Here is a 57,671-nt window from a genome sequence, read left to right as displayed (position 1 = left end):
CGCTCAAGGCAACGATGCCTGCCATCGGCCGGGAATGCGGCGGCTGCCACGAGACCTACCGCATCAAGAACGGCTGAGGCGGAAGCTTTGTAGCCCGGATGGAGCGCAAGCGAAATCCGGGGGGCATCCGAGTTGATAGTTCGTCCCGGATTGCGCTCCGCTCATCCGGGCTACCGGGATCAGCCGGCTATCGGAATCGAGAAGGGGCGGTTGCGAAAGCAGCCGCTCTTTTTCCGTCTGCAAGGTCTGACGGACCGCCGTCCGAGCAGTTATCTTCGCAGCAACGGCCGTGGCGTTGATGCGAGTCGGCACGCCTCCTTCCCGACTGCCTCGTGACGTCAGGAGTTCCAACCCGCGGCGATCACCTCCATCAGGACAAGCGAGACAGGCCATGGCGAAACCGTTCCCCTCGAAGACCCACATCGGCAACCATATGCTGCATCCTGAGACCTTGATGCTGACCTATGGCTATGATCCGCAATTGTCGGAAGGCGCCATCAAGCCGCCGGTATTCCTGACCTCCACCTTCGTGTTCAAGACGGCCGAGGATGGTCAGGATTTCTTCGACTACGTCGCGGGCCGCCGCGAGCCGCCCGAAGGCATGGGCGCGGGCCTCGTCTATTCGCGCTTCAATCATCCAAACAGCGAAATCGTCGAGGACAGGCTCGCGATCTACGAGCGGACCGAGAGTTGTGCGCTGTTCTCCTCCGGCATGGCGGCCATCGCAACCACGATCCTGGCGTTCGTTCGCCCCGGCGACGTCATCCTGCACTCGCAGCCGCTCTATGGCGGAACGGAAACCCTGTTGACGAACACGCTTGCGCGCCTGTCGATCGGCGCCGTCGGTTTTGCCGACGGTATCGATGAGGCGGCAGTCAAGCAGGCGTCGGAGGACGCCATGGGCAAGGGGCGGGTTTCTATGATCCTGATCGAGACGCCCGCCAATCCCACCAACGGCCTCGTGGACATCGCAATGATCCGCCGCGTCGCCGACGCGATCGGAAAGGCGCAGGGACACACACCGATCATCGCCTGCGACAATACGCTGCTCGGACCGGTGTTTCAGCGGCCGATCGAGCACGGCGCAGATCTCTCACTGTACTCGTTGACCAAATATGTCGGCGGTCATTCCGACCTGATCGCGGGTGCAGCGCTCGGCTCGAAGGCGATCATGAAGGGCGTCAAGGCGCTGCGGGGCGCGATCGGCACGCAGCTCGATCCGCATTCCTGCTGGATGATCAACCGCTCGCTCGAGACGCTGAGCCTGCGGATGGAGAAGGCCAACGTCAATGCACGCCTCGTGGCGGACTTCCTGCGCGAGCACCCGAAGGTGGCAAAGGTCCATTACCTCGGTCATCACGAGGAGGGTTCGCCGGCCGGACGTGTATTCACGAGACAATGCCTGGGGGCGGGATCCACCTTCTCCTTCGACATCGCCGGCGGCAAGGAAGCGGCAGTCAAATTCCTCAATGCGTTGCAGATCCTCAAACTGGCGGTGAGCCTTGGCGGAACCGAATCGCTGGCGAGCCTGCCTGCGACTATGACCCATTCCGGCGTTCCCGCCGACATCCGCCGCAAAATCGGCGTTCTGGATTCCACGATCCGGCTGTCGATCGGCATCGAGAACGCATCGGACCTGATCGCAGATCTCACACAGGCGCTGAACGCCGCTTGAGCGCAATCGAACGCGCTCAGAGGGCGGTGTCGTTCGTGACATTCTCCGCGCCGAACCCGTTCGGACCGCCTTCCAAGAGACCGTATTTCAGTCTATTCCCGTTCCCGGCCAGGGCGAGCTGAGTTCTTCGCGCTGGAGCCACGACGAGATCGGAATAAGTGCGCCCGCAACGAGTGAACGAGCCGCATGTTGCAACGAACAATTCTGGTGGTGCTCCTCGCTGCGATTGCCGCTGCCGGCGTCTATTGGTGGCTCAGCGCGCCGGTGGTCGCGGCCGCGAGCGCCACGCCCTCGCGCACGCCTGATCTCGCCAATGGCGAGGTGATGTTCAACGCCGGTGGCTGCGCGTCCTGCCACGCCGTTCCCAATCAGCCCGACCGTCTGAGGCTCGGCGGGGGCGTTGCGATCAAGTCGCCGTTCGGAACGTTCCACGCGCCGAACATCTCGCCGGATCCGAACGACGGCATCGGCAAATGGACGGAGGCGGATTTCGTCAACGCGGTGATGTATGGCGTCTCGCCGTCCGGGCAGCACTACTTTCCATCGTTTCCCTACACCTCCTATCAGCACGCCAGGCGCGAGGACGTGCTGGATCTCTTTGCCTATCTGAAAACGCTGCCGGCGGTTGCGGGCAAGGTGCGCGACCACGACCTCGGCTTTCCCTTTCACATCCGCCGCAATGTCGGGATCTGGAAACGCCTGTTCATGGACGACAGGCCATTCGTTGCCGACGGTAGCAAGTCGCCGCAATGGAATCGCGGCGCCTATCTCGTCAACAGCTTTGGCCATTGCGCCGAGTGCCACAGCCCGCGCAATGCGCTGGGCGGCATCATCGCAAGCCAGCGCTTTGCCGGCGGTCCTAATCCTGAAGGCGAGGGATGGGTGCCGAACATCACCCAGAAGCGCCTTGGCGAGTGGAGCGTGAAGGACCTCGCCTATTTCCTGAAGACCGGCGAACTGCCGGATGGCGACAGCGTCGGCGGTTCGATGACGCGTGTGATCAAGAATACCTCGCAATTGCCGGACGCGGACCTTACGGCGATAGCGGAGTATCTCAAGTCGCTGCCGCCGGCGGAGGGGCCGCCCCGGCCGGCACGCAAGGAGGGTAGCTAGGGCGGCAGCGCTAGCCGGTGCCGAACGCCTTGAAGGTGATAATGGTGAGGGTGTCCTGGATGCCCGGCAGCACCTGCACCTTCTCGTTGACGAAATGACCGATGTCGGTGTCCTTGTCGACGTAGAACTTCACCAGGAGGTCGTACTGGCCGGCCGTGGAGTAGATCTCGGAGGCGATCTCGGCCTCGGCAAGCGCATTGGCCACCGTATAAGACTGGCCGAGCTTGCACTTGATCTGAACGAAGAAGGGAACCATCGCGAGCACTCCGAAAGCCTACCTGGCGGCCAATAGGCCAAACCCGGCCGGATTTAGCAAGCGGCGGGCCGACGGCACAAGCCGCCAGATGCGAGCTCGAGCTTGGCTAGGTGGCAACGGCTGCCACGGCCAATGCGTCCCTGATCCGCTGGGCAAGCTCGATCTTGCGGTAGGGCTTGATCAGCACGATCGCTTGCGCCTGCGCGCGGCCCTGCTCGACCAGGGTCTCCAGCGCGTAGCCGGAGGTGAAAAGGACCGGCAGACCGGGACGAATCCGCCGCGCCTGATCGGCGAGCTCCCAGCCGCTCATGCCACCGGGCATCACGATGTCAGTGAACAGCAGGTCGATGCTGGGATCGCTCCGCAGCTGCTGCAGGGCATCCTTGCCGTTGACCGCGGCAACGACGCGATATCCGAGAGCTTCCACCCTGCGAATGACGGAGGAGCGGACGAACGGATCGTCCTCGACGATCAGGATCGTCTCGTAGCCTCGCGGCGCCGTGTCCTCGCCTTCGGGAAGATCGACGTGTGATTGTCCGGTGCTGGCGCGAGGCAGGTAGATCCTGACCGTAGTCCCGAGGCCCGCCTCGCTGTAGATCGAGACATGGCCGCCTGATTGCTTTGCGAAGCCGTAGACCATGCTGAGGCCGAGGCCCGAGCCCTTGCCGACCTCCTTGGTGGTGAAGAAGGGCTCGAAGGCGCGTTCGATGACATCAGGCGTCATGCCTTCGCCGTCGTCGGCGACCGAGATCAAAGCGTAGCTGCCGGGTACGACTTCGGGATGGAGGGCACGGTAATCGTCGTCGATCGCAGCCAACTCCGTGCTCAGCGTCAGATGTCCCCCTGATGGCATGGCATCCTGCGCGTTGAGCGCGAGATTCAGCACGGCGGATTCGAGCTGGCTGCGGTCGGCAAAGGCGAGGACCGTGCCGTGTCCGGAGGTCGTCCTGATCTCGATGTTTTCGCGCAACGTTCGCTTGAGCAGCTTGAACATGGAATCGAGCAGGCTCCGGCAGTCAAGCGATTGAGGCTGGAGCAGCTGGCGGCGGCTGAATGCGAGCAGCCGCTGCGTCAGCTCGGCGCCGCGCTCCCCTGACTGGCAGATGTCGTCGGCAAAGCGCCGCAGCTCCGGCCGCTCCTTGAGCTGCTCGCCGAGGTGCTCGGCATTGCCGATGATCACGGTCAGGAGATTGTTGAAGTCGTGCGCGATACCGCCGGAGAGCTGGCCGACCGTCTCCATCTTCTGCGCCTGCTGAAGCTGCTGCTCGGTCAGCTTGCGCGCGGTCAGGTCGTGGACGATGCCGACGAAGATCAGTTCGCCGTCCTGCCTGGCCTGGCCCACCGAGAGGTCCATCGGAAAGGTCGAGCCATCCTTACGCCGGGCGATGGCCTCGCCGCCGGTCGCGAAATGTCTCGCGCGGCTGTCGGGCGTTGCTTCCGCCTCTGGCATCAGCATGGAGACGTTCCGGTTCATCACCTCGTCGGCGCGGTAGCCGAACAAGCGCTCGCAGGCCGGATTGAACAGCAGGATACGGTCATGCGCATCGAACAGGATGACACCGTCAACCGCGGTCTCCACGATCGCGGTGAGGCGCGCGACACTGGCGCGCAGCGCGCGTTGGGCGTCGCTGACTTGCTGAAGCAGGAGCGCGGCGTCGCGGCTCTTGATCTCCTCTTCCTCGAGCGCCGCCTTGACCTGCCGAAGCTCGAACGGTGATGGAATGGTCAGGACCCTCGGCAGCAGTGGCCAGAGCGCGGCGGCGGTGAAGACCGACGCGACCGCCGTGGCCGCCTTGACCATGCCCTCGACGCCATAGACCGGAACCCAGAGCGTGTAGATCGACAGCACATGGCTGAGGCCGCAAGCCATGATGAAGATCGCGAACGCCCAGTAGACCCAGCCGAACTTGAGGTCCCGGCGCTTGATGACCAGTATCGCGAGGGCAAACGGAATCGAGAAATAGGCAGCGGCAATGCAGGCGTCGGAAACGACGTGGAGCCAGATCAACTCCGGGTCCCACAGCAGGCAGATGCCGTGCGGCGACAGCATGGACGAGTCGAGGAGACGTTCGAAAAAGGCCCACATCGTTCCACCCCAAGTTCCTGTTTCAGGTGGCTCGCGGGCCGGAGCGGCGCGCAATCGGCGTCACTCGACGGTTCCACCACCTGACGTCTCATGCAATCGGCGAAGCACGCTAAGGTTTGAGACTATACCAAGGGCCCGGCGCGACGCATTTTCAAGCCCGCATCATTGCGGGCGCCGCGCTGTGCCCGACTGATCCGCTGGGTGGCATCGCCCTCGCGAATCACGACGGCGGGCGGCTTGGCGTGGCTTGCTGGCGTTCCACGGTCGCGCTAGGACAGGCCATGGCGATGTCCTCCAGCATGTGTATCCGGCCATGACGACCCCGGTCGCCCTCACTATCGCCGGCTCGGATTCGAGCGGCGGCGCCGGCATCCAGGCCGACCTCAAGACATTTGCCGCGCTCGGCGTTTACGGCGCCTCCGTGATTACCGCGCTGACGGCACAGAACACGCGCGGCGTGAGCGGGATTCACGCGGTTCCCGCCGACTTCGTCACCGCGCAGATCGACGCCGTGTTCGCCGACCTCGAGATTGGCGCGGTGAAGATCGGCATGGTGGCCCAGGTCGCCAGCATCGACGCCATCGCCGCCGCGCTGTCGCGCTTGGCGCCGCGGCACGTCGTGCTCGATCCCGTCATGGTGGCGACCTCCGGCGACCGCCTGCTCGCCGCCGAGGCCGTCGATGCCCTGCGCACGGGACTGATACCCTTGGCCTCGGTGATCACGCCGAACCTGCCGGAAGCCGCGGCGCTGCTCGACGAGGTTGTTGCAACGAGCGAAGCCGAGATCGAAAGCCAGGGCCGTCGCCTGCTGGCGCTCGGCTGCCGCGCCGTTCTGATCAAGGGCGGGCACGGCGAGGGCGCCGAGAGCATCGACTATCTGGTCGATGCGAACAACACCATCGCGCTGGCGGCCCCCCGGGTCGCCACCCGCAATACCCATGGCACCGGATGCTCACTGTCGTCGGCCATCGCGGCAGGTCTCGCCAAGGGCGAAGATCTCGAGCGTGCCGTGCGCAATGCCAAGTCCTGGATCAGCGCCGCGATCGAGGCCGCCGACCGCTTCAGCGTCGGTCATGGCCACGGGCCGGTCCACCATTTCCACAGGTTCTACTGACGCGGGCCGTCCGAATGGGGACGGGGGGTGCGCGGCCGCAGTTTCACCGGCACCCGGTGCCCTCCATGGGCGCCCGCTGCGACCCCATGTCGCCTGATTGTCGCATGCGACTGATATTCGCGGGGAGGGCGAGGCGGAACTTGATTCGAATCTGAGGGGCCTCGAGGGTTCACCGGTCATCCCCCTGTCACGGGACATTGTTACAGGCTGGCGCATGGGAAGTTACGATGTGAGTGACGAAAGCCAGGAGCGGCGCTTTCGCACGTTGTTCATCTCCGACGTCCATCTCGGAGCCCGCGGTTCTCAAGCCGATCTTCTGCTTGATTTCCTTCGCTACCACGATGCCGACACGATCTACCTCGTCGGCGACATCGTCGACGGCTGGGCGCTGAAATCGAGCTGGCACTGGCCGCAATCGCACAACGACCTGGTCCAGAAGCTGTTGCGCAAGGCGCGCAAGGGCGCCAAGGTCATCTACATTCCCGGCAATCACGACGAGTTCCTGCGCAACTATTACGGCACCCATTTCGGCGGCATCGACGTGGTCGAGAACACGGTGCACACCGGCGTGGACGGCAAGCGCTATCTCGTCATCCACGGCGACATCTTCGATCTGGTGGTGCAGAACGCGCGCTGGCTCGCTCATCTCGGCGACAGGGCCTACGACTTCGCGATCCAGATGAATCGCCTGGTCAACTTCTTCCGCCGCCTGTTCGGCGTGCCTTATTGGTCGCTGTCGCAATGGGCCAAGCAGAAGGTCAAGAACGCCGTCAACTATATCGGCGCGTTCGAGCAGGCGCTCGCGGCCGAAGCACGCCGCTACGACGCCGACGGCGTGATATGCGGCCACATCCACTACGCCGTGATCCGCGACGAGGCCGGCATTCGCTACATGAATTGCGGCGACTGGGTCGAGAGCTGCACGGCCCTGGTCGAGCATGACGACGGCCATTTCGAGATCATCACCTGGGCGGATCATTTGCAGAGGCCGGCAGTCGTCCCGCAGGTCGCGGCGAGAGCCGCATGACAAGGACCACATGATGCGCATCCTGGTCGCGACCGATGCCTGGCACCCTCAAGTCAACGGTGTCGTTCGGACGCTGACCAAGCTGGCCGACGCCGCCAGAGGCCTCGACGTCGACCTCACGTTCCTGACGCCGCAATCGTTCCGCACCTTCGCGATGCCGACCTATCGCGACGTGCGGCTCGCGATGCCACGCCCGGCCCGGATCGCAAAGCTGATCGAGGAGGCGCGCCCCGACAGCATCCACATTGCGACGGAAGGGCCGATCGGACTGATGGTCCGCCGCTATTGCCGCCAGCGCAAGCTGCCGTTCACGACCAGCTTCCATACCCGCTTCCCCGAATATGTCCGTGCCCGCGTGCCCGTGCCTGGCTCGCTGATCTGGCGTGCGCTGCGCCGCTTCCACGAGCCCAGCCGTGCCGTGATGGCGGCAACGCCGGCACTGGCGCGCGAACTCAGCGAGCGCGGGTTCGAGAATGTCGTGCTGTGGCCGCGCGGTGTCGACACCGGCTTGTTCCATCCCCGCGCCGTCGATCTCTGTCTGCCGGCACCGGTGTTTCTCTCGGTCGGCCGGGTGGCTGTGGAGAAGAACCTCGAGGCCTTCCTCGACCTCGACCTGCCCGGAACCAAGGTCGTCGTCGGCGACGGCCCGGCGCGCGGCTCGCTGGAAGAGGCCTATCCCGACGCGATCTTCCTCGGCGAGAAGCACGGCGAGGACCTCGCGGATATCTATGCGGCCGCCGACGTGTTCGTGTTCCCAAGCAAGACCGATACATTCGGCCTGGTGCTGCTGGAGGCGCTCGCCAGCGGCCTGCCGGTTGCGGCCTTCCCGGTGAAGGGGCCCCGCGACGTGATCGGCGATGCGCCGGTCGGCGCGCTCGATCACGATCTACGCAATGCATGCTTTGCCGCGCTCGAGATCTCCCGGCAGGACTGCGTCGAGTTCGCCGCCAAGTACACCTGGGAGGTCTCTGCGCGGGTCTTCATCGACAGCATTCAGGCCGTCGGGGCGGTGCTGCCGGGCCGGAGCGGCGCGGAACGGCCGCGTTTCGTCGCCTAGATCAGGAAGGAACCTCGCGCGGAGGTGTCTTGCCCGGCCTTCATGGGCCGCGATAACATTCCACCATGACCGAACAGCTCCTCCCCGTCGGCCCTGCCGATATCGACGCCGCAGCGCGCGTGATCGCGCCTTATGCCATCCGCACCCCGCTGTTGTCCTTTCCCGTGCTCAACGAGCGTGTCGGCGCAAAAGTGTTCCTGAAGCCGGAGATGCTTCAGCGCACCGGCTCGTTCAAGTTCCGCGGTGCCTTCAACAAGGTGTTCTCGATCCCGCACGACAAGCGCGCCGGCGGCGTCGTTGCGTTCTCCTCCGGCAATCACGCCCAGGGCGTGGCGGCCGCGGCAAAGATCCTCGAGATGCAGGCCACCATCGTGATGCCGGCGGATGCGCCGCTGTCGAAGCGCGAGCGCACCAAGTCCTACGGCGCCGAGGTCGTGCTGTACGATCGCGACCGCGACGATCGCGAGGCGATCTCACGCGGTATCGCCGAGAAGCGCGGTGCGACGCTGGTCAAGCCCTATGACGATCCCTTCGTGATCGCAGGGCAGGGTACAGCCGGCCGCGAGATCGCGGAAGACATGGCAGCCCTCGGCCTCAGCCCCGACATCGTGGTGGCGCCGGCCTCCGGCGGCGGCCTGATCGCGGGCGTCGCCACCGCCGTCAAGGCCCGCTATCCGCAAGCCGAGATCGTAGTGGCCGAACCTGAATCCTTCGATGACCACGGTATTTCGTTGACCGCGGGCCACCGCGAGCCGCATCCCCCGGCGGGCCGCACCATCTGCGATGCGTTGATGGCACTGATGCCCGGCGAGATGACGTTCGCGATCAACAGCAAGCTGCTCGCGCGTGGCGTCACTGCATCGGACAAGGAAGTCGGTGCTGCCGTTGCGTTCGCCTATCGCGAGCTCAAGCTGGTCGTCGAGCCCGGCGGTGCCGTCGGCCTTGCCGCGCTGCTCGCCGGACGTCTCGACGTCTCAGGCAAGAACGTCGTCATCGTGCTCTCCGGCGGCAATGTCGACGCGGATCTGTTCGCCGAGCTGGTGGCCTAGTCGTCGTCAGGGCTTTTGAAGGATCCGGGCCTGCGCCTGTCGGCGCTTCCCGGACTGACGGCGTGTAAGGACTGATATGAGAAAGGGGCAGAGCGTCACCGCTCTGCCCTTCGTTTGTTGGTTCGAACTATCCGCTTGCTTAGTGCGACCTCTCCCGCTTGCGGGAGAGGTCGGCACGCAGCGCCGGGAGAGGGCTTTTCCTCTTGGGGTCGTCCGGTTGCGGAAAGATCCTCTCCCCAACTCTCCCCCGCAAGCGGGGGAGGGAGCGCACCTTCTTCATCGCAGCAATCAGCGCATGAAGCCGCCGCGGCGGTTGCTGCCGCCACTCATGCTCGGCGCCTGGTTCATCGACTGGCGGAAGTTGTTGTTGCTGCTGACCATGCGGCTCGGCATCGTGTTGAGCTGCGGACGGTTGTTCAGCACCTGCACCTTGCTCACCGGATTGTTGTTGGGCTTCACGATGCCGGTGTTGCCATTGTTGATGCGGATCGGGTGGTTCTGCGTCCGAACGGGCCTCACATCGATCTTCGTGCCACCCTTGCCGCCATGCACCGGCATGGTCGCGATCTTGCCCGGCGAGCCGTTCGTCGTGCCGTTGGCATTGCCGGTTTTGTTGCCGCCGTGCGGATTGTTGGTCGCGGGCAGCGTCAAGATCTTACCAATGCCGACCTTGCCGTTGGTCGTGTTGGTCGGTGCAGGGAGCGTGACGATCTTGCCTGGGGTCTGCGTCGGCGCGCCGTTGTGCTGGTTGGGCTGGTTGTTGCCCGAGGGCAGCCCGACGATCGGGCCGCCATTGCCGGGCTTGGCGATGACGCTGCCGTCGACCGGCTTCTGCACCAGCGGCAGGTTGCCACCCATCTGCGCGCCGCCATTGCCCTGCTGCATCAGCGGCATGTATTTGGGCTGGCCCAGATTGCCGATCTTGAAGGTCGGGGCAATGCTCTGGGGAGCCAGGAACTTGGTCGCCTGCATCAGGGGGATCTGCTTCGGCTGCGCCTGCAGCTTCAGCGCGATCTGTGCATAGGGGCTGTTGCCATAGCTGTCATAGAAGCTCTTATAGGCGACCGGCGAATTGGCGAGCACCGCCTTGTGCCAGGCCTGCGAGATCAGGATATTGTTGAGCAGCCAGCGGACGTGGTCGCACAGCGGGTCGTGCGGGTACATCCTGATGAACTCCTGATAATATTCCGGCCGGCCTTCGGACACGACGTAGTCATAGGCCTGGCGGGTCGAGCGGCTCGGCAGGTTGGACGCCATCTGCACCACCGGCGCCTTCACCGGCGCACGATTGGCGGCAACGGCGGTGTCGCCGAAGAAGGTGAAGTCTGAGGTCAGCGAGGAGCTCTCCCACGGGATCTGCGCACCGCTGGTCGTCTGGTTCACCTGCAGCCGCACACGCTTGAACAGCTGCTCGATCGGCACGTTGGGCTCGCGTGCGACGTTCAGGAACGCCTGCGTGTACGGGCTGTGGCCGCCCGTGCCGTCGAGCGCTTCTGCGCCGGGGGCAGTCGAGTAGCCGACGATCGAGCCGTTCGGCGCATCGACGATGGCCAGGCCGCGGCCGGCATCGTTGACCTCAGGGAAGGGATTGTTGCGGCATGCATCGAGAATGACGATGCGCATCCGGCTCGGGATCGTCTCCAGCGTCGACATCACGTCGACGAGGCGCACCGAATTGTTGACGAGATCGGTGGGGTTGGACACTTTCGCGTCCACGGGGACGAGGTAATTCTCGCCGGCGAGCTGCACGCCGTGACCGGCGTAATAGACCATCGCCACCGTGTTCGGACCTCGCGATGCGACCTTGGCGGAGAAATCCTGGACGACGCGCAGCATGTCGTTTTGGGTCAGGTCGGTCGCTGCGACCACTTCGAAGCCGGCCGAGTTCAGGAACTGGGCCATCGATTGGGCGTCGTCGTCGGGGTTCGCAAGCTGCGGCGCGTTCTGGTAGTTCGCATTGCCGATGACCAAGGCGACCCGCTGCTCCGGGCCCTGCAGCGCGGTGGGAGCCGGCTGGACCGGGGCGACTTGCGCGGAAACAGGCCCACAGGCGAAGCCCAACAGGCTCCCCATCAGGCTAACCGTCGTCAGGAAAGGCTTTAGGCGGAACATGGCGTGCTCCTTTGGCACTCATCTCGATGCGAGATTGGTTGCGAGCAAGCCTGGCTGCGTTCGAGTCTATCGTCCGTGATCCCTATCACCATGCTGGCATGCGTGATCTGAATCACGCCGCGAACCTGCTATGGTGAACGACCGATTGGGAGGTGAGTTCGTCACATGCTGAAATCGATCGATCCGGTCCTCACGCCCGACCTCCTTTGGCTGCTCGCCGCCATGGGCCACGGCGACGATCTCGCGGTCGTCGACGCCAACCATCCTGCGGCCCGCATCGCGCAGAGCACATCGTCGCAGCGCCTGATCCAGTTGCCGGGCCTGCAGATGGAGACGGCTGTCCGGGCCATCATGACACTCTTTCCGCTCGACGATTTCGATCCCGATCCGGTCCGCGTGATGATGCCAGTCGATGACCCCGAGCGCGTGCCCGAGGTGCAGCGCGCGGTGCTGGCCGAGATCGAACGTGGGGCCGGACGCGCCGTCGCGCCCGGCAAGCTCTCACGCACGGATTTCTATCGCGCGGCGGCTGCGGCCTTCGGCGTGGTGCAGGTGGGAGACAGCAGGGGCTACGGCTGCTTCCTGATCAGGAAGGGAGTCATCAGCTAGCGCGGCGCATCAGCTCCGAAGGCCAGCCGATTCGGACCAATAGGCCGTCAGGGCCGTTGATGCCCACTTCGTACATGCCCCATTCGCGGTGGCGCAGCACGCCGCCCGGACGGATGATCAGATCTTCGACGCGTGCGGCGATCGCCTCGACGTCTGGCGTGCGAATGAAAATGCCGAAAGGATTATGCTGCGGCACTCGCCATGGGCCGTCGCCAGCTTGCGTGAGATGCACCTCGCATCCCCAGCCGCTCATGATGACATAGCCGGCGTCGCCGCCGGTGCGTGCGAAGCCAAGGCGCTCCCAGAACGGAATCGCCGCGGGAAGATCGTTGTTCGGAATGATCGCGAAGGCGCCGACGCGCGGGAGCTCAGACATGGGTTCATTCCACTTGCAGACGTCCTCACAGCTCGTGCTGTGCCTTGCCAGCCTATCGAGACAGGTCCTTGAGCAGAAGCGGCGAAAGGCCTCGCACTCGAATTTGGGTGGCCTTCTCTCAACCGCCTGTCTATTCTCGATCCATGTCTCGCCCTTTGTGTCTATTCGTTGCTGTCATCCTGTCGTTGCTGCCGGCCGTTGCGCCCGCGGAGCCCGCGCAAAAGCGCCCCAAGCCGGTCTGGAAGGGCTACGGCTTCCTGCCGGGCTATCGCCAGCCGCTGAGCAACAGCATTCCGCTCTACAAACAGAAGGACGCGATGCGGCGCATGTCGCGCGCCGACCGGCGTCACTGGTACATCGACCCGGTTCCGCAATATTACCGATGGAACGGCGAGTGGCATTATTTCGGCCGGCCAGGCTTCAACGGCGGACGCTACAATGGCGGCAGTTTCGGTCCGTGCTGGACGCGAACGCCGATTGGACCGATCTGGAATTGCGGATGATCGGGTAGCGCGCTGCGGCGGATCCGTCGAGAGCGGACGTCCGTTACGAGAAGAACGCGATCTTCTCGGCCTGGGTCATGCGGCGGATCGGGGCGAGCGGGTCGTTGGCTGGCGCGCGGGGTTTTTGCAGAATGCCGCTGGCGAGGATGGTGGCGCCGAGCGACGGTTCGGGCAAAGACGCTGGCAGCGGCGAGGGCATCGGCAGCGTCGCGGTCGGTGCTGCGGCGAATGACGCCGCCGCCGCCATGGCCGGGGCCGGCTGCTCCATCTCGGCCGCGGCCTCCGCAATGGCGTCGGTCAGGCGCGCGAGCGATTCCATCGCGATCGGCGCGTCCGCGGGCTCCTCCGCGGCTGCTGCGACGACTGGCTCTGGCGCGATCGGCTCCGGCAGTGCGGCGGCAACGGGTGTTGCAACCTCCGCCGCAATCGGTTCCGGCGTTGGCGCGACCATCTCGACCGGTTCGATGATCTCGTCGAAGTCAGGATCGGGCGCGGCCATCTCCAGCGCGATGGCGTCGAGGATGGCTTCGTCCTCGGCTTCCGCTGCCGCGTCGAATGCGACCGCGTCGATTGCCTCCGTCAAGACGGCCGGCGGTTCAATCGCCGGCTCTTCAAGCGAGGCGTCCTCAAGCGCGGCACCGTCGGGAGCGACGTTGTCCATAGCGGCTCTTGCAAGACCGAGCTGGCTTTCGGCGACGATCTCCGGCGCGACGGCCGCGTCCGTTGCCTGATCGGCAACGGCGGCAGTTTCCGCGACGCCAGCTGCTTCGACGTCGGGAGCTGCTGCGATCTCCTCCTGCATCTCCGTAAAAGCCACGGGAGCTTCGCTGGCCATCGCCACAGGGGCCGTCTCAACAGGCGCGCTTTCTGCGATGGATGACGGCGGCTCCTGCTCCGGAGCCCGCGCAGAAGATGCGGCCTGCGGCGTAGCGTCGCCGCCAAGCTGCTCGACCCGATCCCTCAGCAGATCGAAGGCCGCCTTGAGCTCGAGGCGGGGATCGATGGTCGACAGCTGGCCGCAGGCAGCCTCGATCGAGGCGAGCTGCGAATCAATGAGATCGCAGATCCGCCCGTCGGCGCCGATCTCGCGCCAGCGCCAGGAGATCTCCTTGATGATGCGCACGCCGCGCGGTATCGGCGCGAGGCTGGCCTCGATCGCCGCGGGATTGGACGCCGCGATCGCGATCGTCTCAGCCTCGCCGATCGCGCGGCGTATCTCGACCAGCGCCTCGGGCAGGCGGTCCTCGACGACGGGTTGGCGCTGTGCCGCCAGGGTTTCCTCGATCTTCGCGACCGCATCGAGCACCATGCGCGTGTCGGCATTGCGGTTGCGCTTGGCATATTCGCCAAGGAACCAGCGGCCGCGCGCGGTCTCCATGAAGGCTTCGCGGATCGCGTCGTAATCCTGCTCGTTCGGCTCGGCCGCGCGGGCAGACATGGGCGAGAGGGCGAATGCTTCGTTGGCCATGACAATCTCGTCGCGCAAATCACCGCGCGTTACTGTAACGATCACCACGATATCGACCGAATCGCAATTGGTTTGATGCAGTCCGAATCACAAATCCCCATCGCGGCAGTGCAGAAGCGGCGATTCGCCGTGAGCCTCGCGGTGTTCTATTCGGCCTTCTTTGCGGTTCTCGGCACGCATATGCCGTTCTTTCCGGTATGGCTGAAGGCGATCGGCATCGACGCGGCCTGGATCGGACTCATCAACGCGCTGCCGGCGATCACGCGCTTCACCACGCTGCCGCAGGTCACGGCCTTCGCCGAAAAGCGACATGCCATCCGCGCCGGCATCATGGTGTCGGTGCTGGCGACGGCGGTCGGGTTTTCGGTCGTAGGCCTGCAGCAGCAGCCGCTGGCGCTGTTCCTGATCTACGCGCTGACCTGCATGATGTGGACGCCGACGATGCCGCTGACCGATGCCTATGCGTTGCGCGGTGTTGCGCGCTACGGGCTCGACTACGGACCCCTGCGGCTATGGGGCTCGGCGGCGTTCGCGGCGGGATCGCTCGCCTGCGGCTATCTTGTCGACCTCATCGCACCGCGCGACCTGATCTGGGTCATCGTCGCCTGGGCCGTCGTCGCGGTTCTCGCCAGCCTGTTGCTTCAGCCGCTCGACGATCCCGGGCGGCGGGCGCCGGAGAGGCACGCCGGCAAGGCGCTGCTGCGCGATGCCGCCTTCTGGGCCGTGATCGCATCGGCGGCGTTGATCCAGAGCAGCCACATCGCCTTCTACACCTTCTCGGCGATCAACTGGCAGCTTCAGGGTCTCAGCGGACTGACCATCGCGACCCTGTGGACGCTGGGCGTGTTGGCCGAGATCGTCGTGTTCGCGCTGTCGCCGCGCTTCTCGCTGCAGCCGTCCACGCTGATGGCGGTCGGCGGTTTGAGCGCCGTTGTGCGCTGGATCGTCACCGCCAGCGAGCCGCCGCTCGCGCTGCTCGCGATCGCCCAACTCGGCCACGGCTTCAGCTTCGGCATGACCATCCTCGGCACCATGAGTCTCCTGGTGCAGCGTGTACCCTCGCATCAGATCGCACGCGGGCAGGGCTATTACGCCGCGTGCAACGGGCTGCTCGGAGCGGCGACCTCGATCGCGTCAGGCGCGATCTACGCGCACATCGGCGACAGCGTCTATTACGTCATGGCCGCGATGGCCGCAGCCGGGGCGCTTCTGATCTGGTCGGCGCGGCACCGGCTCAAGGCTCAGCCCCACAGCGAGGCATCCGGCGGGTAGACCAGGCTGCCGTCATAACGCAGCCCGTGATCGCGGTCGCGCGCCAGCAGCAGGGGACCGTCGAGATCGACGAAGCGCGCATGCGGCGTCACCAGCATCGCAGGCGCCATCGACAACGAGGTCGCAACCATGCAGCCGATCATGATCTCGAAGCCGAGCGCGCGCGCCGCATCGGCCATGGCCAGCGCCTCGGTGAGGCCGCCGGTCTTGTCGAGCTTGATGTTCACGGCGTCATAGCGCTCGCGCAACGGCGCCAGCGAAGAGCGGTCATGCACGCTCTCGTCGGCGCAGACCGCGAGCGGGCGCTTGATCCGCGCCAGTGCCTCGTCCTTGCCGGATGGCAGCGGCTGCTCCACCAGGGTCACTCCGGCTTCGGCGCAGGCGGCGAGGTTGCGCTCCAGATTGGTCTCGCTCCAGGCCTCGTTGGCATCGACGATCAGCTCCGATTCGGGGGCGGCCTTGCGCACCGCCGCGATTCGCTCAGGATCGCCGTCGCCGCCGAGCTTGATCTTGAGCAGCGGCCGATGCGCCGCTTGGGCGGTCGCGGCGGCCATGGCCTCGGGGGTGCCCAACGAGATCGTGTAGGCGGTGGTGCGCTCGCGGGGCTCCGGGCGGCCGAGCAGGTTCCAGGCTCGCAGGCCGGCCGACTTGGCTTCAAGGTCGATCAGGGCGCAATCCAATGCGTTGCGGGCCGCTCCGGCGGGCATGGCAGCCTGGAGGGCCTCCCGCGTCAGCCCGCCCGCGACCGCCTGCTGCATGGCCTGGATGGCGGCCAGCGTCGCCTCGGGCGTCTCGCCGTAGCGGGGATAGGGCACACACTCGCCGCGGCCCGTCAGGCGGTCCTGGCTCACCTCCGCCACCACCGTCACGGCTTCGGTTTTGGCGCCCCGGCTGATGGTGAAGCTGCCCGCGATCGGGAAGCGCTCGATTCGCACCGCCAGACCATGAAATTTCGTGGAAGTCATTTTGAACTCTGGCGAAATCTGAACCTGCTAGTTACCTGTAGCAACTAACATTAACCACTTGGGGATACCTTCTCTGGGTAAGGGCGCGTGCGCAACCATCTGATTTCCTCCGCCCCGGTACGGGAGCGGACATTTTGAGCAGCGATCCGAAGCTGGAACGGATTGCCAAGGGCAACGCACTGGCACTTTGCGCGACCGGAACCTGGACGGCGAGCTTCGCGCCCGTCCTGGAGCGCATGGTGGCGGACGCCGAGAAGCTCGCAGGCACCCCGCAAAGCATTTTCATCGACGTCTCGGAGGTCGCCAAGCTCGACACCTTCGGCGCCTGGCTGATCGAGCGGCTGCGCCGCAGCCTGACCCAAGGTGCCGTCGAGGCGCAGATTGCCGGCCTCTCGGCCAATTATTCCAGCCTCGTCGACGAAGTGCGGCGCGTCCGGGCGACCCCCGTGGTCGACAGCAGCCCGATCACCATCAGCGGCATGCTGGAGCAGATCGGCCGGACGGTGGCCGGCATCGCCGGGACCGTGGCGGGCCTGGTCGACATGCTCGGCGCGGTGCTCGCGGCGGGCTTTCGCGTCCTGGTCCACCCTCGCTCGTTCCGTCTGACCTCGACCGTGCACCACATGGAGCAGGTTTGCTGGCGCGCGGTGCCGATCATCGTGCTGATCACCTTCCTGATCGGCTGCATCATCGCGCAACAAGGCATTTTCCATTTCCGCCGCTTCGGCGCAGACATCTTCGTCGTCGACATGCTCGGTGTGCTGGTGTTGCGCGAGATCGGCGTGCTCCTCGTCGCCATCATGGTCGCCGGACGCTCGGGCAGCGCCTACACCGCCGAGCTCGGCTCGATGAAGATGCGGGAGGAGATCGATGCACTGCGCACCATGGGCTTCGATCCGATCGAGGTCCTGGTGCTGCCGCGCATGATGGCCCTCGTGCTGGCGCTGCCGATCCTCGCCTTCCTCGGCGCGATGGCCGCGCTCTATGGCGGCGGTCTGGTGGCCTGGCTCTATGGCGGCGTCCAGCCGGAAGCCTTCCTGCTGCGCCTGCGCGATGCCATCTCGATCGACCATTTCATCGTCGGCATCGTCAAGGCGCCGGTCATGGCTGCCGTGATCGGCATCGTCGCCTGCGTCGAAGGGCTCGCCGTGCAGGGCAGCGCGGAATCGCTCGGTCAGCACACGACGGCGTCGGTTGTGAAAGGCATCTTCTTCGTCATCGTCATGGACGGCATCTTCGCCATTTTCTTCGCCTCGATCGGGATGTGACCATGGTCGGGGAAATCCAGGATCCCATCATCCGCGTCCGCGGCATCACCGTGCAGTTCGGCGAAACGCGCGTGCTCGACGGGCTCAATCTCGACGTCAAGCGCGGCGAGATATTGGGCTTCGTCGGCCCCTCCGGTGCGGGCAAGTCGGTGCTGACGCGCACCATCATCGGCCTCGTGCCGAAGGTCGCAGGCTCCATCGAGGTGTTCGGCGTCGACCTCGATTCCTCCAGCACATCGCAGCGCCGCAACGTCGAGCGGCGCTGGGGCGTGCTGTTTCAGCAGGGCGCGCTGTTCTCCTCGCTGACGGTCAGGCAGAACATCCAGTTTCCGATGCGCGAATATTTGCGCGTCTCGCAGCGGCTGATGGACGAGATCACCATGGCCAAGCTCGCCATGGTCGGTCTCAAGCCTGAAGTCGCCGAGCGTTTCCCCTCGGAACTTTCCGGCGGCATGATCAAGCGCGTCGCGCTGGCGCGCGCGCTGTCGCTCGATCCGGATCTCGTCTTCCTGGACGAGCCGACCTCGGGCCTCGATCCGATCGGCGCCGGCGATTTCGACGAGCTGGTCCGGACCCTCCAGCGCACTTTGGGGCTGACGGTTTTCATGGTAACGCACGATCTCGACAGCCTTTACACAGCATGTGATCGCATCGCCGTTTTAGGGAACGGTAAGATCATTGCGGCAGGGTCGATCGCCGACATGCAGGCCTCGCAGCATCCCTGGCTGAGGCAGTATTTCCATGGCAAGCGCGCCCGCGCGGTCATGAGTTGAGTAGCCGGAGCACCTGATGGAAACGCGGGCGAATTACATCTTGATCGGGTCGTTCACGCTGGCGGTGATCGCCGCGGCGATCGGCTTCGTGCTGTGGTTCCAGTCGCTGCACACCACCAAGCAGCGCAGTCCGCTGCGCGTCGTGTTCGAGGGGCCCGCGGCCGGCCTGCGCAACGGCGGAAGCGTCAATTTCAATGGTATCAGGGTCGGCGAGGTGGTCTCGGTGAAGCTGGACAACCCGCGGCGGGTTGTCGCACTCGCCATGATCGAGAACAACGCCCCGATCCGCAAGGACACGCTGGTCGGCCTCGAATTCCAGGGCCTGACAGGCGTCGCCGCGATCTCGCTCAAGGGCGGCGACGAGGCCGCGCCCCCACCGCCGCTCGATCAGGACGGCATCCCGATGCTCACCGCCGATCCCAACAAGCTTCAGGACGTCACCGAGGCGATCCGCGGCACGCTGCAGAACATCAACAAGATCGTCGCCGACAACCAGGAGTCGGTGAAGAACTCGCTGAAGAATCTCGAGACCTTCACCAACTCGCTCGCCCGCAACTCCGAGAAGATCGACGGCGTGATGGCCAAGGTCGACGGCGTGATGCTCAAGGCCGACAACCTCATGCTCGGCCTCAACACGCTGGCCGGCGGCAAGGACGGCGGCGAGCTGTTCCAGGCCGTGAAATCGATCCGCGAACTCGCCGAAGATTTCGACAAGCGCTCGGGCGCGCTGATGGCCGACGGCCGCCGCACCCTCGGCGACATCAGCCGGGCCGTGAACAATTTCGACCGTAACCCGACCCGAGTCCTGTTCGGCGCCAGCAACTCGTCGCAGCCGGCTCCGCCGCCCGAGCCGCCGAAGCCGGTGCCGAGGCGGTAGTGGTTCGGCGAATGGTGAGTAGCGAATAGGTTGCTCTCACGACAATCCCCAAACGAAAACGGAGGCCGAGCGGCCTCCGTTCCACTGGTTGCTCGCGCTCGGTGCTACCCCAGCCGTCCGGCCGCATGCGCAAGCAGCGTGTACACCAGCCCCGTCTCCGAGATCAGGTGAGTGCGCAGCTCCTGCGGACCGCGGCCGTCGCGGGCGACTTCATCGAGCAGCCGCTCGAACTCGACCACGTAGCGGTCGACCGTGCCCTTGAAGTTGCGGTCGGCGCGGTACTTGCGGGCGACCTCGTCGAAGGCCTTCTGGCCGGCGGGCGTGTACAGGCGCTTGGTGAAGGCCTTGTTCTCGCCGCGCTGGTAGCGATCCCACATCTCGGCGGCGAGGTTGCGGTCCATCAGCCGGCCGATGTCGAGCGACAGCGATTCCAGCGGATTGCCGCCACCCTGCGGTGCCTGCGGCTGCGGTGCGGGTGCAGCGCGGCCGCGCGGGGCCTCACGTCCGGCCGGGGCGCCCTGGTGGGCGTCCGTACGGTTGAGCAGGTCCGATAGCCAGCCGTCGCGGCCCTGATCGTTGCTGGCGGGCGCCACCGGCGGCGCTTCGGTGCGGCGGGGCGCCGGCATGCCGAGGTCCGGCGGCGGCAGCGTCGAGGCGCTGCCGGTGTCGCGCGTGCGGGTCTCGGGCGGCCGGCCGCCGACAGCGGCCAGCACCGGCTCCTCCTGGCGATGGACGCCGGCACGGCCAGCGGTGGTGACGTCGAGGCCGCGGCCGTGCTGAGCCACGATGCGGTTGAGCTCGGCGAGCGCCTCGATCTGGTCGACGATCACCTTGCGCATCTGCGCCGTGCTCTCGGCGGCCTCCTGCGGCATCTCGAGCACGCCGCGGCGCAGCTCATTGCGGGTGGCTTCGAGCTCGTTGTGCATCTCGAGGGCCATCTGCTTCATGCTGGCGACCAGATTGGTGAACTTCTCGGTCGACTGCTTGAACATCGCATCCGCCTCGTCCGTGGTCTGGCGGTAGATGTCGTGCATGGTCTCGATGGTCTGCCGGTGCTCCTCCTCGGACGCCGCGCGCACCGCCTCGAACTGGCGGGTGATCGCGGCAGAGCCTGCGCCGGCCGTCTCCGCGACGACGCGGGCGATGTCGCGGGCGCGCTCTTCGGCCGCCGCCAGCGATTCATCGAGCAGGCCGGTGAAGCGCGACAGCCGCTGGTCGAGGTCGGCCGTTCGCAGGTCGATGGTGGTGACGAGCGATTCCAGCGCCTGCTTGCGTTCGGCGAGCGAGGCGGTGGTGTTCTTGTTGCTCTGCTCGACGACCTGGGCGGCCTCGACCAGCGCCTGGCCGTGCTTGTCGAACTGGGTCGACAGCTCGCCGAGATCCTGCAGCGCCTTCGTGGTCTTGCTGTTGAAGACGTTGAGCTGCTCTTCCAGGTTCTGCGTCGCAGCGCCATTGCGCGAGGTGACGTCGTTCATCGCCGAGACGAAGTCGGCGACGCGCGTCACCAGCGCCCGCTCGAGCGAGTTGAGGTTGTCGTGCGCACCGGTCAGCACCTCCTGGAGCAGGATGTTGCCTTCGCGCAGGCGCTCGAACAGGGCCACCGTGTCGGTGCGCAAGATCTTGCTGGTCTCCTGCATCTCCGTGACGGCCGCGATCGAAACCTGGCGCGACTGGTCGATCGCGGACCGCGAGGCCTGCTCGAGGTCCTTGAGCGACTTGCCGACCGCGGTCGTGGCGATCTCGCTCGCCGCATTGATGGTGCGGGCGACTTCCGAGCCGTTGCCCATCATGGTCTGCGAGAAGGCCTGGCCGCGCGTCTCGATCGACTTCAGCGCGTCGGAGGTGACGCGGTCGATGTCGAGCGTGAGCTGGCTGGCCTTCGAGCCGATCGCGTCCACCAGCGCGCCGCGCTTGGCGTCGATCATGTTCGACAGGCGATCGGCCTGCTGCGTCACATAGGTGACGATCTCGTCGGTCTTGCCGGTCATGGCCTGGCCGAAGCTGGAGCTGGCGGCGAGCACCGACCGCTCGACGTCGGCCGAGCTCGACTTGACGCGCGAGCTCGCCTCGTTGGAGGCGGAGATCAGCGCGTTCTGGGCGTTGAGCGCGCTGGTCTGGATGTCGTTGGTCGCGTTGGCGGTGGCCGCGCTCAGCGTGCGCTCGATCTCGGTCGAGATCGAACGGATCTGGCTCGCGGCGTCGGCCGAGGTCGAGGTCAGCGAGATCTGCGCCTCGCGCGCGCTGTTGAGGATGGTCGAGGCGGTGTCGGCGCCGACCGCGGTCAACGTGCGCTCGATGTCCGTCGTCAGCGACTTGATCTGGGTCGCCGCATCGGTCGAGGCGGAGACGAGCGAGGTTTGGGCCTCGCGAACGCCGCTGGTGAGCGCCTCGATGGTGGCGCCGCCGGCGGTTGCCAGCGCGCGCTGCATCTCGGCCGCGAGCGAACGGACCTGGTTGGTCTGTTCGGCCGAGACCGCGAGCAGGGTGCTCTGGGCGTCGCGGGCGCTGCTGGTGATCGTCTCGGCGGTCGACTGACCGACTTGCGAGAGCGAACGATGCACCTCGGCCGCCAGCGACTTGACCTGGCTCGCCGCGTCCGACGACGCCGTGACCAGCGTGCTCTGGGCTTCGCGGGCGCCGCTCATGATGGTCTCGGCCGTCGAGGTGCCCGCCATCGTGAGCGAGCGCTGCACGTCCGAGGACAGCGCCTTGATCTGGTTGGCAGTCTCGGTCGAAGCCGCGATCAAGGCGCTCTGCGCATCGCGGGCCCCTGCGGTGATCGATTCCGCCGTAGCGGTGCCGGCCATCGACAGCGAACGCTGCACGTCGGCGGTGAGCGTCTTCACCTGGTTGGCCGCATCCGACGACGCCGTGACGAGGGTGGTCTGCACCTCGCGGGCGCCGGCCAGGATCGAGGCCGCGGTGGCGGAGCCAGCCGCCGACAGCGTGCGTTCGACGTCGGCCGCGAGTCCCTTGATCTGGCTGGAGGCCTCGCCCGATGCCGCGACCAGCGTCGACTGCGCTTCGCGGGCGCTGGTCAGGATCGAGTTCGCCGCGCCTGTGCCCACCGCAGTCAGCGCCTGCTCGACCTCGGCCGAGGTCATCTTGAGCTGGGCGTTGACGTCGGAGGAGACTGTCAGCAGCGACTGCTGGGCGGTGCGCGCGCCGGTCTGGATCGTCTCGCTGGTGTTGACGACGAGGTTGGTGAGCGAGCGCTCGGCGTCCTCGACATGCGAGCGGATCGCGGTCGAGATCATCTCGGCGCGGGACATCATGTCCTCGCTGGCCTGGCGTCCGCTGCTCTCGATGCGGCCGGCGACGGCCTCGACGCGCGAGCCGAGCAGGTCCTCGAACTGCGCCACGCGCACGTCGATGTCGCTGGCGACCGAGCCGACCTTGGTCTCGATGGCCTGCTGGATCTCCTGGAAGCGCGCGGTGACCGTGTCGGTCAGATGCATGCTGCGGCCGTCGATGATCTCGGTGACGCCGGTGATGCGGCGGTCGACCGCCTCGATCGCCTGCGCGGTGCCGTCGGTGAGGGTCGAGGTGAGGAGGGTCAGACGCGTGTCGATCGACTGTACGGCCTGCGAGGCGCCGTTCGTGACCGCGGTGGTCAGGTAGGTGAGGCGGGAGTCGATCGATTCGAGCGCCTGGGTCGCGCCGCCGGTGAGCGTCGTCGTGAGATGCGTCAGGCGGGTATCGATCGACTGGATGGTCTGCGACGCACCGTCGGTGAGCGAGCTCGTGAGGAGGTTGAGGCGCGCATCGATGGTTTCGATGGCCTGCGATGCGCCGCCGGTGAGCGTCGTCGTCAGGTGGGTCAGGCGGGAGTCGATCGACTGGATCGCCTGTGCGGCACCGTCGGTCAACGATGTCGCCAGAGTGTTGATGCGCCCGTCGATGGTTTCGGTCATGGACTTCGCGCGGGTGTCGAACGAGTGCTCGATCGCGGCGACGCGGCCGACGAGTTGCTCGTCGAAGGTCCTGATGTGGCCTTCGATCGTGCCGTCGAGGCTGGCGATCTTGCCGTTCAGCGAGGCGTCGAGGTTGCTGACGCGTTCGCCGATCGTGGTCTCGAACTGCACGAGGCGCTGGTCGAGCACCGCGGTTATCTCGCCGCCGTTGGAGGTGAAGCGGCTGTCGAAATTGTCGACATAGGTCTTGAGCGTCTCGGCGATGTCCTGCGTGCGCTGGCCCATGCGCTCGACGATCTCGCCGCCGAAGGTCTTCACGGTGCGGTCGAACTCGGAGATGTGGCGCGTGATCAGCGCGCCCAGCGTGCCGGAGTCGCGGGCGAACTTCTCGACCAGCTCGGTGCCCTGGTTCCGCACCAGCTCGTCAAAGGCACTCATCTGCAGCGACAGCGAATCGTGGGCTGTCTCTGTCTGGCTGACGACCTTGGCGACCAGAGCGTTGACGGTGGCGTCGAGCGCTTCGCTGGCCTTGTCGCCGCTCGTCATGATCTGGCCGGCGAGGCGGTTGCCGGCATCGTCGATCTTGGCCGAGATGTCGTTGGAACGCAGCTCGAGCTCCAGCAGCAGCGAGTCCGACGAGTTCTTCAGGGAATCGTGCACCTGCTCGGTGCGCTCGGAGATGCCGTCGACGATAGCGGCGGAACGCTGCTCGAATTCGCCGGTGATGCGGTCGATGCGCTCGTTCAGCATCTCATGGACGCGGTCGGCGAGATCGACGAACTCGTCGTGGACGTGACCGGTTTTGAAGTTGAGGCTGGTGGTCAGCCGCTCGCTCGCATCGAGTACGGCGCGCGTGGTCTCGTTGCTGGCTTCCTCCAGGCGGTCGAGCAGGTCGCCGCCGCGTTCGCCGAGAGCCAGGATCATGTTGTCGCCGGCATTGCTCAGCGCCTGCGTGATGTGGGCACCGCGCTCTTCCAGTGCGCCGGTGATGGACTTGGCGACCTCGTCGACGCGCGAGGCGATCGCGTCCGAGATTAGCGCGATGTCGTGGCGCAGGTCGATCTGGACGCCGGAGATGGCGCTGCGGACCTGCTCGGCCTGGCCGACCAGGTTGTCGCGCTGATGGGCGATGTCCTGAAGCAGGGCGCGAATGCGCACCTCGTTGTCGGAATAGGCGCGTTCGAGCGCGGCGACCTCGTTGGCAACCAGCGTCTCGAGCTCGCCTGCGCGCGCAATCGCGCGCTCGATGCCGTCACCCATCGCGGCGACCTCGCGGCGGATGGCCTGGCCGACGGTGACCATGGAATCGGAGGCCGAGCCTTCCGGCTCGGAGAAGCGGATCGCGACCTGCGCCATCGCCTGCGCGATCATGCGCATTTCCTGTCCGCGCCAGACGAGGCTGGCGAGGAAGTAGAACAGCATGATCGGCGCGAGCACCATCGCAATCAGGCCGGCAATGACGAGGACCCCGCCGCTCTGGCCCATGGCGGTCTGGATCGACGGCAGGAAGCCGATGGTCAGCGCGGCGCAGGCGGCGAGCCAGACGCCGGCGAAGATGGTGGCGAAGGTGTAGACACTGCGGGCAGGACGGCCCTTCTGAAGCGCCTGGAGCAGCTGGCCGATGGTCTCGCGGTCGTCATTCGCGGGGCGGCGCGATGAGAGCGGCTCCTCGACTGCATCGAACACGGTCGACCGCTCGTTGGCGGCCGGTCGCGGCTCGAAGCTCGGTTCATCGAAAACCGGAGGCACGGGCGGTACAGCAGGCGCCGCTTCGTTGCGCATGGTGGCGTTGCGGCTGGTATCGGCAGCCGTGTCACTGATGTTCAGGGCTTCCTGGATCGCAGAAAGCGCAACTTCTGTGGGGTCTTTGACCTTTTTCGGAGTGTTCGCCATGTTCAGTCCGAGCCCTCGTTACTTGTACGCGTCCCCCCGCGAGCCCTGCGCGCCGCGCAAGCCCACAGACCGGATCATGCCGCTTACGCGGATCTCCGAGCCGTCCCCACCCGGACGGCTTGTCCGCCAATTTCCGCAACATCCTATTGGCAGAGCGTTGCGAATGAAATGCCTGCGATTAAGACAATCTTAATCATCGTTAACAGGAGCGCTGCGTAACGCCTTAGCAATAAATGAAATTCTCCACCGAACTCGATTGATTGCGGCAACTTTTCGTCAATAACCGGGCGGATGTGCGTCAAGCAGCCCAAACACTTCATTAACCATTTTCATGCTTGGGTCAGGGGAACCTGACCGCCGGACCGGCGGGTGCGCAACGCCGGGGCCCGCGATGACTCCTGAACTGCAACGGATGGATTGGATGCCGTCGCCCCCGCTTGCACCGATCGAAAGCCCGCTTGACCTCGATCACCTCTCCCGGATGACGCTCGGGGACACCGAGCTGGAACAGGAAGTGCTGGCGATGTTCGCCGAGCAGGCGGTTCGTCTGCTCGCGGCGATGACGTCGGTGCCGGCCGAGACCGGCGCGCTCGCGCACAAGCTGAAGGGTTCGGCGCGAGGGATCGGCGCCTTCGCGGTGGCCGATGCCGCAGCCAGCCTGGAGACCGCGGTCCGCACCGGGCACGGGCGGCCCCATGCCCTCGCCGCCCTGAAAGAGGCGGTGACGGAGGCTCGCGCCGCCATCGAGGCGATCCTGAAGCCGTAAGCCGATACGGTCAGCGCCGGGTTCTAGTCTTTTGTTTTGACGGGGGTTCTTCCCGCAAAGCGGGATTGATTTCGGATCAAAACGCTATGGCGCCGGGCTTATCGACCCGTTATAGGACAGCCGGACCCTCCTTCATTCCCAGTACCGCTGCAGCACGAGCACACATGGCCAAGATTCACTTTGTCGACCACAAGGGCGAAACCCGCACGGTGGAAATCGAGAACGGCGCAACCGTGATGGAAGCCGCGATCCGCAACAGCATTCCCGGCATCGAGGCCGAATGCGGCGGCGCCTGTGCCTGCGCGACCTGCCATGTGTATGTCGACGAAGCCTGGCGCGAGAAGGTCGGCAGCCCCACGCCGATGGAAGAGGACATGCTCGATTTCGGCTTCGACGTGCGTCCGAATTCTCGCCTGTCCTGCCAGATCAAGGTCTCCGACGAACTCGACGGGCTCGTGGTCGCGACGCCGGAACGGCAGGCCTGATCGTCCCTATTTGCGCTAGATGCTCGGCGGCGCGACCTCGATGCCGCGCTTGTGCCACGGTCTGAGCTTCTCGATCACCTCTGCCGTCAGCGGCGTCGGCCGCCGCGTCGCTTCGTCGATCATGACGCCGACCGATGTCGCCGATGCGATGCATTTTCCTTCCGAGAACACGACCTGCTCGAAGGTGACTGATGTCCTTCCGAGCTTCACCACGCCGAGGCCAAGCTCGATCGTGTTGGGCCAATGCAGCTCGGCGCGGAAATGGATGTCGAGGCGCACCATGATCCACGCGAGGCCCGGCGGGGTCAGGCCGTATTCAGGGAGCTTCATCAGCGTGACGCGCCCGGTCTCGAAATAGGTTGCGTAGACCGCGTTGTTGACGTGCTGGTTGGGATCGAGATCGCCGAAGCGGACGTTGTCGCTGAGGCGGTAGGGATAGTCCTCCAGGCGCGGCGTCGTATCGAGGCGGCTTGGTGCGTTCACCGATTGATCTCCGTCATATCGCATCCCGTTACAGCTCAGTTATCCTGCGCCGGCAAGTGGGGGTGGCTGCGGGGCGCTCCCGCTTTTATGCCTTCCCTGATCCACCCCCGTTGGCTAGACAGGCAGGGTCACCTCTGCCCGGCGGGCGCCGTCCAACCGATAACGACAGACAAAGAGACGACATGAGCGACGCGATCAAAACCGATGTGCTGATTATTGGTGCCGGCCCCTGCGGTCTGTTCGCCGCCTTCGAGCTCGGCCTTCTCGACATGAAGGCGCATTTCGTCGACATCCTCGACAAGGTCGGCGGCCAGTGTGCCGAGCTCTATCCGGAAAAGCCGATCTACGACATCCCCGGCATTCCGCAGGTTTCGGGCCAGGGCCTCACCGACGCGCTGATGGAGCAGATCAAGCCGTTTCACCCGACCTTCCATCTCGGCGAGATGGTCGAGACCGTGGAGAAGATCGGCGATCCTGCGTTCCGCTGCACCACCGATGCCGGCAAGGTGTTCGAATGCAAGGTCGTGGTGATCGCGGCCGGCGGCGGCTCCTTCCAGCCCAAGCGTCCGCCGGTGCCGGGCATCGAGGCCTATGAGGGCACGTCGGTGCACTACGCGGTGCGCAAGATGGAGACGTTCCGCGACAAGAACGTGCTGATCGTCGGCGGTGGCGATTCCGCGCTGGACTGGACCCTCAATCTGCATCCGATTGCCAAGCGCATCACGCTGCTGCATCGTCGCGACGAGTTTCGCGCCGCACCCCACAGCGTCGAGCAGATGCGAGCGCTGGTCGCCGGCGGAAAGATGGATCTGCGGCTCGGCCAGGTCACCGCGCTCTCGGGCGCTGACGGCAAGCTCACCGGCGCGACCGTCAAGGGGAACGACAACAGCATCACCGAGATTGCCTGCGATACCATGCTGCCGTTCTTCGGGCTGACCATGAAGCTCGGCCCGGTCGCGAACTGGGGCATTGCGCTGGAGAACAATCTGGTGCCGGTCGAAACATCCGCCTTCGAGACCAACGTGCCAGGCATCTTCGCGATCGGCGACATCAATACCTACCCCGGCAAGATCAAGTTGATCCTGTGCGGCTTCCACGAGGGCGCGCTGATGTCGCAAAAAGCCCATCGCTACGTCTATCCGGAGAAGCGGCTCGTGTTCCAATACACGACGTCGTCCTCCAGCCTCCAAAAGAAGCTTGGTGTCAACTGACGGAACGGACCGGGGCGGCGATGCCCCATGTTTCTGGTGCTGGAACCGTTCGCGAAATCGCCGTAGTCTGCGGCCATTCCAATTGTAGGCTCGGCCAGCTTTTTGGCTCGGCAAAGTCTTGGCTCAGCAAAGTCTTGGCTCTGCGAAGTCTTGGCCCGGCAAGGTGATTGGCTCAGCAAGGTGATGACAATGCGGACACTCGTTTTCAGCTTTCGGCTGCTCTCCTTCCTCGCGCTCGCATTTCCGCTCGCGGCGGTGACACCGTCCGCAGCGCAGACGGCCGAGCCCACCGCGGCGGGCCTGTGGCAGAAGGTCGAAGACGGCAAGACTGTCGGATGGTTCCTCTTCGTCGACCGTAACGGCGTCTTCGAAGGCGTGATCGCGAAGACCTTCCCGCGGCCAACCGACGATCCGAACGAGGTCTGCTCCAAGTGCACCGACGATCGCAAGAATGCGCCAGTGCTGGGCATCTCCTTCGTCCGCAACATGAAGCGTGAAGGATTGAAGTACGAAGGCGGCAACGTGCTCAATCCGCGCGACGGCCAGATCTGGAAGGCCAACATGAAGGTCAGCCCCGACGGCCAGACCCTGACCCTGCGCGGCTATCTCGGCATTTCGCTGCTCGGCAAGGACGAGACCTGGACGCGCCTGCCGGATGCCTACATCGCGCAGGTGGATCCTGCCATCGTCGCAAAATATCTTCCGGCGCAGGCGGCGGCTGCAAAGCAACCGTCCCCCGCGCCCAAGAAGGGCGGCGCGATGATGGCGCCGGCGCCCAAGCAGTAAACGACACCTTTCGCGGTCCCTCATCAGATCCAAACCCTGGGCGATGAGTTTGTATCGTCGAAAACGAACAGGCGCCGCAGGGCAGGGAAGCACGGTGTCGACGGCCGTCCGCGTGTGCAGCTTGACGCCGGCCAGCATGGTGTAGACGTGCGTCGGTCCGAGTGGCGCGGAGGGCCTAACCCGGACCGAGAGGACGAGGCTCAGCGAGCCTTGCTGTCAGAACCTGCGCTCGCAAGCCGCTTCGCGCGCGGCGACAGCACCGCGACCTGCGCTGGAGAGGCAGGCATGCCGGCGACGATCATCGTGGGACTTGCCGACTGCTCCTCCACGCCGGCGCCGCCGAGCACCTGCACCTGGGTCGCCGTGATCGGAAACGAGGTCACTTCGTAAGAGGGAAGCTCGGTCGCGAAGGCGCCGGCCGAGCTCGCAATCATGGCGCCGGCGACGGCAATCATCGAGAGAACACGCATTGGAAATCTCCGTGGACAATGTCAATCGGAGGTTTGGTCGCCTCGATGCCGGAACAGGTTCGCTCGTGCGCGAACATTCCTGTGTCCGTGAGCGAACCTATTTGATTGCGTGATGGGACCGGACGAAACGATGACGAAGTTCTCCGCGTCAATGTTTCCGGACGGTTTCGCGAAGACTCAGGTCACCGGCGCCGGATTGAACAGCGTGAGATCGTTGTGGATGCCCCAGCGATCCGACCACGGCTTGGTGCGGCCGGAGGCGACATCGAGGATCAGGCGGAACAGGTCCCAGCCGCATTCCTCGATGGTCTTCTCGCCGGTGGCAATGCTGCCGGCGTCAAAGTCGATCAGGTCCTTCCAGCGGCGGGCGAGCTCACTGCGGGTTGCCACCTTGATCACGGGCGCGGCCGCAAGCCCATAAGGCGTGCCGCGGCCCGTGGTGAACACCTGCAGCGTCATGCCGGAGGCGAGTTGGAGCGTGCCGCAGATGAAGTCGGAGGCAGGCGTTGCCGCAAACAGCATGCCCTTCTGCGTTGCCTTCTCGCCGGGCGAGAGCACGCCGGCGATCGCGGATGATCCGGACTTCACGATCGAGCCCAATGACTTTTCGACGATGTTGGCGAGGCCGCCCTTCTTGTTGCCGGGCGTGGTGTTGGCGCTGCGGTCGGCGCCGCCACGGGCCAGGTAGGAATCGTACCAGGCCATCTCGCGCACCAGTGCGCGGCCGACGTCCTCGTTGATGGCGCGCCGCGTGAGCAGTTGGATGGCGTCTCGCACCTCAGTCACTTCCGAGAACATCACGGTGGCACCGGCTCGCACCAGGAGATCCGCGGCGAAGCCGACGGCGGGGTTTGCAGTCACGCCGGAAAACGCGTCGCTGCCGCCACATTGCAGCCCGATGACGAGATCGGAAGCGGGGCAGGTCTCGCGCTTGCGGGCGTTGAGCACCTTCAGCCGCGCCTCGGCCTGGGTCATGATCGCTTCGACGATCGCGCCAAAGCCGTCGAAGGCCTCGTCCTGCATGCGCACGATGGCATCGCTGACACCTTCGGGCACCAGCCGTTCGGGGGCGAGCTTCTCGCAGCCGAGACCGACGACCAGAATCTCGCCGCCGAAATTCGGATTCAGCGCGAGGTTCTGCAAAGTGCGGATCGGCACCACAGCGTCAGGCGCAGCGATGGCGACGCCGCAGCCATAGGCGTGCGTCAGCGGCACGACGTCGTCGACGCCAGGGTATTTCGGCAGCAGCTCGGCGCGGATGCGTTTGACCGCATATTCCATCGTGCCCTTGACGCATTGCACCGAGGAGGAGATGCCGAGGATGTTCTTGGTGCCGACCGAGCCGTCCGGATTGCGATAACCCTCGAAGGTGAAGCCTTCCAACGGCGGCAGCGGCGCAGGGACGGCGGTCGAGATTTCGAGCTTGTCGAGGGCAGGGGCCTCCGGCATGCGGATGCGCGCTTCATCGACCCATTCGCCGGCCAGGATCGGCGACAGCGCGTAACCGATGATTTCGCCATAGCGGACGATCGGCGCGCCTTCCGCAATATCGACCAAAGCAGCCTTGTGCCCCTGCGGCACGAAGGCGCGCAGCGTCAGCCCGCACGCAAAGCGCGAGCCGGCGGGAAGCCCGAAATCGTTGACCACGATCGCGACATTGTCGCGCTCGTTCAGCCTGATGTAGCGGGGCTGCTCTTTCGCTGCGACGTCCTGGTCCATCTGCGCTTGTCTCAAGAACGGAAGAAGCCGTGTTTTCGTTTACCTCTCCCCGGAGGGGATCGGTCGCGCCGGAGGCGCGGGTGAGGGGCAGCGGCTTGCAGGAGAGGGCGTAACCCGATCGATGTGCGATCCGACCTCTCCCAGAGGGAGAGGTCGGCACCTCCGCCGCTGCGTGAAGATCGCTCGTCAGCCCGGAAACGTATAAGCCGTCTTCACCGTGGTATAGAACTCGCGGGCGTAGGAGCCCTGCTCGCGGGCGCCGTAGCTCGAACCCTTCCGGCCGCCGAACGGCACGTGATAATCGACGCCGGCGGTCGGCAGGTTGACCATCACCATGCCTGACTCGCTGTTGCGCTTGTAGTGCGAGGCGTATTTCAGGCTGGTGGTGCAGATGCCGGAGGCGAGGCCGAACTCGGTGTCGTTGGAGATCGCGAGCGCCTCCTCGTAGTTCTTGGCACGGATGACGGCCGCGACCGGGCCAAAGATCTCCTCGCGCGCGATGCGCATGTTGTTGTTGGCCTCGGTGAACAGGGCCGGCTGGAGGTAGTGGCCGGGGTTGTCGCGCTTGAGCAGCTCGCCGCCGAAGGCGAGCCTGGCGCCCTCGTCCTGGCCGATCTTGATGTAGCGGAGGTCCTGGTCGAGCTGGTTCTGGTCCACCACGGGGCCGATATGCACGCCGGCCTTGAGCGCGTCGTCGACCGACAGGCTGTTGAGGCGCTCGGCGACCGCCGCGACGAAGCGGTCGTGGATGCCTTCGGTGACGATGAGGCGCGAGGAGGCGGTGCAGCGCTGGCCGGTGGAGAAATAGGCGCCGTTGACGGCGACCTCGACGGCGGTCTTGAGGTCGGCGTCGTCGAGCACGACCAGCGGATTCTTGCCGCCCATCTCGAGCTGAAATTTCTTCATGGGGTTCGAGAGCACGCAGGCCTGCGCGATCTTGCGCCCGGTTTGCACCGAGCCGGTGAAGGAGATCGCGGCGACGTCCGGATGCTCGAGCAAGGTCTGGCCGACCACCGAGCCGGAGCCGACGACGAGGTTGAACACGCCGGCTGGAATGCCGGAGCGGGTGATGATCTCGGACAAAGCATGTGCCGAGCCGGGCACCAGCTCGGCCGGCTTGAACACGACGGTGTTGCCGTAGCAGAGCGCCGGCGCGATCTTCCAGGCGGGGATCGCGATCGGGAAATTCCAGGGTGTGATCATGCCGACGACGCCAACCGGCTCGCGGGTGAGCTCAACGTCGATGCCGGGACGAACCGAGGCGCCCTTCTCGCCGATCAGCCGCAGCGCCTCGCCGGCGAAGAACGCAAAGATCTGGCCGGCGCGACCGACCTCGCCGATACCTTCCGGCAAGGTCTTGCCTTCCTCTCGGGCGAGGAGCCGGCCGAGCTCTTCCTTGCGCGAGAGGATCTCGATTGAGATCTTGTTCAGCGCGTCATAGCGCTCCTGCGGCGTGGAACGCGACCAGGCGGGAAAGGCGGCCTTGGCGGCGGCTATCGCCTTCTCGGTCTGCGCCTTGTCCGCCTTGGCATATTCCCCGACGAGATCGTTGGTGTTGGAGGGATTGATGTTCCTGGTGATGCCGGAACCGTCGACCCATTCGCCGCCGATGAAGTTCTTCAGGATCGCTGTCATCTTCTTTCCTCCTTGTTCAAGGGGCATGATCGTATCGGAAAACCGGTGTCCGCGCTCCGGGATCGCGCCTGAAGTTTTCTAACGCACGAGGCCCGGACGTTTGATCGGGTCCTGTATGGCCATAGCCCCATCCCGGACGCGAAGTCCATGCTTCTTGTGGAATTCGTGCGCGGCCTCGATGGCTGCGCGTCGACATTGATGCCGAGCCGTGATTCAGGGGCGCCTATCGGCCGGATGAAGTTCTTCCGCCGTCATGGACAGGGGAGCGCTCGATGCACGTCCAGGCCAAAGCCCCATGTCAGCCGAGGCGAGTGGAGCATCGAGATCACCCCCGATGCAAAGACGGCGACTGGTGAGCCGCCGTTGAGTTGCCTGGCCGAGCTAGCGCCGGAGCCTTCAGGAGGAATGTTGGAGCGTCATGATTTTCTCAATCGAGTCCTAGGGGCGGGCGCCGCGAACTGTCCAGGTTCAAGGAAGCATCGATCGATGTCGCTCTTGGATTGATCGCACCGACGGTATGGCGCGAGCCCGCGCTCGACCCTATTGCTGCGTGCCCGGCAGCAGCTGCGGCAGGAATCCGCGCGTCACGCTTGGCGGCACCGCGTCCAGCCCGAGCACCGCGCTCGCGGCCGGCAGCGCGGCATCCGCCATTGCAGCATGTCCTTCGGCGCTCGGATGCACGGCGCCGCCATAGACGGCGGAGAGCACGCCCCAGGTCGCGTCGTGAATGTCGGTCGGCTGGCTCGCTGCCGGCAAGCCCTGCGGATAGGTCATTGCGGCAAAATAACTGTCGTTCGCATCGCGGATCCAGCGCGCGCGCGGCAGGTAGGCGCGGTATTCCGAGGCGCCGCGCCCGCAAAGCATCGGCTGGCTCGCCGCGCTCACGATATCGGGATTGAAGCTCTGGCCGTTCTCGGCAAAGCAGGTCCGGTCGAATTCGGGATCATTGCCCGAATGGGCGCAGAAGCCGTGATCGGCGAACGCGGCCTGGTGCGCATCGACGAAGGTCATGCGGTCGGCTTCGGGATCGCGGCAGAGCGCGCCCCGGCTGCAGGTGGCGAGCCCCTTCAGCTGCGGCAGGAATTCCGTATCGACGAAGGTCGAGACACGGGCGAGCCGCTGCGGATCGGCATTGAACGATGGATGAATGTCGAAGCCGGCACGGCCGCCGCGGCAGGGCACGCCGCCGTCGGCGAGCGCAGGATTGGCGTAGGAGACATAGACCACGCGCGAGAGGTCGCCGCCGACGAGCGGCTTGAGCGCCTCGCGCAGCCTGGCGAATTTCTGCGGCAGTTCGCGCACCAGCGCATCGCGGGAATCATCGACGGTCGCCATCACGCCGGAGCGGCGGAACAGCGCGCGCTCCGTCGCGGTATCGACGATGACGTCGGCGACGAGGCCGGAGAAGTAGACGTCGTTGGCGCCGACCGACAGCAGCACGAGATCGAGCGTGCGGTCGGGCTGGCGTTTCTTTGCCGCGGCGAGCGCTTCGCGCAGCTCGGCGACCTGGGCGTTCACGCTGGTGTTGCACACGCCGGTCTTGCCGGGCGCGCATTCGCGGGCGCGCTGCGAGCCCAGCAGCCCATCGCTGATGCTGGCGCCGGTGCAGGCGAGTGGCAGGAAGGTCACCGCGATGTGCGTATAGCGCAGGGCGAGCGCCAGCGCGGTGCGCGCCTGGTAGCTGTAGAGCGAGCGGTGGCAAGGCGCGTTGAACCAGAGCGCGCTGTAGCGTTGCCAGTTGGCCAGCGTATCCGGCGCCTCGCAGGCGCGGCCGCCCTTGAAGCCCTGGCGGCTCGGCCGGTAATACTGCGCGCCGGCGGTGCCGAGATAGGAGCGGAAGCAGAAGCCTTCGTCCGCCAGCGCCAGTGGCCGGTCTGGGTTGCCTTCTCCGGAGGCGATGCTGTCCCCGAGGCCGGCGATGAAGATGTCGCGGACCTGAATCTCGGTCTGGATGCGCTGGGTCGGATCGGAGCCCGAGGAGACGTCGACCGTCGCGACGGTCTGCTTGCCGTAGCGGACGCGCAGATTGATCGGCTCGGCGCAGTCGAAGGTCGATTGTTGCGGCCCGTCGCCGTCGTCGAACGACCATGCACAGGTGGCGCCGACCGGCACCGCACCCGTGAGGCGCACGGTGACCGGATGATCGATCGGTGTGATGTAGTTCTCTTTGACGTTGTCGCGGGTGCAAGGCTGGTTGACCCGGCCCTGGAGGTCGATGCAGAGGCGGTTGACCGCGTTGCGGGCCCAGCCGCGGCCTTCGCTCTGCAGCTCCAGCGATTGCTCGGCGGCGAGAATGCTGCGGTCACGCGCGTTCTCGACGTGGAGCAGGAAGTCGCGCTCCTCGCGGAACAGCCGGAAGCGGTTGCGCACCTCCCAATTGATCTGCATGGCACCGGCGTCCTGCGCGGCGGCGCGACCGGGCGGCAAACACGTCAGAATTCCAGAAAGCAGCAGGGCGCCTGCGGAGAAAGTGCGAAGGGATACAGGGATCATGGCCCGGGTCTTCAACGGCAAAGTTGAGGCGGAAATAAGAGAGGATTGCTCCGCCGCCTGCAACCTTTGTCTGACGGGCCCAGGAAAAGGGGCCTATCGCTTGCCGGCCCGCCGCAGCGTCCGCTCGCGCTCCATCGCGGCCACCTGCTTGGGCAGATTGGCCTGGGCGCAGGCCTCCGCCAGGCGCCGCCGCTCCTGCCAGGGGGCGACCACGTTCATCCAGAGCTCGCGCGTGCCCATGATCGAGATGGCGAGGCCGAACGGGACGACGAAATAGAGGATGCGGAACACCAGGAGCGTCGCCAGAAGCTCCTCTCGACCGAATTGGGGCAGCGCCACCAGCATGGCCGCATCGAACACGCCGATCGAGCCGGGCGCATGGCTGGCAAAGCCGATCAGGGTCGCCAGAATGAACACGACCGCAAGCGACATGAAGTCGATCGGCGGATTGGCCGGCATCAACAGGTACATGGCCATGGCGCAGAAGCCGAGATCGACCACGCCGATCAGGATCTGCACCAATGTCAGCGATGCCGACGGCAGCACCACCTTCCAGCCCTTCTGGCCGAGTTCGCGGCGCTTCTCGCCCATGCACAGCCAGACCAGATAGGCGCCGATCGAGGCGAGGCCACCGAGCGCGATCAGGCGGTTGATCGAGGCGGGGAGCTGATCCATCGAGGAGGCGGCATCCGGATGGATGGCCATGCCGATCGAGAGCACGAAGATGTTACCGAGCCAGAAGGTCAGGCCCGACAGAAAGCAGATTTTCGCGACGTCGATCGCGTTCAGCCCGTAGTCCGAATAGATCCGGAAACGGATCGCGCCGCCGGTGAATACCGTGGCGCCGATGTTGTGGCCGATCGAATAGGACGTGAAGCTGGAGAGCGCCGCGATGCGATAGGGCACATGCTTCTTGCCGATCGTTCGCAAGGCGAAATAGTCGTAGAAGGTCAGCGTGCAGAATGCGAAGAAGACGCAGATCGCCGCCAGCCCGATATTGCCGCGGGGAATCTCGGTCAACGCCGTCAGGATGACCGCGGTATCGATGCCCTTGAGGGTTCGCACCAGCGTGGTGATCGCGAAGGCGATGATCAGGATGCTCGCGGCAATGCCGAGCCGTCGCCAGCCAATCCATCTCTTGAAGCCGCGTTGCAGCGCGGTCAGCAGTCCGTGCATTCATCCTCCCGGCGGGGGCAAAGACCGACCGGACCAGGTATTGGCCAATCGGGTTCGATCACGGCCAAAGGCAGGCATCGATCGCTAGGCATGATCCAGCTCATTTAAGGCAAAAACAGCGGCTTGTGCAGCCCTTGACAGCAACAGGTTCTGCGTTCGAGCGGCCACTTTTGTCATATGCGGTTCATATCCGACCCGCGTTAAGCATATGAGTCGCGAAACATTCGCTGCCCTCGCGCATCCGGTGTGCCGACACGATTTCAAATCCTCGCGCCGTCCGCCTTGTTCCAGCGCAAGCGCTGCCGGCGTTTTTTGGAACGTCGATGCTCCGTACTCGTTGGGCTCGATCAGCAATCGAACATGGCGAAATAAGCGGCTTTCTCCTGCAAGCCCGCGCCGTCGTGTTCCCGAAACCCGAGAGGATCGGAACGATGGGACTGTTCACAAAAGACATCAAGACCATGAACGACCTGTTCGTGCATCAGCTCCAGGACATCTATTACGCCGAGCAGCAGCTCACCAAGGCGCTGCCAAAGATGGCAAGCAAGGCCACCGATCCGCAGCTGAAACAGGGCTTTTTGACGCACCTTGAAGAAACCAGGCAGCACGTCGCGCGCCTCGAGGAAGTGTTCAAGATGCACGGCGTCGCGGCGAAGGCGGTCGACTGCCCGGCCATTGACGGCATCATCGAGGAAGCGGACGAGACCGCCGGCGAAGTTGCGGACAAGGCGGTGCTCGATGCAGCGCTGATCAATGCAGCTCAGGCCGCCGAACACTACGAGATCGTCCGCTACGGCAGCCTGATCGCCTGGGCCAAGCAGCTCGGCCGCAGCGACTGCGCAGCAGTGCTTGCCAAGACGCTCGAGGAGGAAAAGGCGACCGACAAGAAGCTGACGACTCTCGCCGAGAGCAAGGTCAATTTGCGCGCGGCGAGCTAGCTACCAAGGTATGTCGCCGACCGACGCCGCGCGCACGCGCGGCGTCTTCTTTTGATGCGCGTCACTCGGCTGGGATCAGCGTGGCCGCATGGGTCGGCGCAGCCCGTCAGCGCGTCGCAACGCGAAGTGCGCGCCGCAGAAAGCCATCACGGCGCCGAGGCACAGCGCAGCAAGCCCGGCGAGCACCCCTGAGACGGTCGGGATCGGGCTCGGCGCCGAAGCGGCCTGGCCGGCGCCCGCGAGCAGCAGCACGCCGACGGCGATCAGGAATTGCCGCATCCGTTGCGGGATCTGTCCGGAGACCGCGCTCTGCATCAATGACGCCGTGAAATAGCCGCCGGAAATGCCGACCGTGGCGATCAGCCACCAGGCGATCGCCGCGCCTGCGGGTATGAACTCTCGTGTGTCGCCGCGCCAGAGGCCGCCGAGATCGAGCCCATAGCGTGCGCCCAGCATGTGGACCGCGAGCGCGAGCAACACTCCGGAGATCATTGCGGCACCGAGAATCAGGCGGCGCGGGAAAAAGGTCGTCTCAGCCATGCCTCGCTTGTAGGATGGGCGAGGGCGACCGCGCAAGGCGATCGCGGACGGGACTGATGCCAGATGCTGGGTTCTGAGGCCGCGCCGGCCACGAGCTACGCCTACAAGGCGTCGCTGATCGGCTCGGCGCACCGCTTCGAACTGACTGAGGAGGGACTGTCCTGGCACATCGCCGGGCGCCAGGGCTTGTGGCGCTACGACGAGATCTCTGCGATTCGGCTGTCGTTCCGCCCGGTCTCAATGCAGCAGCACCGTTTTCGCGCCGATGTCACCCACGCCAGCGGCCGCCGCATCGCGATCCTGTCGACGAGTTGGCAGACTGCGGCGCTGATGTCGACGCAGGACAGCGGATTTCGCGCATTCATCGTCGAATTGCATGCGCGGATGGCGAAAGCGGGCAGCCGCGCGGTTCTGACCGCCGGCCTTGGCCGCATCACCCATGCGGCGGTGCTGGCATGCCTCGCGGTGCTGACTGTTGCGATGGCGGGCCTGTTGATCCGCGCCCTCGTGATCGGCGAGTTCGCCGGCGCGCTGTTCATTCTCGGCTTTGCCGCGCTGTTCGCCTGGCAGGTCGGCGGCTTCGTCCGGCGCAACCAGCCGCGCTCCTATACCCTGGCGAGGTTGCCGCAGGCGCTGCTGCCGTAGATATGCAATCGGCCGCAATCAAACGTGAGTTCGCCTTCCTGCGCCCCTGTCGCATCGTGCAGCCATGCCTTCCATGGATCCCACCACCCGCCCGCTTGCTGCGGACGAGATCGCCGAAATCAATCGCAGGCACCTGATCGAGACGCCGCTGGTGCCGGCCGACCTGCTGTTCGTGTTCGGTACCCGGGAGGACGACATGTTGCGGGCCGACACTGCGGCGCGCCTGTGGCGAGAGGGCTATTTCCGCTGGTCGATTGTTAGCGGCGGGGTGACGCCGGGCTCGGAGCAATCCGAATGTACGCTGATCAAGACGGCGATGGTCAACGCAGGCGTTCCGGCGGAACTTGTCCTCGAAGAGCATCGCGCGATGAACACCGGAGAGAACGTGATCTTCTCGCTCCCGATCATCGATGCGGCGCTCGGCCTTGCCAACATTCGCAACGTGATCTGCCTCGGCAACACCTGGACCGCGCGGCGCTACCCTATGACGTTGCACCGGCACTGGCCGGAGGTGGAGAAAATGCTGCTCACCGTTGACAGCTTTGCGACCCCTCGCGCCCTCTGGCACACCGATGCGGAATTTCGCCGCCGCATGCTGCACGAATGGGACAAGATCGAGCCGTACAAGGCGAAAGGCTTCATCGCGGAATGGCCGGAGGCGTGACCGGCGCGAGGGTCCGCGAGCTACTCCGTCGAGTCGAAATCCTCTTCCTTGGTGCCGAGCAGCGAGGCGATGGTGCGCAGGCCGGAATCGAGCTGCTCGGGCGAGGGCGGGGCAAGGGCGAGCCGCACCGCGTTGGGTGCATGGCCATGCGCGATCGCGAAAGTGGAGGACGGCGTCAGCGCGATGCCGCGCCGTGCTGCTGCGGCGACGAAGGTCTGGGAGCGCCAATGCGGTGGCAGCGTCAGCCACAAATGGTATGAGCGCGTGTCGGCGGCGAGCTGATAGCCGGCGAGCAGCCTGGAGGCAGTCTGCTGGCGCCGCGCGGCGTCGATGCGTTTCAGCCGCGTCAGCTCGGCAACGGTGCCGTCGGCCATCAGCCGCTGTCCGGCCGCCAGAGCGTGGCCGGAGGCGATCCAGCCCCCGGTGCGGATTGCGCTCATCACGCTTTCGCGCAAGTGAGCCGGCGCGACCAGGATGCCGAGGGCAAGCCCGGGCGCGACCTTCTTGGACAGGCTGTCGATCACGATGCAGCGCTCGGGGTCGAGGGCAGCCAAAGGCGTGTCGTCGGCCAGGAAGCCGTAGACGGCGTCCTCGATGATGGTGAGATCGAGCTTCTCGGCGACGCGCATGATGTCGGCGCGCCGCGTCGCATTCATGGTGACGCCGAGCGGGTTCTGGATGATGGGCTGGAGATACAGCGCCGACAGATGTGCCTCGCGATGCGCCTTCTGGATGGCGTCGGGACGCGCGCCGAAGCCGTCCATCGGAATCGGCACCAGCGTCACGCCGAGACGCGCGGCGATGCTCTTGACGTAGGGATAGGTCAGCGCCTCGACGCCGCAGCGGCCGCCGGTGGGAACGAGCGCCGCAAGCGCGGCCGCGAGCGATTGCTTGCCGTTGGCGGTGAAGAAGACCTGCTCGGGCTGAGGCGTGAAATCCTTGCGCGCGAGATAGGCGGCGGCGGCAGTGCGTGCGCTCCTGGTGCCGGTGCTGGTCGACACGCGCAGCGCGGATTCGAGCGCATCGACGCGCTCGAGCCCCGCAAGACTTTTGGCGATCATCGCCCATTGCTGCGGCAATAGCGGATAATTGACCTCGAAATTGATGCGCGCCTCGGCCGGCTCGCTCATCGTGCCGACTTCGCGCCTGATGTCGCCGGAGATGAATGTACCGCGCCCGACCTCGCCGACAACGAGCCCGCGGCGGAGCAATTCCGTATAAACCCGGCTCGCGGTCGACACCGCGATGCCACGGTCATAGGCAAAATCGCGCTGCGGCGGCAGCCGGTCGCCGGGCCTTAACGTGCCGTTAGTGATATCGGCCGCAATGGCATCGGCAAGCTTCACGTACTCGAACTTGGACATATTGCACCGAGAGCAATGTTTTACTTGCTCCGAGAAGTGTACTGGAGCATTTAGGTTCCATCAAGTTCCGCGGTTGGCCGAGGAGAGCGAGAGCAATCCGACGGCAGATGAGGTGCAGGCGCCGACAGCGTCCGCGCCAACGGCGCAGCTTCGTCGCGCGGGACGACAGGCCGGAGAAGAAAGATGACCACGATTTCGCAAACTGCCGGGCGGAGTTTACGCCCATCCTCGTCGGGCGGATTTCTTGGTGCGCTCGCCCATGGTGTCTCTGCGCTGTTCGACCGCCTGGAGCGCCGCTCCGCCGTCAAGACGCTGAATGAACTCGACGACCGCGCGCTGCGCGATATCGGCATCACGCGCAGTCAGATCGAGGACGCGGTGTACGGACAGTTCAAGGACGAGCTGTCGCGGTATTTGTGACGCCTCTCCCGCGTGTCCCGAAGCAATCCAGAATCTCTCCGCGGAGGGATTCCGGACGTCGTGGCAGCGGCAGCAACCCTCAGTGCCTCACCACCAGCACCGAGCACTTGGCGTAGCGCACCACGTGCCCTGCGTTGGAGCCGAGGAAATAAGTGCGCATCGCCGGCCGGTGCGAGGTCATGACGATCAGGTCGGCCTTCATCTGCGCGGCTTCCTCCAGGATCTCGTGGTAGATGCCGCCCTGGCGTACCACCGTGGAGATCCGCGCCGGGTCGATGCCGGATTCGCGCGCGACGATGGCGAGGGCCTCCTCCGACGTCTCGCGCTGCTGCTCGTCGAAATCGGCCGGGACGTATTCGGCGAGCATCACCGGCGTCATCGGCAGCACGTTGAGCAGGCGCACCGTGCCGCTCCAGGTCTGAGACAACGTCGCCGCGGTTGCGATCGCCGGCTTGGCCAGATCGGTATCGGCGAGGTCGATGGGCACGAGGATGGACTTGAACATCTGCGCCTCCAAATCTTTCGGTCAGTACGTCCTGGCGATACGTCGCGCGATCATCCCGATCGAAGCAGCTTGGGGCTGACGAACAGCACCAGCCTGCCGCGGCGGTAGGCCACATCAGCCCAATCCTTGACGTCAAAGTCGAAGATCGCAAGCCCCGCGGTGGGCAGATTGTCGCCGAGCGCCTTGGCGCCATCAGGATCGCCGCCGCCTGTGAGCATCAGGGCGATCTCGTGCATGCCGGGATTGTGGCCGATCAGCAGCAACTGCTTCGGGTCGGCCGGCGCGGTTGCAGTGCGAATGGTGTCCAGGATCTCCGCAGGATCGGCGCCATAGAGTTCCGGCAGGATCTCGACCTGCGGCGCCGGGACGCGGTCCTTCATCGCCTCCCAGGCGATGTCCCAGGTCTGCCGGGCTCGCACGGCATGCGACACCAGCACGGTCTCGGGAAAGGGTGGATGGGTGGCGATCCAGGCGCCGATCCGTGCGGCATCCTTGTGGCCGCGTTCGTCCAGGCGGCGGTCCTGGTCACGGCCGCTCGGCGCGTCGGTCTCGGTCTTGGCGTGACGCAGCAGCATCAAACGGCGCATGGCATTCTCGAATCGTTCCCCGTCCGGGATAATCTACAGGCGCGCGTTGAGGACAAGGTGACAGGCGCCCAGTTGGTATCTTAAGTAACGACATGAGCGAGACTTTCACAAGCGTGCCCCAGGAAGGCGCCGGCCTTCGCGATCGCGAGCGGCTGTCATTCGATCTCGACACCGACATCTGCGTCGTCGGTGCGGGCCTTGCCGGGTTGTCCATCGCGCTGGAAGCGGCCCGGCTCGGGGCCAGCGTCGCGGTGCTCGAGGGCCGTCAGGTCGGTTGGAACGCCTCCGGCAACCAGCTCGGGACGGTGATGCCGGGCTTTGCATTGCCGCTCACCGACCTGATCGAGCGCATTGGCTTCGAGGATGCGCGCGAATTGTGGATGCTGTCGAAGGAGGGTGCCGAGTTCGTCCGGGCCAATGCCACGGAAGAAAACATGCCGGGGATCGGCCCCAGCGACGGCGTGCTGGAGGTGTCCAACATTGATGCGGGCGACCGGCTGATCAGCCGCTTGCAAATGCTGAACGAGGACTTCGACACCGAGGTCGAGGGCTGGCAGGCCGAGCGCGTCCGCGACGTGCTCAAGACCGATCGCTACTTCCACGGCGTATATTATCCCAAAGCGTTCCAGGTCGACGGCCGCAAATATGTGCACGGCCTTGCGGCGCTGGCGCGGCGGGCGGGCGCCCGCATCTTCGAGGACACTCCGGTCGTCAGCATCGATCATTCCGGCATCCGCAAGCGCATCGTCACGCCCTCGGCGCGGCTGCGCGCGAGCCACATCGTGCTCGCCGGCAACGTCCATCTCGGTGCGCCGTTGAAGCGCCTGTCGGAGACGCTGCTGCCGGTCTGGCGCTATGCCGGCATCACCGCGCCGCTCGGCGAGCGCCTGCATGAGGTCATCGCCTTCAAAGGATCCGTGATGGATTCTGACGGCATCGACCATTTCCGAATCGTCGAAGGCGACCGGCTGCTGTGGGAGAGCCCGGAGACGACCTGGGCGGCAAGCCCCGAGCGCTTCGCCGGCGCCGTGAGGCGGCGAATCCGCACGATTTTTCCCGAGCTCGGCAACGTCGAGATCACCCAGATGTTCGGCGGCGCCACCGGCCAGACCGTTCACGGAATGCCGCAGATCGGTCAGCTGCGCAAAGGCCTTTGGGTGGTGAGCGGGTTCGGCCGCCAAGGCATGAACACCTCCGCCATGGCCGGGCAGATGATCGCGCGCAGCATTCTATGGGGCGACGAGCGCTGGAAATTGTTCTCGCCATTCGAGCTGGTCTGGGCGGGCGGTGCAACCGGGCGCGTCGCGGGCCAATTGGTCGGGATGTGGGGCAGGGCGAGTTCCGCCGCGACAGGCTCGCTCGCCCGCTACCGCGAGCGAGCGCGAGCCAGGGACAGGGACCGCGAGGCGCGGCTCGCCCAAGCCAACCGCGCCGCCGGCACCGGCCCGCGCCGCCCGCCACCCGGTGTTGAGCCGCGGCCGACCTCGCGGTTGACGCCTGCTGCCCACGATGCAGAACAGGCGATGGAACCGGTCTCCCACGACGCCGGCGTCTCACGATAAGCCTGCGAAAAATCCCGCCGGAGGTGTAACGTCGGGCCTTGAGGCCCGTATCTCAGGGCGTGGACTGCCCGCGCACGGAGAATGAGATGTTTGACCGCCGCATCCTGCTAACGACTGCCGCCGGCTTGCTCGGCCTTTCGGCCTTCCGCTGGCTGAGAGCGTCCCCCGCCGAGGCTGGCGAGAAGGCCGCGCAAAAGTTCGAGATCACAAAGACGGAGGCCGAGTGGCGCGCCCAGCTCACACCGCAGCAATATGAGATACTTCGCAATCACGGCACCGAGCGACCCGGCTCCAGCCCGCTTTTGAAGGAGCACCGCAAGGGCATCTTCGCCTGCGCCGGCTGCGACCTGCCGCTGTTTTCGTCCGAGACCAAGTTCGAGAGCGGCACGGGATGGCCGAGCTTCTATGCGCCGATCGAAGGCAATGTCGGCAAGACCGTGGATCGTACCTACGGCATGGTCCGCACCGAGGTGCATTGCCGGCGCTGCGGCGGCCATCTCGGCCACGTGTTCGATGACGGCCCGAAGCCGACCGGCTTGCGCTACTGCATCGATGGTTTCGGGCTGGTCTTCCATCCGGCCGCGGCGTCGGCGACGTAGGTTTTGCCTGGATCGTTGCGGAGCAATGCGCCGGCACCGAGTCGAGATTCTCAGGCGCGCAAGTGCGCACCTGAGCTCGGTCCTTCGGACCGCCCGGAATGACATCACGCCCCGGCAATTGTTGCCGGCCCGGCAATTGTGCCCCGGTCATCCGACCGGGGCATGTCTATCTAAGTCATTGATTTTTTGAAGATACCCGCATTGGCATAGGCCTTGCGACGTCTCTCCCGATTGCGGCCATGGTCGACCGGCCGCCGAGATCGGATTTGGAGACAAAGTTATGGGTATCTTCGATGCAATGAACACCTCGGTGGGTGGCCTGCAGGCGCAGTCCTTCGCGCTGCAGAACATTTCAGGCAACATCGCGAACTCATCCACCACCGGTTACAAGGGCATCGGTACCAGCTTCGTCGACCTCATTCCCGACTCGTCGGTCCCAAGCAAGCAGGTCGCAGGCGGCGTGCAGGCCAACGCGAAGGCCACCATCACCACGCAGGGCACGATCTCGTCCTCCACCGTCGCCACCAACATGGCGATCACTGGCGACGGTTTCTTCTCGATCCAGAAGGCGAGCGGCGTCGTCGACAACGTGCCCGTGTTCACCGGGGTGACCTACTACACGAGGCGCGGCGACTTCCAGCTCAATGCCAACGGCAATCTGGTCAACGGCGCCGGCTATTATCTGATGGGCGTCACGGTCGATCCGAAGACCGGCAACCCGACCGGCAGCGTGGCGAACGTCCTGCAATTCCAGAACAACTTCATTCCGGCGCAGGCGACCACCTCCATCCAGTACGCGGCGAACCTGCCGACGCAGCCGAACACGGTGGCGAAAACCACGGCGTCGACCGGCACGTTGCTGGCGGCCGGCGGGCTCAACCCGTCCGATTTCGCCGCGAACCCGCTGCCGGTCGGCACGCCTCCGGCGCCCTATGCCAACGCGACGGTGTCAGGCGCGGCAGCAACCGGCAACATCCGCTCGGCCTATTCGTCGACGACGGCGACGGGCACGGTTGCGCTCCAGAACAATTCGTCGGCGGTCGCTTCGACAACCACTTCCCTTGACAATGCCGCCGGCACGCATCTCGCATCCAGCATTCTGACCGCATTGAGCGGCCAGACGCTGACCATCAACGGCAACACCATCACGTTCGACGGCGGCACCACGGTCTCGACCGTCGGCAGCAACACCACGATCGGTCTCGGTGCAGGCACGACCGCGACCGTCGCCGACATCCTGAATGCGATCCAGACTGCCGGCGGCGCCGGCGTCACCGCTTCGCTCTCGGTCAGCGGCAATATCCAGATCTCGAGCGGCACCGGCACTGACGTCGCAATCGGCAGCGGCACGGCCGCCACCGCGCTCGGCATCAGCAGCGTGACACGCGGCGGCAACGTGCTGTCCTCGCCAGCGATCTCGGGCGCGACTGTGCTGAGCGGCACCGCGACCGCCGGCGGCGCACAGGTGCTCACATCCGGCTTCTCCGCGGGCGATACCATCACCGTCAACGGTCAGACGCTGACCTTCATGAACTCGGGTGCCTCGGGACCGAACCAGATCAACGTCACGGACAACGTCACGACCCTGCTCGGCAAGATCGACGCGCTCTCCGGCGCGTCGGGATCGTCGGTCAGCAGCGGCGGCGTGATTACCCTCAACACCGGCACCGTCTCGAACCTGACGGTCTCCAGCTCCAACAGCGCCGCCTTCTCGGCACTTGGCTTCACCTCGACGATCACCCGGAATCGCGACGGTGGCGGCACGGCCGGCACCGGCGGGGTGATCGGCAACGACATCGCCACTTTCACCAAGGAATCGATCAGTGGCGGCGCGGTGACCGCCTACAACGCCGCCGGTACGCCGGTGAACCTGCAATTGCGCTGGGCCAAGACCGACAGCGCTTCGCTCGGCGCGGGTCATTCGGATAGCTGGAACCTGTTCTACCAGACCGACCCGAACGCAACCGGTACGACCGTCGGTTGGGTCAACACCGGGCAGACCTTCACATTTGCCGCCGACGGCTCGCTCACGTCGCCGAGCGGCTCGGGCATCACCATCAACAACGTCACCGTCAGCGGCCAGTCGCTCGGCTCGGTCGCCTTCAACATCTCCTCCGGCGGGCTGACGCAATATGCCAGCACCAGCGGCGCGGTGACCATCAACACCATCACCCAGAATGGCTATGCCGCCGGTCAGCTTCGCTCGGTCGCCGTCAACAACAATGGCGTCGTGGTCGGCACTTTCTCCAACGGCCAGAACCTCAACCTTGCCCAGGTGCAGCTCTCGCACTTCAACGGCACCAACTATCTGAAGGCGATGGACGGCGGCGCCTATGCCGCGACCGAACAGTCGGGAGACGCCATCGACGGCGCCTCGGGGACCATCAGCGGCTCGTCCCTGGAGGGGTCCAACACCGACATCGCCGACGAATTCACCAAGCTGATCGTGACCCAGCAGGCCTATTCGGCCAACACCAAGGTGATCACGACCGCGAATTCGATGGTGCAGGATCTCTTGAACGTGTTGCGCTGATCGGCGCGTGACATAACCAAAGGCGGGTCAGTGATATGGGTTTGAGTTCAGCCCTCGCCAGTGCGATGAGCGGTCTGCGTGCCAACCAGGCCGCGCTCTCGATCGTCTCCTCCAACGTCGCGAACTCGCAGACGCCGGGTTACGTCGTCCAGACGCCGAACCAGATCGAGGTCACGACCGGCGAGTTCGGCGCGACGGCGATGACGACCGGTGTCAGCCGCCAGCTCGACACCTACGTGCTGAACCAGCTTCGGACCGAGATCGGCGGTAGCGGTTACGCCGACCAGATGGCCAACATCCTGAAGCAGCTTCAGGATGTCTATGGCACGCCCGGCAATGCCGGCACGCTCGAAAGCGCGCTGAACAAGTTCACAACGGCGCTTCAGGCGCTGTCGACCAGTTCGGGCGCATCGTCGGCGCAGACGGTGGCGCTCGGCGCGGCGCAGGCCCTGGCGCAGCAGCTCAACGTCACCACCAAGGGCATCCAATCGCTGCGCTCCAACGTCGAGCAGGACCTCGGCAACTCGGCGCAAGCCGCCAACGCGGCCATGAAGCAGATCGCCGACATCAACACCAGGCTCCAGGGCCTGTCTGCAAACGATCCCTCGGCCGCCGTGCTGATGGACCAGCGCGACCAGGCCATCAACACGCTGTCGAAATACGTCGACGTCCGCGTCACCACCGACGGCTCGAACCAGGCCAACATCTACACCACGACCGGCATTCAGCTCGTTGGCGCCGGGCTCGCCTCGGAATTCTCCTTTGCCTCCGCCGGCGCGCTGTCGGCAACCTCGCTCTACAACATCGATCCCGCCAAGTCCGGCGTCGGTGCGTTCAATATCAAGCTGCCCAACGGCTCGCAGGTCGACGTTGTCGCCAACAACGTGGTCTCTTCCGGCCAGATCGCGGCCGACCTGAAGCTGCGCGACCAGATCCTGGTGCAGGCGCAGAACCAGATCGACGAGCTCGCCGCCACGATGGCGAGCGCGCTATCCGACAAGACCACGGCCGGCAGCACGGTGTCCGGTCCGCCTACGGGGTTCGATCTCGAGCTCGCCGGAGCGCTGCCGGGCAACACGGTCAACATCACCTATACGGACACGGCGACCAATACCCAGCGTCAGATCACGCTGGTCAACGTGACCGACCCGGCCGCACTGCCGCTTCAGAACCCGACCAATGCGAACCCGATGCGGATCGGCGTCAATTTCTCCGGCGGCATGGGCGCGATCGCCTCCGCGCTCAACACCGCGTTGTCAGGCACGCACCTGTCGTTCTCCGCCGCCCCGTCCCCGGCGACAGCCACGACGCTGCGGCTGACCGACGACAATACCGGCCTTGCCAAGGTGAGTTCGGCCTCGACCACAAAGACGATCTCGTCGCTGACCTCGGGCAATCCGCAGCTGCCGCTGTTCACCGACGGCGGCCAGGCGCTCTATACCGGCGCTTTCACGGCATCGGGCTCGCAGATGACAGGGCTTGCCGGACGCATCGCCGTGAACACGCAGCTGGTATCCGATCCGACCCGGATGTCGGTCTACAGCACCTCGCCGGTGACGCCCGCAGGCGACACCACGCGTTCGGACTATCTCTACTCGCAGCTCACCAATGCGGTGTTTTCCTATTCGCCACAGAGCGGCCTCGGCTCGGCGAGCCAGCCCTTCACCGGCAGCGTTTCGAATTTTCTCCAGCAGTTCCTCAGCGTACAGGCGAACGCCGCGACGCAGTCGACCCAGCTCCAGGAGGGCCAGAGCGTCGTGGTCTCGACGCTGCAGGCCAAGTTCGACTCGACCTCCAGCGTGAACCTGGACGCGGAGATGTCGAACCTGATCCAGCTTCAGAATGCCTATGCCGCCAACGCCCACGTCATGTCGGTGGTGCAGAGCATGATGAACACGTTGCTCCAGGCGCAAGTGTAACCAGTACAGGGCTCTGACAGATGTCGATCAGCAGCATCAACTACTCTTCGTCGGTTCTCGGCGCGCAGATTCGCAACATCAATCAGCAGCTCACCGATCTGTCGACGCAGCTTTCGACCGGCAAGCTGTCGCAGAACTATGCTGGCATGGGCACCAACGAAGGCTTCGCAATCGCCGGTCGCGCGCAGCTCTCCAACATCGCCGCCTACACCGACACGATCACCAACGTCAACGTCAGCATCAATCTAGCGAACACTGCGCTGCAATCGCTGACCAAGATTCGCAGTACGGTGCAAACGGGCTCGGCCTCTACCGCGCAGGATCTCAATGTCAACGGCCAGACGATCGCGCAGAACACCGCCGCCGCCCAGTTCGGCTCGATGGTCGGCGTCCTCAACACGCAGACCGGCAGCCGCTATCTGTTTTCCGGAACGGCCGTGAATACGCAGTCGGTCGCGGATGCCGGCGACATCATCAATGGCACCACGACGCAGGCCGGCTTCAAGACCGTCATGGCGGAGCGCCAAGCCGCCGATCTGGGGGCGAACGGCATGGGGCGGCTGGTGCAGACGCAGCCGACGCCGAGCTCGGTGCAGGTGTCGGAAGACGTGGCCGGATCGCCGTTCGGCCTCAAGATCAAGGCGGTGTCCTCCACGCTGACGGGCGCGACCGTCACCGGCCCGAGCGGCTCGCCGGTGTCCTTCTCGGTCGATCTCAACGGCGTCAATCCGAACAATGGCGACAAGCTGAGCATTCAGTTCACGCTGCCGGACGGCACGACGGAGCAGATCGACCTCACCGCGTCCAGCGCGACGCCGACCCCTCTCGGCAGTTTCGCGATCGATGCGAGCACCCCCGTCAACCCGAACAACACCGCCGCGAATCTCAACACGGCACTGAACACCGCAATCGCCAAACTCGCCAACACCTCGCTGGTTGCGGCATCGGCGATCGTCGCCGGCGACAATTTCTTCAACACCGCGAGCTCGGCGATCGGCACGCCCGTCAACAACCAGGCCGCGCCGCCGGCCCCCATCGCCGGGGCGACGGCGCTATCGGGCCCGAGCCCCTCGGACTCGATCTCTCCGGGCTTCGTTGCGGGCGACACCATCACCGTCAACGGCACCACGCTGACTTTCGTCAGCTCGGGCGCGACCGGCAACCAGCTCAACGTCACCGACAACGTCCAGACCATGCTCAGCAAGATCGACCAGATCACGGGGACGTCGAAACCCTCGACGGTTCATGGCGGTTCGATCACGATCAACACCGACGATGCGGCGAGCCTCAGTATCACGACCTCGAATACGGGGGCGCTGAACGCGCTCGGCTTCGGCTCGACCCCGGTGACGGCCACGCAACCGCCGCTGCGCGTCGGCTCCTCGCCCGCGAACTCGGCAACCACGCTGGTGAACGGCTCGGCCAACACGGTGAAATGGTACCTGGGCAATGACGGACCCGGCTCGCCTCGCTCGACGGCGATAGCGCGGGTCGACGATGCCGTGACGGTGCAGTATGGCGCCCAGGCCAATGAGGATGCGATCCGCCGGCAATTGCAGGCGATCGCGGTGTTCGGGACCTTCTCGACCTCACCGACGGGACAATATTCGGGCGGACAGGTGGCGGCGCTGAGCCTGCGGGTGACGCAGGCGTTGACCCAGCAGCCGGGGCAGCAGCGCATCGAGGACATCCAGACCGACATCGCGATGGCCCAGAACACGATGAACGACGCGACCACGCGCCAGACCCAGGCCAAGGCGCAGCTGCAGACCATCATCGACCAGGCGGAATCGGCCTCACCGGACCAGGTCGCGAGCGAGATTCTGGCACTCCAGAACGCACTCCAGGCGTCCTATCAGGTGACCTCCAACCTGGCGCAGCTCTCGCTGGTCAAGTTCCTGTAAGGGATGCGTTAAGGCGTCGTTAACCATGCCTCTTTACCTCTTGGTGAGGATTGGAGCGGGGCGGGGCTGACGATGTCGGACAGGATGCAATTGGTGGTGGCCACGCCGTGCTTCGGCGGGCAGGTGTCGAGCATCTATGCGAGCTCCATCTTCGCGCTACAGCGCGCCGTGCACGGCATGTCCAATCTCGAGCTCAAGGTGCATTTGCGCGACGGCGATGCGCTGATCACGCGTGCCCGAGCCAACCTGGTCGCACTGTTCCTGGACGATCCCAGGGCAACGCATTTCCTGTTCATCGATGCCGATATCGGCTTCAAGCCGGAGCAGGTGTTCCGCCTGATCGAATGCGGTGCGGACGTCGTCGCCGGCTGCTATCCCATCAAGCGGGTCAACTGGGACAAGGCCAGACGTGCGATGGCCGCTGGCCGCACCGACGTGCCGGCAGCCTCGCTCGACTACGTGCTCGAGATCGAGGATCCCGATCGCATCGTCGTCGTCAACGGCTTTACCCGCGTGCGTTATGCCGGGACCGGCTTTCTGATGATCCGCCGCCACGTGCTGGAAGCGATGTGCCGCCATCCGGCCTACGCTGGCCTGCAATTCTTCCGGGAGCATTCGCACGATGCACTGGCAGCGAGCCAGAACCGGTTCGCGCTGTTCGAATGCATGATCGATCCGGCAACCGGCACCTATCTTTCCGAAGACTTCGCTTTCTGCAAGCGCTGGACCGATATCGGCGGCGAGATCTGGGCCGACATTCAGAGCTCGCTCGATCACGTCGGGCCGTCCGTGTTTCACGGCGATATCGCTTCGCAATTCGCAGCCGTGCCCGCAGCGGCGGCGGCCGATGCGGCGTGAGCCTGCCGGGATGAGCGGCGGCGCATCCCGCTTGTCGGAGGCGGAGCGCGCTTCCGACGGCGGCTCGCGCTATCGCCTGCGTGATCTCTTCACCCCCCTCGATATGCTGCTCGTCTCCGGCGGCGACCCGCGGCTCGCGCTCGATCCCAAGGACTCGACGAACGCTTATGGTTGCGCGGTCTCGCCGGACCCGGATGTCTGGGAATTCGCCTCCTCGACCGCATCGACGATCTCGCAAGCGGCCTATGACCGCGCCGCGCTGGCGCGGGACGAGCTGATGCACAAGTGCCTGTTCGACGAGGTCGAGGTCGCTTTCGATGCGCGTTGCGAGGAGATGCGCGACGAGCTGCGCGGCCATCTGGAGCTTTCGCCGCGCGTCGATGTGGTGTTCTCGCCATCCGGCACGGACTCCCAGCTCCATGCCCTGTTCCTGGCGCGCGCGATACTCGGCGCGCGTCCGGTGACCATCGTGGTCGGCGCCGAGCAGACTGGAAGCGGGACGACCCATACCGCCCGCGGTCATCATTTCAGCTCCATGACGGCGAGTGGCGTTGCGGTCCGCAAGGACGGCGCCGTTGCCGGACTCGCCGGCGCCAGCATAGCGTTGCCACTGCGCGAGGCCGCCTCCGGGATCGCGATGCGCGCGGACGCTGACGCCGCGGTGCTGCAAGCGATCGAGGCTACGATCGCGCAAGGTGCACCAGTGCTGCTCCAGATCATGGATTGCTCGAAGCTCGGCTGGCGCGCACCGAGTGCGGCCTGCCTCGACGAGATCGCCCGGCGCTGGCCGCGCAAGGTCCAGATCGTGGTCGACGCATGTCAGGCCCGGCTCGGCCGCCGCCGGCTGCGCGCCTATCTCGACCGCGGCTACATGGTGCTGATCACCGGCTCGAAGTTCTTCGGGGGGCCGGCCTTCAGCGGTGCGCTGCTGGTGCCGAAAGACCCTGCGAGATCGCTCGACCGGGTCGAGGGGATCGCGCCAGGCTTCCTGGACTACGCCGGCCGTTGCGATTGGCCGATCGCCTGGGCGGAGCTGCGTTCGCGGTTCGAGCGCCGCCCGAACTTCGGCCAATGGTTGCGCTGGGAGGCTGCGCTGGCCGAGATCGGCAGCTACTACACCGTGCCCGGGGCTTTCCGCGCCGCGATGCTCGCCGAACTCGCTGCGGGCATCGGCAGCAGGATCAGGTTGTCACCGTCGTTCCGAGCCGTGCCGACCGCGGCCGCGACGGCCGGCATGGAGGACGAGGAGTTCGCCCATGCCACGATCTTTCCATTCACATTGCTGCGCAACGGTCAGCCGGTCTCGACGGCCGAGATGGCTTCCGTTCATCACGCGTTGGCGTGTGACGTGATCGCGGCGATCGGCGGCAGCGCGGCGGACCGGGAGGTCGCCGCGCAGCGCTGCCTGATCGGCCGGCCGGTCCGGCTGGAGCGGCAGGACGAGGCGCCGCAGGCAGTGCTGCGCCTCTGCGTCGGCGCACGCCTCGTCACCGAGGCCTGGTCGCCCGATGCGCGGGAGTCGCAACGCAACGTGCAGCGCCTTCTCGACCGGATCGCGCACGTCCTGGTGAAGATCGAGCTGCTGCTCGACCGCGGCGGAGTCGCGGCCGTGCCGGCCGCGCCCGCGTTCGAGGTGTGAGATGCAGCATCCAGTTTCCGCTCCGATCGGCTTGACTGCGGCGAACTATGCCGACCGCATCGGCTTTGCGCAGCTGACACGCCGGGCCTTCGAAGGTGTCGATCTGCATCCCTTGCGCGACCAGCTCGTGGCGCGGATCGCGGCGGGGACGGCGCTGGCAGGCGAAGCGCTGGATCTGTCGTTGATCAGCCAGCTTCTGGGCGACAAGGATCAGGGGCTTGCGATTCAGTCTGAAGTGCTGGCCTTCCATCAATTGTTCCGCACGCCCAGCGCGGCGCCGAAGCCCGGCTTGCGCGTGCTCGCGCTCGCAGCCGACATCGACATGGGGGGCAATACGCCGATCGATTTCCTGCTCGAAGACTCCGACATCGAGCTGCTGACGCTTTACGTGGTCAAGGGCGTCGGTCTGCCGGAAACCTTGCCCGAGCACGATGTCGCCATCGTGGTCGCCTCGGATTCCGAGGAATGCCGCGAGGCGCTCGCTCTGATCGAAAAGGCCGCGCCGCAATGGCCGCGGCCGATGCTCAATCGCCCCGATCGCATCGGCAATCTCGATCGCGACAAGCTGTATCGGCTGCTGGCCGGTGTGCCAAGTCTCGATATTCCTGCGACCATTCACGCGACGCGCGCGCAATTGTCGGATCTCGCACGAGGCGCAATCGCGTGCGAGGACATCGCGAGCGACTTGCACTTTCCCATGATCGCACGGCCACGCGGCTCGCATGCCGGCGTCGGCCTCGCCAAGCTCGACGAGGCGGCGGCGCTTGCGGCCTACCTCGCCGAACGGAAAGAGCAGGACTTCTTCGTCGCACGTTTCGTCGACTATGTCAGCGCCGACGGGCTCTACCGCAAGTATCGCCTCGCGATGGTCGACGGCAAGCCCTACGCCTGCCACATGGCGATCGCCGACCGCTGGGACATCTGGTATCTCAACGCCTATATGGCGTTCAGCGAGGAGAAGCGGGCCGAGGAAGCCGTCTTCATGCGCGACTTCGACAACGCCTTCGCCGCGCGGCATGGCAGCGCGCTCGACGAGATGAGCCGGCGCGTCGGTCTGGATTATTTCATCATCGATTGCGCCGAGAACCAGAAGGGCGAGCTTCTGGTGTTCGAGGCGGACAACACCGCCGTCGTGCACAACATGGATTCGCCGGTCGTGTTCCCCTACAAGCCGCCGCAGATGCGCAAGATCTTCGCCGCGTTCACTGCGATGCTGTCGCGGCATGCAAAGACGGGCAAGGAGAGCGCAGCATGAACGAGATCATCCGCAATACGCAAAGCTCCGTCACGAGCACCTCGCTCGATCCGCAGGACTGGAGCGAATTTCGCGCGCTGGCCCATCGCATGCTGGACGAGACGATCGACGGCATCGCCAACGTTCGGGCGCGCCCGGTCTGGCGGCCGATCCCCGATGATGTCCGTGCGGCATTCAGAGCCGACGTGCCGCGCGAGGCGAGCGACCTTGCCGACGTCTACCGCGAGTTCGCCGAGCATGTCGCGCCCTATGCGACAGGCAACGTGCATCCCGGGTTCATGGGGTGGGTGCATGGGGGCGGCACCGCGGTCGGCATGCTCGCCGACATGCTCGCGGCGGGTCTCAATGCCAATCTCGGCGGACGCGACCACATGCCGATCGAGGTCGAGCGGCAGATCGTCGAGTGGATGCGCCGCCTGTTCGCATTTCCCGATAGCGCGAGCGGTGTGTTCGTCACGGGCACGTCGATGGCCAATCTGATGGCGGTGCTGGTGGCGCGCACGGCGGCGCTCGGCACGCTGGCGCGCCAGCACGGCATCGGCAATGACGGCGCGCTGCTTACGGCTTACACGTCGCAGGCCGCGCATGGATGTGTCTCCAGAGCGATGGACGTTGCCGGGTTCGGCACCGATGCGCTGCGCAGGATCGCTGTCGATGCCGATCATCGCATCGATGTCGCCGCGCTACGCGCACAGATCGCAGTTGATCGCGAGGTCGGCTTCAGGCCGTTCCTGGTGGTCGCGTCCGCCGGGACGGTCGATGTCGGCGCGATCGACGATCTCCGGGCGATTGCGGAGCTTTGCCGCGAGCAAGGTATCTGGTTTCACGTCGATGGCGCTTTCGGTGCGCTCGCGATCCTGTCGCCCGAGCTCGCGCCGATGCTCGGCGGCATCGAGCTTGCGGATTCAATCGCACTCGATTTTCACAAATGGGGCCAGGTGCCTTACGATGCAGGTTTCCTGTTGGTGCGCGACGGCGAGCAGCATCGGCAGGCCTTTGCACAGCCGGCGGCCTATCTGCGCCGCGAGGCGAGGGGGCTTGCAGCGGGGGCGGTCTGGCCCTGCGATCTCGGCCCCGATTTGTCGCGCGGCTTTCGTGCGCTGAAGACATGGTTCACGCTGAAGACGTTCGGCACCGATCGGCTGGGTGCGGCGATCGCACGAAGCTGCGCGCTGGCCAGATATCTCGAGGCACGCGTGCTGGCCGAATCTCGGCTGGAGCTGCTGGCGCCGGTCAATCTCAATATCGTCTGCTTCCGCTACCGTGCCGATGATGCGGTCAATCGCGAGATCGTTGCCGACATCCAGGAAAGCGGCACCGCGGCGCCCTCGAGCACGACGCTGGACGGCAGGCTTGCGATCCGCGCTGCAATCGTGAATCACCGCACAGAGGAGACCGACATCGATGCGCTGATCGCCGCGGTGCTGGAGTTCGGGGAACGACGGTGCAGCGGCCCGCTGATCGAGGTCGAAGCGCCGCCTCTCGCGGCGCAGTAGCATTGACGTGCGCCAGAAAAGACAACGGCCCCGGAGGCGATCCGGGGCCGTTGTCGTTTGCGCGGCTTGGTCGTCGCGCGGCTAGGGCGGGGCGCGATCAGGCGGCCGAGCTCACGTCGGCCTTGTCCGCTTCCGGCTTCGGATGTGTGGCCACATATTGATCCCGCAGCTTCTCTTCGTAGGCAATCAGCTTGCGGGCGTCCTTCAGCGCCCGGTAAAGGTCGCCGTTCAGGATGTTGTTGTTGATGGCCTCGATGATCGGCCAGGAACTCGGCACCGCGGTGACGATGTCGCGCACCAGGTTGAAGTAGGTGCCGTGCTGGGTCTGCGGATCCGGTGAGATGTACATGAGCTGGACCGCGAGATAGACGAGCTTGGCGGGCGTATCGGCGGTCTCCGGCGTGAGGATGTCGCGCTCGCGCAGGATCGGCACGTTGTCGCCGTCGATCAGGAGGCGCGCCCGCTGGTCGGTGTTGGTAATCACGCAGTTACCGACGATGATGCGTTCGTGCGGTCTGAGCTCGACCTTGAGGGCCATGCCTGTTCTCCATCAACGCTTTCGTAACCGAGCGTTCGTTGCGGCTCATCAAGGCCCAATTCTCGCTTGGAATAAGTTAACGAGTTGTAAATTCCGCGGATTTGCGGAGAAAAACTCAATCGTTTCAATGCCGCGCTTGGGGGCCGATGCGGCGATGCGGGCAGCGTCCGCGGCCGAATCAGGCGCAACCCGACAAAAGCACGGGTTTCATTTCATGTTTCGTTAGAGGTCTTGGCGCCACGGTCCGCCGGTCGCTGGGTCAATCGATCCAAGCAGACGCGTAACAGTAGCGTCGTTTACCAGAAAGGTAACAGAGTCATGTCCGGTATCGTTCTCTCCGCATCGGTTCGTCAGAACCTGCTCTCTCTCCAGTCCACCGCCGACCTCCTCGCCACCACGCAGAACCGTCTGTCGACCGGCAAGAGCGTCAACTCGGCCCTGGACAATCCCACCAACTTCTTCACCGCACAGTCGCTCGACAACCGCGCCAGCGACATCAACAATCTGCTCGATGGCATCGCCAACGGCGTGCAGGTGCTGCAGGCCGCCAACACCGGCATCACCTCGCTGCAGAAGCTGATCGACTCGGCGAAGTCGATCGCCAACCAGGCGCTGCAGACCACGGTCGGCTATTCCACGAAGTCGAACGTCTCCACCACCATCTCGGGTGCGACGGCGGCCGACCTGCGCGGCACGACGTCCTATGCCAGCGCGACCGCGAGCAGCAACGTGCTGTATAGCGGTGCGGCCGGCGGCACCACGGCGGCGACCGGCACCACGACGCTCGGCGCCAGCATCGGCACCCTGACCGGTGCGGCGGCGACGGCCGGCGATGGCACCACCGCGCTGACCGGTGCGATCACCCTGATCGCGAACGGTGCGGCGACGGCGACCGGCCTGGTCGGCAACGCCCAGCCCGCTGACGGCGACACGCTGACCGTCAACGGCAAGACCATCACCTTCCGCGCGGGTTCTGCCCCGGCGAGCACCGCGGTTCCGACCGGCTCGGGCGTCAGCGGCAACCTCGTCACCGACGGCAGCGGCAACACCACCGTCTATCTCGGCACCACGGCT

General features: G+C 65.4%; 49 protein-coding genes (1 of these 49 running past the window's edge). 31 read left to right on the top strand and 18 right to left on the bottom strand.

The window, feature by feature from the left end; translation table 11 throughout:
• The 3 genes from K408_RS0133560 to K408_RS0133550 all read left to right on the top strand — a co-directional run.
• Positions 1–77 carry the 3' portion of a c-type cytochrome gene (locus K408_RS0133560; protein WP_024342913.1) on the top strand. 370 nt of this gene lie to the left of the window's left edge, so the window shows 77 of its 447 coding nt (coding positions 371–447); the start codon falls outside the window, past its left edge; its stop codon occupies positions 75–77.
• 314 nt (positions 78–391) lie between these two features.
• The gene (locus tag K408_RS0133555) at positions 392–1,675 is read left to right on the top strand and encodes a cystathionine gamma-synthase family protein (RefSeq protein ID WP_024342914.1); all 1,284 of its coding nucleotides are present in this window, start codon (positions 392–394) and stop codon (positions 1,673–1,675) included.
• Positions 1,676–1,861: 186 nt separating this feature from the next.
• On the top strand, positions 1,862–2,788 hold the full coding sequence (locus K408_RS0133550) for a c-type cytochrome (protein WP_024342915.1): 927 nt from the start codon (positions 1,862–1,864) through the stop codon (positions 2,786–2,788).
• 10 nt (positions 2,789–2,798) lie between these two features.
• On the opposite strand, the gene K408_RS0133545 is transcribed toward K408_RS0133550, so the two are convergent.
• Positions 2,799–3,044: an Lrp/AsnC ligand binding domain-containing protein gene (locus tag K408_RS0133545; RefSeq protein WP_018642903.1), complete on the bottom strand. Its 246-nt coding sequence runs from the start codon at positions 3,042–3,044 to the stop codon at positions 2,799–2,801.
• 106 nt (positions 3,045–3,150) lie between these two features.
• Positions 3,151–5,094 (bottom strand): PAS domain S-box protein, encoded by a 1,944-nt coding sequence (locus K408_RS0133540; protein WP_245269090.1) that lies wholly within the window; start codon positions 5,092–5,094, stop codon positions 3,151–3,153.
• Positions 5,095–5,443: 349 nt separating this feature from the next.
• On the opposite strand from K408_RS0133540, the gene thiD reads away from it, so the two are divergent.
• From thiD to K408_RS0133520, 4 genes are all read left to right on the top strand, one after another.
• A complete protein-coding gene (thiD, locus tag K408_RS0133535; RefSeq protein WP_024342917.1) occupies positions 5,444–6,244 on the top strand; it encodes a bifunctional hydroxymethylpyrimidine kinase/phosphomethylpyrimidine kinase in 801 nt (266 codons plus the stop codon).
• A 214-nt stretch (positions 6,245–6,458) separates the two neighbouring features.
• Positions 6,459–7,271 (top strand): UDP-2,3-diacylglucosamine diphosphatase, encoded by an 813-nt coding sequence (locus tag K408_RS0133530; RefSeq protein ID WP_024342918.1) that lies wholly within the window; start codon positions 6,459–6,461, stop codon positions 7,269–7,271.
• A 13-nt stretch (positions 7,272–7,284) separates the two neighbouring features.
• Entirely contained in the window at positions 7,285–8,328 is a 1,044-nt protein-coding gene (locus K408_RS0133525) for a glycosyltransferase family 4 protein (RefSeq protein ID WP_024342919.1), read from the top strand.
• 65 nt (positions 8,329–8,393) lie between these two features.
• Positions 8,394–9,377 (top strand): threonine/serine dehydratase family protein, encoded by a 984-nt coding sequence (locus K408_RS0133520; protein ID WP_024342920.1) that lies wholly within the window; start codon positions 8,394–8,396, stop codon positions 9,375–9,377.
• A 288-nt stretch (positions 9,378–9,665) separates the two neighbouring features.
• On the opposite strand, the gene K408_RS0133510 is transcribed toward K408_RS0133520, so the two are convergent.
• Complete coding sequence (locus K408_RS0133510) at positions 9,666–11,489, bottom strand: caspase family protein (RefSeq protein ID WP_024342921.1); 1,824 nt, start codon at positions 11,487–11,489, stop codon at positions 9,666–9,668.
• A gap of 165 nt (positions 11,490–11,654) precedes the next feature.
• Between K408_RS0133510 and K408_RS0133505 the strand changes: the two genes are divergently transcribed.
• Complete coding sequence (locus tag K408_RS0133505; RefSeq protein WP_024342922.1) at positions 11,655–12,098, top strand: RbsD/FucU family protein; 444 nt, start codon at positions 11,655–11,657, stop codon at positions 12,096–12,098.
• Here the strand turns inward: K408_RS0133505 and K408_RS0133500 are convergent.
• Entirely contained in the window at positions 12,091–12,474 is a 384-nt protein-coding gene (locus K408_RS0133500) for a VOC family protein (protein WP_024342923.1), read from the bottom strand. The two genes, K408_RS0133505 and K408_RS0133500, sit on opposite strands and share 8 nt — an antisense overlap.
• A 143-nt stretch (positions 12,475–12,617) precedes the next feature.
• Here K408_RS0133500 and K408_RS0133495 point away from each other — a divergent pair, with 143 nt between their 5' ends.
• Entirely contained in the window at positions 12,618–12,977 is a 360-nt protein-coding gene (locus K408_RS0133495) for a hypothetical protein (RefSeq protein ID WP_028146112.1), read from the top strand.
• A gap of 43 nt (positions 12,978–13,020) precedes the next feature.
• Here K408_RS0133495 and K408_RS0133490 read toward each other — a convergent pair whose 3' ends face one another.
• Complete coding sequence (locus K408_RS0133490; RefSeq protein WP_024342925.1) at positions 13,021–14,445, bottom strand: hypothetical protein; 1,425 nt, start codon at positions 14,443–14,445, stop codon at positions 13,021–13,023.
• Positions 14,446–14,520: 75 nt separating this feature from the next.
• On the opposite strand from K408_RS0133490, the gene K408_RS0133485 reads away from it, so the two are divergent.
• Positions 14,521–15,717 carry an MFS transporter gene (locus tag K408_RS0133485; RefSeq protein WP_024342926.1) on the top strand — a complete coding sequence of 399 codons (1,197 nt, stop codon included), beginning with the start codon at positions 14,521–14,523 and terminating at the stop codon, positions 15,715–15,717.
• On the opposite strand, the gene dgcA is transcribed toward K408_RS0133485, so the two are convergent.
• Entirely contained in the window at positions 15,687–16,682 is a 996-nt protein-coding gene (gene dgcA / locus K408_RS0133480) for an N-acetyl-D-Glu racemase DgcA (RefSeq protein ID WP_024342927.1), read from the bottom strand. The genes K408_RS0133485 and dgcA overlap by 31 nt on opposite strands.
• 134 nt (positions 16,683–16,816) lie before the next feature.
• On the opposite strand from dgcA, the gene K408_RS0133475 reads away from it, so the two are divergent.
• Genes K408_RS0133475 through K408_RS0133465 form a run of 3 tightly spaced genes read left to right on the top strand, consistent with a single transcriptional unit; the run spans position 16,817 to position 19,600 of the window.
• Positions 16,817–17,950, top strand: a complete 1,134-nt coding sequence (locus K408_RS0133475; protein WP_024342928.1) for an MlaE family ABC transporter permease — start codon at positions 16,817–16,819, stop codon at positions 17,948–17,950.
• 2 nt (positions 17,951–17,952) lie between these two features.
• Positions 17,953–18,723 (top strand): ABC transporter ATP-binding protein, encoded by a 771-nt coding sequence (locus tag K408_RS0133470; protein ID WP_024342929.1) that lies wholly within the window; start codon positions 17,953–17,955, stop codon positions 18,721–18,723.
• A 16-nt stretch (positions 18,724–18,739) separates the two neighbouring features.
• Positions 18,740–19,600, top strand: a complete 861-nt coding sequence (locus tag K408_RS0133465) for an MlaD family protein (RefSeq protein ID WP_024342930.1) — start codon at positions 18,740–18,742, stop codon at positions 19,598–19,600.
• Positions 19,601–19,704: 104 nt separating this feature from the next.
• On the opposite strand, the gene K408_RS0133460 is transcribed toward K408_RS0133465, so the two are convergent.
• Positions 19,705–25,407 (bottom strand): apolipoprotein A-IV repeat region-like domain-containing protein, encoded by a 5,703-nt coding sequence (locus K408_RS0133460; RefSeq protein ID WP_024342931.1) that lies wholly within the window; start codon positions 25,405–25,407, stop codon positions 19,705–19,707.
• 391 nt (positions 25,408–25,798) lie between these two features.
• On the opposite strand from K408_RS0133460, the gene K408_RS0133455 reads away from it, so the two are divergent.
• Positions 25,799–26,173 (top strand): Hpt domain-containing protein, encoded by a 375-nt coding sequence (locus tag K408_RS0133455; protein WP_024342932.1) that lies wholly within the window; start codon positions 25,799–25,801, stop codon positions 26,171–26,173.
• A 164-nt stretch (positions 26,174–26,337) separates the two neighbouring features.
• Positions 26,338–26,658, top strand: a complete 321-nt coding sequence (locus K408_RS0133450; protein WP_008143731.1) for a 2Fe-2S iron-sulfur cluster-binding protein — start codon at positions 26,338–26,340, stop codon at positions 26,656–26,658.
• Between the two features lie 15 nt (positions 26,659–26,673).
• Here the strand turns inward: K408_RS0133450 and K408_RS0133445 are convergent, their stop codons facing one another.
• Positions 26,674–27,141: an acyl-CoA thioesterase gene (locus tag K408_RS0133445; protein WP_024342933.1), complete on the bottom strand. Its 468-nt coding sequence runs from the start codon at positions 27,139–27,141 to the stop codon at positions 26,674–26,676.
• A 182-nt stretch (positions 27,142–27,323) separates the two neighbouring features.
• Between K408_RS0133445 and K408_RS0133440 the strand changes: the two genes are divergently transcribed.
• The gene (locus K408_RS0133440) at positions 27,324–28,352 is read left to right on the top strand and encodes an NAD(P)/FAD-dependent oxidoreductase (RefSeq protein WP_024342934.1); all 1,029 of its coding nucleotides are present in this window, start codon (positions 27,324–27,326) and stop codon (positions 28,350–28,352) included.
• Positions 28,353–28,541: 189 nt separating this feature from the next.
• Entirely contained in the window at positions 28,542–29,138 is a 597-nt protein-coding gene (locus tag K408_RS0133435; RefSeq protein ID WP_024342935.1) for a DUF2147 domain-containing protein, read from the top strand.
• A 200-nt stretch (positions 29,139–29,338) separates the two neighbouring features.
• Here the strand turns inward: K408_RS0133435 and K408_RS0133430 are convergent, their stop codons facing one another.
• From K408_RS0133430 to K408_RS0133410, 5 genes are all read right to left on the bottom strand, one after another.
• On the bottom strand, positions 29,339–29,608 hold the full coding sequence (locus K408_RS0133430) for a hypothetical protein (protein ID WP_024342936.1): 270 nt from the start codon (positions 29,606–29,608) through the stop codon (positions 29,339–29,341).
• A 177-nt stretch (positions 29,609–29,785) separates the two neighbouring features.
• Positions 29,786–31,327 carry a galactarate dehydratase gene (gene garD, locus K408_RS0133425; protein ID WP_024342937.1) on the bottom strand — a complete coding sequence of 514 codons (1,542 nt, stop codon included), beginning with the start codon at positions 31,325–31,327 and terminating at the stop codon, positions 29,786–29,788.
• A gap of 186 nt (positions 31,328–31,513) precedes the next feature.
• On the bottom strand, positions 31,514–32,962 hold the full coding sequence (locus K408_RS0133420; RefSeq protein ID WP_024342938.1) for an aldehyde dehydrogenase family protein: 1,449 nt from the start codon (positions 32,960–32,962) through the stop codon (positions 31,514–31,516).
• Between the two features lie 540 nt (positions 32,963–33,502).
• Positions 33,503–35,455, bottom strand: a complete 1,953-nt coding sequence (locus K408_RS0133415; protein ID WP_024342939.1) for an SGNH/GDSL hydrolase family protein — start codon at positions 35,453–35,455, stop codon at positions 33,503–33,505.
• 93 nt (positions 35,456–35,548) lie between these two features.
• Positions 35,549–36,631 (bottom strand): lysylphosphatidylglycerol synthase transmembrane domain-containing protein, encoded by a 1,083-nt coding sequence (locus K408_RS0133410; protein ID WP_024342940.1) that lies wholly within the window; start codon positions 36,629–36,631, stop codon positions 35,549–35,551.
• A 431-nt stretch (positions 36,632–37,062) separates the two neighbouring features.
• Here K408_RS0133410 and K408_RS0133405 point away from each other — a divergent pair, with 431 nt between their 5' ends.
• Entirely contained in the window at positions 37,063–37,569 is a 507-nt protein-coding gene (locus K408_RS0133405; RefSeq protein ID WP_024342941.1) for a YciE/YciF ferroxidase family protein, read from the top strand.
• A 75-nt stretch (positions 37,570–37,644) separates the two neighbouring features.
• Here K408_RS0133405 and K408_RS0133400 read toward each other — a convergent pair whose 3' ends face one another.
• Positions 37,645–38,109, bottom strand: coding sequence for a hypothetical protein (locus tag K408_RS0133400; RefSeq protein WP_024342942.1), 465 nt, complete (start codon positions 38,107–38,109; stop codon positions 37,645–37,647).
• A gap of 63 nt (positions 38,110–38,172) precedes the next feature.
• Here K408_RS0133400 and K408_RS0133395 point away from each other — a divergent pair, with 63 nt between their 5' ends.
• Together K408_RS0133395 and K408_RS0133390 are read left to right on the top strand one after the other, a co-directional pair.
• The gene (locus K408_RS0133395; protein WP_024342943.1) at positions 38,173–38,754 is read left to right on the top strand and encodes a hypothetical protein; all 582 of its coding nucleotides are present in this window, start codon (positions 38,173–38,175) and stop codon (positions 38,752–38,754) included.
• A gap of 73 nt (positions 38,755–38,827) precedes the next feature.
• Positions 38,828–39,418 (top strand): YdcF family protein, encoded by a 591-nt coding sequence (locus K408_RS0133390; RefSeq protein ID WP_028146111.1) that lies wholly within the window; start codon positions 38,828–38,830, stop codon positions 39,416–39,418.
• A 20-nt stretch (positions 39,419–39,438) separates the two neighbouring features.
• Here K408_RS0133390 and K408_RS0133385 read toward each other — a convergent pair whose 3' ends face one another.
• Positions 39,439–40,782 carry an aminotransferase-like domain-containing protein gene (locus tag K408_RS0133385; protein ID WP_024342945.1) on the bottom strand — a complete coding sequence of 448 codons (1,344 nt, stop codon included), beginning with the start codon at positions 40,780–40,782 and terminating at the stop codon, positions 39,439–39,441.
• A 183-nt stretch (positions 40,783–40,965) separates the two neighbouring features.
• Here K408_RS0133385 and K408_RS0133380 point away from each other — a divergent pair, with 183 nt between their 5' ends.
• A complete protein-coding gene (locus K408_RS0133380) occupies positions 40,966–41,202 on the top strand; it encodes a DUF1127 domain-containing protein (protein WP_024342946.1) in 237 nt (78 codons plus the stop codon).
• Between the two features lie 79 nt (positions 41,203–41,281).
• Here K408_RS0133380 and K408_RS0133375 read toward each other — a convergent pair whose 3' ends face one another.
• On the bottom strand, positions 41,282–41,707 hold the full coding sequence (locus K408_RS0133375) for a universal stress protein (RefSeq protein WP_024342947.1): 426 nt from the start codon (positions 41,705–41,707) through the stop codon (positions 41,282–41,284).
• Positions 41,708–41,757: 50 nt separating this feature from the next.
• On the bottom strand, positions 41,758–42,294 hold the full coding sequence (locus K408_RS0133370; protein ID WP_024342948.1) for a SixA phosphatase family protein: 537 nt from the start codon (positions 42,292–42,294) through the stop codon (positions 41,758–41,760).
• 92 nt (positions 42,295–42,386) lie between these two features.
• Between K408_RS0133370 and K408_RS0133365 the strand changes: the two genes are divergently transcribed.
• The 9 genes from K408_RS0133365 (at position 42,387) to K408_RS0133325 (ending at position 56,059) form a co-directional block, all read left to right on the top strand.
• Entirely contained in the window at positions 42,387–43,856 is a 1,470-nt protein-coding gene (locus K408_RS0133365; RefSeq protein WP_024342949.1) for an NAD(P)/FAD-dependent oxidoreductase, read from the top strand.
• An 86-nt stretch (positions 43,857–43,942) separates the two neighbouring features.
• The gene (gene msrB, locus K408_RS0133360; RefSeq protein ID WP_024342950.1) at positions 43,943–44,455 is read left to right on the top strand and encodes a peptide-methionine (R)-S-oxide reductase MsrB; all 513 of its coding nucleotides are present in this window, start codon (positions 43,943–43,945) and stop codon (positions 44,453–44,455) included.
• Positions 44,456–44,735: 280 nt separating this feature from the next.
• On the top strand, positions 44,736–46,988 hold the full coding sequence (locus K408_RS0133355) for a flagellar hook-basal body complex protein (protein WP_024342951.1): 2,253 nt from the start codon (positions 44,736–44,738) through the stop codon (positions 46,986–46,988).
• A 35-nt stretch (positions 46,989–47,023) separates the two neighbouring features.
• On the top strand, positions 47,024–48,907 hold the full coding sequence (flgK, locus tag K408_RS0133350) for a flagellar hook-associated protein FlgK (protein ID WP_024342952.1): 1,884 nt from the start codon (positions 47,024–47,026) through the stop codon (positions 48,905–48,907).
• A 20-nt stretch (positions 48,908–48,927) separates the two neighbouring features.
• The gene (locus tag K408_RS0133345; RefSeq protein WP_024342953.1) at positions 48,928–50,811 is read left to right on the top strand and encodes a flagellar protein; all 1,884 of its coding nucleotides are present in this window, start codon (positions 48,928–48,930) and stop codon (positions 50,809–50,811) included.
• A gap of 72 nt (positions 50,812–50,883) precedes the next feature.
• The gene (locus tag K408_RS0133340; RefSeq protein ID WP_024342954.1) at positions 50,884–51,669 is read left to right on the top strand and encodes a hypothetical protein; all 786 of its coding nucleotides are present in this window, start codon (positions 50,884–50,886) and stop codon (positions 51,667–51,669) included.
• Positions 51,659–53,308, top strand: coding sequence for a hypothetical protein (locus K408_RS0133335; protein WP_024342955.1), 1,650 nt, complete (start codon positions 51,659–51,661; stop codon positions 53,306–53,308). The genes K408_RS0133340 and K408_RS0133335 overlap by 11 nt, the downstream gene beginning before the upstream one ends.
• A gap of 1 nt (position 53,309) precedes the next feature.
• Positions 53,310–54,563 carry an ATP-grasp domain-containing protein gene (locus K408_RS0133330; RefSeq protein ID WP_024342956.1) on the top strand — a complete coding sequence of 418 codons (1,254 nt, stop codon included), beginning with the start codon at positions 53,310–53,312 and terminating at the stop codon, positions 54,561–54,563.
• Entirely contained in the window at positions 54,560–56,059 is a 1,500-nt protein-coding gene (locus K408_RS0133325; protein ID WP_024342957.1) for a pyridoxal phosphate-dependent decarboxylase family protein, read from the top strand. Before K408_RS0133330 ends, K408_RS0133325 begins: the two co-directional genes overlap by 4 nt.
• Before the next feature lie 97 nt (positions 56,060–56,156).
• On the opposite strand, the gene flbT is transcribed toward K408_RS0133325, so the two are convergent.
• Entirely contained in the window at positions 56,157–56,597 is a 441-nt protein-coding gene (flbT, locus tag K408_RS0133320) for a flagellar biosynthesis repressor FlbT (RefSeq protein ID WP_024342958.1), read from the bottom strand.
• 318 nt (positions 56,598–56,915) lie between these two features.
• Here flbT and K408_RS0133315 point away from each other — a divergent pair.
• The coding region (locus tag K408_RS0133315) for a DUF1522 domain-containing protein (protein ID WP_028146110.1) at positions 56,916–57,671 on the top strand (756 nt) is incomplete at its 3' end.

Origin of the sequence: Bradyrhizobium sp. in8p8 (genome assembly GCF_000426845.1) — a bacterium.
Lineage (GTDB): Bacteria > Pseudomonadota > Alphaproteobacteria > Rhizobiales > Xanthobacteraceae > Bradyrhizobium > Bradyrhizobium japonicum_C.
The sequence above is the reverse complement of the archived record's forward strand: the minus strand, read 5'-3'. Positions and strand labels throughout refer to the sequence as shown.

Coding starts and splice junctions, on each gene's coding strand:
- K408_RS0133330 (WP_024342956.1), top strand. CDS start 53,310: ATGCAGCATCCAGTTTCCGCTCCGATCGGCTTGACTGCGGCGAACTAT.
- thiD (WP_024342917.1), top strand. CDS start 5,444: ATGACGACCCCGGTCGCCCTCACTATCGCCGGCTCGGATTCGAGCGGC.
- K408_RS0133400 (WP_024342942.1), bottom strand. CDS start 38,109: ATGGCTGAGACGACCTTTTTCCCGCGCCGCCTGATTCTCGGTGCCGCA.
- K408_RS0133510 (WP_024342921.1), bottom strand. CDS start 11,489: ATGTTCCGCCTAAAGCCTTTCCTGACGACGGTTAGCCTGATGGGGAGC.
- K408_RS0133340 (WP_024342954.1), top strand. CDS start 50,884: ATGTCGGACAGGATGCAATTGGTGGTGGCCACGCCGTGCTTCGGCGGG.
- K408_RS0133435 (WP_024342935.1), top strand. CDS start 28,542: ATGCGGACACTCGTTTTCAGCTTTCGGCTGCTCTCCTTCCTCGCGCTC.
- K408_RS0133460 (WP_024342931.1), bottom strand. CDS start 25,407: ATGGCGAACACTCCGAAAAAGGTCAAAGACCCCACAGAAGTTGCGCTT.
- K408_RS0133395 (WP_024342943.1), top strand. CDS start 38,173: ATGCTGGGTTCTGAGGCCGCGCCGGCCACGAGCTACGCCTACAAGGCG.
- K408_RS0133345 (WP_024342953.1), top strand. CDS start 48,928: ATGTCGATCAGCAGCATCAACTACTCTTCGTCGGTTCTCGGCGCGCAG.
- K408_RS0133555 (WP_024342914.1), top strand. CDS start 392: ATGGCGAAACCGTTCCCCTCGAAGACCCACATCGGCAACCATATGCTG.
- K408_RS0133540 (WP_245269090.1), bottom strand. CDS start 5,094: ATGCTGTCGCCGCACGGCATCTGCCTGCTGTGGGACCCGGAGTTGATC.
- K408_RS0133415 (WP_024342939.1), bottom strand. CDS start 35,455: ATGATCCCTGTATCCCTTCGCACTTTCTCCGCAGGCGCCCTGCTGCTT.
- dgcA (WP_024342927.1), bottom strand. CDS start 16,682: ATGACTTCCACGAAATTTCATGGTCTGGCGGTGCGAATCGAGCGCTTC.
- flgK (WP_024342952.1), top strand. CDS start 47,024: ATGGGTTTGAGTTCAGCCCTCGCCAGTGCGATGAGCGGTCTGCGTGCC.
- K408_RS0133390 (WP_028146111.1), top strand. CDS start 38,828: ATGGATCCCACCACCCGCCCGCTTGCTGCGGACGAGATCGCCGAAATC.
- K408_RS0133355 (WP_024342951.1), top strand. CDS start 44,736: ATGGGTATCTTCGATGCAATGAACACCTCGGTGGGTGGCCTGCAGGCG.
- K408_RS0133500 (WP_024342923.1), bottom strand. CDS start 12,474: ATGTCTGAGCTCCCGCGCGTCGGCGCCTTCGCGATCATTCCGAACAAC.
- K408_RS0133430 (WP_024342936.1), bottom strand. CDS start 29,608: ATGCGTGTTCTCTCGATGATTGCCGTCGCCGGCGCCATGATTGCGAGC.
- K408_RS0133550 (WP_024342915.1), top strand. CDS start 1,862: ATGTTGCAACGAACAATTCTGGTGGTGCTCCTCGCTGCGATTGCCGCT.
- K408_RS0133465 (WP_024342930.1), top strand. CDS start 18,740: ATGGAAACGCGGGCGAATTACATCTTGATCGGGTCGTTCACGCTGGCG.
- K408_RS0133385 (WP_024342945.1), bottom strand. CDS start 40,782: ATGTCCAAGTTCGAGTACGTGAAGCTTGCCGATGCCATTGCGGCCGAT.
- K408_RS0133450 (WP_008143731.1), top strand. CDS start 26,338: ATGGCCAAGATTCACTTTGTCGACCACAAGGGCGAAACCCGCACGGTG.
- K408_RS0133470 (WP_024342929.1), top strand. CDS start 17,953: ATGGTCGGGGAAATCCAGGATCCCATCATCCGCGTCCGCGGCATCACC.
- K408_RS0133520 (WP_024342920.1), top strand. CDS start 8,394: ATGACCGAACAGCTCCTCCCCGTCGGCCCTGCCGATATCGACGCCGCA.
- K408_RS0133490 (WP_024342925.1), bottom strand. CDS start 14,445: ATGGCCAACGAAGCATTCGCCCTCTCGCCCATGTCTGCCCGCGCGGCC.
- K408_RS0133530 (WP_024342918.1), top strand. CDS start 6,459: ATGGGAAGTTACGATGTGAGTGACGAAAGCCAGGAGCGGCGCTTTCGC.
- garD (WP_024342937.1), bottom strand. CDS start 31,327: ATGGACCAGGACGTCGCAGCGAAAGAGCAGCCCCGCTACATCAGGCTG.
- K408_RS0133370 (WP_024342948.1), bottom strand. CDS start 42,294: ATGCGCCGTTTGATGCTGCTGCGTCACGCCAAGACCGAGACCGACGCG.
- K408_RS0133365 (WP_024342949.1), top strand. CDS start 42,387: ATGAGCGAGACTTTCACAAGCGTGCCCCAGGAAGGCGCCGGCCTTCGC.
- K408_RS0133505 (WP_024342922.1), top strand. CDS start 11,655: ATGCTGAAATCGATCGATCCGGTCCTCACGCCCGACCTCCTTTGGCTG.
- K408_RS0133335 (WP_024342955.1), top strand. CDS start 51,659: ATGCGGCGTGAGCCTGCCGGGATGAGCGGCGGCGCATCCCGCTTGTCG.
- K408_RS0133455 (WP_024342932.1), top strand. CDS start 25,799: ATGACTCCTGAACTGCAACGGATGGATTGGATGCCGTCGCCCCCGCTT.
- K408_RS0133495 (WP_028146112.1), top strand. CDS start 12,618: ATGTCTCGCCCTTTGTGTCTATTCGTTGCTGTCATCCTGTCGTTGCTG.
- K408_RS0133485 (WP_024342926.1), top strand. CDS start 14,521: ATGCAGTCCGAATCACAAATCCCCATCGCGGCAGTGCAGAAGCGGCGA.
- K408_RS0133410 (WP_024342940.1), bottom strand. CDS start 36,631: ATGCACGGACTGCTGACCGCGCTGCAACGCGGCTTCAAGAGATGGATT.
- K408_RS0133375 (WP_024342947.1), bottom strand. CDS start 41,707: ATGTTCAAGTCCATCCTCGTGCCCATCGACCTCGCCGATACCGATCTG.
- msrB (WP_024342950.1), top strand. CDS start 43,943: ATGTTTGACCGCCGCATCCTGCTAACGACTGCCGCCGGCTTGCTCGGC.
- K408_RS0133440 (WP_024342934.1), top strand. CDS start 27,324: ATGAGCGACGCGATCAAAACCGATGTGCTGATTATTGGTGCCGGCCCC.
- K408_RS0133420 (WP_024342938.1), bottom strand. CDS start 32,962: ATGACAGCGATCCTGAAGAACTTCATCGGCGGCGAATGGGTCGACGGT.
- flbT (WP_024342958.1), bottom strand. CDS start 56,597: ATGGCCCTCAAGGTCGAGCTCAGACCGCACGAACGCATCATCGTCGGT.
- K408_RS0133525 (WP_024342919.1), top strand. CDS start 7,285: ATGCGCATCCTGGTCGCGACCGATGCCTGGCACCCTCAAGTCAACGGT.
- K408_RS0133545 (WP_018642903.1), bottom strand. CDS start 3,044: ATGGTTCCCTTCTTCGTTCAGATCAAGTGCAAGCTCGGCCAGTCTTAT.
- K408_RS0133325 (WP_024342957.1), top strand. CDS start 54,560: ATGAACGAGATCATCCGCAATACGCAAAGCTCCGTCACGAGCACCTCG.
- K408_RS0133405 (WP_024342941.1), top strand. CDS start 37,063: ATGGGACTGTTCACAAAAGACATCAAGACCATGAACGACCTGTTCGTG.
- K408_RS0133380 (WP_024342946.1), top strand. CDS start 40,966: ATGACCACGATTTCGCAAACTGCCGGGCGGAGTTTACGCCCATCCTCG.